This is a genomic window from Actinopolymorpha sp. B11F2 (genome assembly GCF_040195635.1).
Taxonomy (GTDB): domain Bacteria; phylum Actinomycetota; class Actinomycetes; order Propionibacteriales; family Actinopolymorphaceae; genus Thermasporomyces.
The window spans coordinates 1-57,330 of sequence record NZ_JBEFTX010000010.1 but is presented as its reverse complement, the minus strand read 5'-3'; the positions used below and the strand labels follow the sequence as shown (position 1 = coordinate 57,330).

Sequence of the window (57,330 nt, the reverse complement as noted above, 5' to 3'; positions counted from 1 at the left end):
CAAGCTCGACGACGTGCTCGGGGCCGGGCTCGACGGCCTTCAGCGCGCCCACGACGCCGGCGTGCGGATCGCGTCCGGCTCGGATCTGCTGGGGCCGCTCGCGGTGCACAAGACGCGGGAGTTGGCGATCAAGGCCAAGGTGCTCGGTGCTGCGGAGACGTTGGTGGCGACCACACGGACCAACGCCGAGCTGCTGGGCATCTCCGCCGAGGTGGGCACCATCGAGCCGGGCAAGCGGGCTGATCTCCTCGTCGTCGACGGTGACCCGCTCGCCGACATCACCGTCCTGCAGGATCTCGACAAGCTGTCGGCCATCGTCAAGGCCGGTGTGTTCCACAAACGCGCGCTCAGACGCAGTTGACGGGTTGAGGATCACGCGGCGCGCGGGACCGCCGGGTCGATGAGATTTCCCAACTGGGGCAGGGCTCCCACCATCCGGCAGTAGTAACAGCGCCGGGTCCACGGCAGGAGTGGGCGGGAGTCGACGTCGCCCACCACGCAGGTAACGTTGTCGCGTCCGCCGGCCTCGAGTGCGGACCGGATGAGACCTTGCACCGCGCCCGTGCGCGGTGTTCTCGTGAGACAGGAGCCGATGTCGTTGTCGGAAACGAGATCGGTGAGCCCGTCACTGCACAGCAGGACGCGATCGCCCGCCTGGAGGTCGAGAAGGGCGAGATCCGGCTCGTGCTCGTCCGTGGCGCTGACGGATCGTGTGATGACCGACTGGAAGGGGTGGTCGCGTACCTGCTCCGGCGTGATCCTTCCTTCGTCGACGAGGAACTGCACGAAGGTGTGATCGGTGGTGAGCTGGCTGAGCTGCCCGCGACGCAGGAGGGACGCCCGGGAGTTTCCGATGTGGGCCAGGCCGAACCGTTCGCCATCGGTGAGGATTGCGGTGAGGGTGGTCGCCATGCCGGCACGTTCCGGATCTGTCGCCACCCCCTCGCGCAGCTGCCAGAACGCGTACTGGACCGACTCGCGCAGCACAGCGAGCAGGTCCGACGGCGCCGCCCGCAGCGATCCTCTCGGCGTCAGGGAGATCGCACTCATCACGAACGCCACGCTCGCCGACGCCACCTCACCCGCGGGGGCACCGCCCACGCCGTCGGCGACGAGGAGCAGGTGCGGTCCGGCGAACCCCGAGTCCTCGTTGATGTCACGAACATGGCCGACGTGACTCTCGGCGGCGTACGTGAAACGCATCTCGCGACCTCCCGGTGCTGTCGTCTCAGCATCGTGCCACGGGCCACCGTGGAGGTGGAAGCGTCCGCACGCGTCGCGGGCGGCGCGTCAGCCAGCCGCCTCCGTCCGGCCGATCACCTGGATGAGCATCGTCCGCGGTGTGGGCAGGGCGTTCGGTGCGGGTGCGTGGAGCAGCAGGGAATTCATGAGGTACGCCTCCCCGGGCTCCCTGATCAGTTCGACGACCCGGAGTGGGACGCCGTCGACGACCGCGCCTTCGTGGAGGAACCTGCGCCTCCGGTCGGCTTCGGCCTTCTTGTGCCACAACTCGTCGAGCCAAAGGATGGACGGCGCCGAGCGTGTCCTTCATGGTCCGCGAGTGGACCTTGCCTCCGCCCCGGTGGGCTGCGGTGTACTTCCGAACGAGATGGTGGGATCCCGCGAGGACCAACGTGCCGCCACCCTTCGGCTGACAGCAGTCCGTATGGGTCCGTATCGCGCGGCGGGCTCGTCTGCGGCGGCTAAGCACCGGGTGGGGGTTCGGGTCGGACGGTGTAGGTGTGGCCGAGGGGGCTTTGGGTGGTGAGGTGGCCTGGTCGGTTCTGGGTCCAGTACCAGCCGGCTTGGTGTTTCGCGCGGTGGTGGCGTCGGCAGAGTGGTGCGAGGTTGCAGGCGCAGGAGGGTCCGCTCAATCGGTGTTCGACCGTATGGTCCAGGTCGCACAGGGTGGCTGGTCTGGAACAGCCGGGTTGTGCGCAGGTGCGGTGCATCGCTTCGATGAACCGGCGTTGGGCAGCGGTGGGTTTGTAGCGGCGGCTGGAGGCTTGGTGGTAGACGACTTTGCCGTCGATGGTGACGGTGCGGCAGTATTCGAATCCGCCAGCTGCGGCGTTCTTGATGTCGTCGATCACCGCCGGGGTGATGGCGCCGAGGCCGGCGAGTTCGCCTGCGCGGGAGCCCAGCCGGAGCCAGGTTTCCAGCTCGGCAACGAGTTCGACCTTCGCGACCAGCCGCTCGTCACCTGTCTCGGCGCACGCGCCACCATCACCCGGAGCATCCCAGGCATCCACCTCATCGACACCCACGTCGCCGAACGCGCGGTCGGACGCGGGGTCGGCTGCGGGGTCGGGGTTGCCGGGCGCCGGGCCAGCGTTGGCAGACGCAGGATCACGGTCGGCGGGCGACCAACCAGCGTCGGCATTGTCCGTTGCCGGACCACGGTCGCCGGCAGACGCCGGACCAGGGGCGGCGGCTGACGCGGGTTCACGGTTCGCCGGTGCCGGGTCGGGGTTGGTGGTGGGTCCTCGGCCGCGGAGCAGGTCGAGGAACACGTCCGCCTCGATCTGCGCCAACGTCCTGACGTCTCCGGCTCGTTTGATCCGTCTGGCGTGGGTCTTGATGAACACCCTCGCCGCCGCGGTCCCCGCCAACGGCAGATCCTGACCCGTGATACTGCCGGTGCCGTCGGGGTTCGCGCCGAACCCGACCCGTCTGCCCTGCTGCGCTTCCCTACGACGTTCTTCAGCACCCTCGGGATCGAGCTCGAGTACCTTCCGACGCAACCTGCGCACCAACTGCGCCTGTGTCAAGCCGATCCCGGACGCCGCGTCGGCGGCGAGGATGAACTCTTCCGCCTGTCGCGCCAGCTCAGGAGTCAGACAACACGTCTCCTCGACGATGGTCCGCGCCTTCCCCAGATTGACCGTGCCCGCGGCAAGTGCGGCGCGAGTGGCGGGCAGCCGCTCAGTGAGTTCGTACGCGAACGACAACTCCCGATCAGCAGACCCGGGCGACAGACACAGCGCCGCACCCACCTCAGCGGCCGCGAACTCACCAAACGACTTCCACAACTCAGGTGACGAATCCGGCTCGCACGCCGGCGACCGCGCCACATACGCCATCGCCTCATACAGCTGCGCGTTCGACCACGACACCTGCCGCTCCCAGGCGGCCATCACCACGACACGGACATGACCATTCACCGAAGCCATGTCAACCCGCGCCAACGCGGCGGCAAGCTCAGGGCCCGGCGCAGCCGACGCCAGCACCGAGAAGTTCACACCCCCGTGGTCGAACATACCAGCGATTCTACCCAATAGTGCCGGCAAGATCAATGGGGAAACCCTTGCCGGCAAGGAGTCTCGGCGCCGCGTCGGCTCACGCCTCGTGGCAATCGACGACTCTGGCGCACGGATCTTCCTTCTGTCGAAAGAAACCACGTGCGCCGAATTGGATCTGTCCGGCACGTGGCAGCCGGTGGAGGATGTGACCGATCCCTTCGTACTCAGGAGACTCGGACGAGACCTGTCACCACCGGTGGTGATGTCGGGCAATCGGTGTGGCGCAAGGCCTCACGTACGCACGGATTCCGGTCGGCCAGCCCAGCTGCCGCGGACATGGCGAAGGTGCTGTCGCATCAAGAACCCCACCGCTTCGGCGTCTCCCGCCTCGAGCAGGTCCAGCAACTTCAGATGCTCCTCCGCGGACGCCAAAAGCCGTTCCGCCTTCAGCTGGGTCAGGCCGTAGAGCCGGGACCGCTTCCGCAGGTCGCTGACGGTTTCGACGAGGCGGGTGTTGTCGGCAAGGGCGAGCAGGTCGAGATGGAATCTCCGGTCCGCCTCGACATAGCCGATCACATCGCCCTCGCGAGCGGCGTCGACGATCTGCTGGGCGAGCGGCCGAAGGCGTACGAACGCCTCGGAGTCCACGTGCGGCACAAGTTTCACCACGGTCGGGACCTCGATCAGCTCGCGCAGCTCGGTGATCTCGTCCAGGTCGGCGTCGGAGAGTACGGTGACGCGGAAGCCCTTGTTGCGAACGACTTCCACGAGACCTTCCTTGGCGAGGTCAAGCATGGCTTCGCGGACGGGGGTGGCGGAGACGTCGAATCGCGCCGCGAGCGCCGGTGCCGAATAGACCGTGCCAGGACGCATCTGACCGGCGACGAGTGCGGCCCGCAACGCATTCGCCACCTCCTCCCGCAGCGACCGGTAGCCTCGCAGGGGCGGAAGGTCGAGCCCGTCGGCATCCGCCGACTTCACCACAGCGGTCACCTCGGGCTCCACTCTGCTCACGCCTGGGCTCGCCCCGCTCACAGGAGGAAGCCTTGTGGGAAGGGGTCTTCGGGGTCGAGGAAGTACTGCGCGGTCCCGGTGAGCCAGGCCCGTCCGCTCACCGTCGGGACGACGGCCGGACGCCCTCCGACCGTCGTCTCGCCGATCAGCCGCCCGACGAAACTCGTTCCGATGAACGACTCGTTGACGAAGTCCTGGTCCACGCCCAGAGCACCGCGGGCATGCAGCTGGGCCATCCGCGCGGACGTGCCGGTACCGCAGGGCGAACGGTCGAACCATCCAGGGTGGATCGCCATCGCATGCCGGGAGTGCTTTGCATCGGATCCGGGCGCGGTGAAATAGACATGGTGGCAGCCATGGATTCCCGGATCCTCCACATGTCGCGGCGGTGCGGTGTCGTTGATGGCCGCCATGATCGCGAGACCGGTGTCAAGGATCGCTTGCTTCTCCGTGCGGTCGAACGGCAGGCCGACGGACTCGATCGGCACGATGGCATAGAAGTTCCCGCCGTACGCGAGGTCGTAACCGACGTCACCGACGCCCCGCACGGCCACCGTCTGGTCGAGGGCGTGGACGTATGCCGGAACATTCTGCAGCGTCACCCGTCGCGCCACCCCGTCGGAAACCTCGACGTCGGCGACGACGAGTCCGGCGGGGGTGTCAAGGCGCACCTGCGTCACGGGTTCGGTCACGGTGACCATGCCGGTCTCGACCAACACCGTGGCGACGCCCATCGTCCCGTGCCCGCACATGGGAAGGCAGCCGGAGACCTCGATGAACAGAACGCCGTAGTCGGCGTCCGGCCTCGTCGGCGGTTGCAGGATCGCACCGCTCATGGCGCTGTGGCCGCGCGGTTCGTACATCAGGAGGGTACGCAGATGGTCGAGATGAGCAACGAAGTGCTGCCGGCGTTCGGCCATCGTCGTGCCCGGAATCACGCCGATGCCGCCGGTGATGACGCGGGTGGGCATGCCCTCGGTGTGGGAATCGACGGCGTGGAAGACGTTTCGCGTCCTCATCGCGCCGGCACTTCCGCGGCGGCGCTGGTATGGAGAGCGGCGAGCACGGTCTCGGTTGCCTTGCGTACGGCCGCGTCCTGCTCCGGCGACAAAGGCAACCGGGGCGGGCGGCAGGGTCCGCCGTGACGTCCGGCGATGTCCATCGACAACTTGATCGCCTGCACGAACTGGGTCTTGGAGTCCCAACGCAGCAAGGGATGCAGCAGCCGGTAGAGCGGAAGCGCGGAGGCGAGGTCGCCGGCGACAGCCGCGTCATAGAGCCGTACGCACACCTCGGGCAACGCGTTCGGATAACCCGCCACCCACCCGACCGCACCGGCGACTCCCAGCTCCAGTGCCACGTCGTCCGCACCGATGAGGACGTCGAGGTCGGGTGCCAGCTCGCGGATCTGGTAGATCCGCCGGACGTCGCCGCTGAACTCCTTCACCGCCGCGATCAACCCCTCCCCGTGTAGCCGCGCGAGCAGTTCCGGAGTGAGGTCGACGCGGGTGTCGTGGGGATTGTTGTACGCGACGATCGGCAGGCCCGCCTTCGCGACCTCGGCGTAGTGCGCGAGGACGATGCGGTCGTCGGCGCGGTAGGCGTTCGGGGGGAGGAGCAGCACGGCCTCCGCGCCGGCCTCGGCCGCGTCCTCGGCCCAGTGGCGAGCGGTGAGGGCGCTGTAGGCCGAGACGCCGGGCACGACGGAACCATGGTCGGGAACGGCGGCAAGGGCGGTACGCAGGACGCGGGAGCGCTCGTCATCGGTCAATGACTGGTACTCGCCGAGCGAGCCGTTGGGCATCACGCCGGCGCAGCCGTGGTCGACGAGCCACCGCACATGATCGGCGAACCTGTCATGGTCGACCGTGAGGTCGTCGTGGTACGGCAGTGCGGTCGCGACCATCACACCGTGCCAGGGCTTGCGGGTCGTCGTCATCATCGTTCTCCTTCTCCGCTACGTCTGCTCGGGCTCGAGGTCGGGGGCGGGGGCGGGTCAGCGTCGGGGTCGGAGACGTCAAGGTCGGCGAGGACGCCGAGCGGGACGGGGTGCGCGAAGGGGCGGCGTGCCAGAGCGATCGTGTCCTCGACCGCCACCGGCCGGCTCGTCAGCGCGGCCGTCAACTCCACGGTGGCGGCGGTGCAGATCCGGCCCTGGCACCAGCCCATGCCGGTACGGGTGAGGAGCTTCACCGACCGCGGATCCGTCGCGCCGAGGTCGCGGACGGCCCGGCGGACCGTACCGGCGGAGACCTCCTCGCAGCGGCAGACCAGCGTGTCGTCGGGGAGTCCGGCAGTCCAGCCGTCCGGTGGCGCATGCACCTGGTGGAGGACGCCGGCGAACGCCCGCAGTCGGGCCCTGCGAGTCCGAAGCCGCCGCACCTGGCGCTCGTCGACCGCGATCCGGTGCGCGGCGGCGACGGCCAGGCCGGCCAGCTCGCCCTCGACCTGTGCCAGCGCGGCTCCGCCGATGCCGGTCGTCTCCCCGGCGGAGTAGGCGCCCTCGACCGTGGTCCGTTGGTCGAGGTCCACCGCCACGACAGGTGACCCTCCTCCGTGGTCGGCGGACAGCTCGCAGCCAAGCTCGACGAGCAGGTCGACGTGCGGGGTGAACCCGAACCCGACCGCCAGAGCGTCGCAGGGGACCGCCGACTCCGTGCCGCGGATCGGCCGGCGCTGCGCGTCGAGCCGAGCGACGGTGACACCGGTGAGGGAGGCGTCGCCGTTCGCCGAGACGATCGCGTGGCCGGTGCGGTAGGGCACCCGGTGCCGGGCGAGTCTCGCGGCGTACGACGCGGCTTCCGCGAGCCGCGCCGGGTGCCTCGCGACCGCGCGCACATGCTCGAGATAGCCGCGCGCCCGGCTTGCTTCGTACACCCCGACGACCCGCGCACCACTCTCCGCGAGCCCGGCCGCGACGGGCAGCAGGAACGGACCGCTCCCGGCGACGACCACCCGTTGCCCGACGAGGACGCCGCTGCCCTTCAGGAGCGCCTGCGCCCCACCCGCTGCCACGACGCCGGGCAGATCCCAACCAGGGAACGGAAGTTGCCGGTCGTACGCACCCGTCGCCACGACGAGCGTGTCGGCCTCCGCCCGCCACGGCCGTGGTTCACCGTCGCCGGACTCGTCGAGGGCGTGAACGGTGAACCGGCGGCCCGCGCGTTCGACCGTCCAGACCTGGTGTCGTGGTCGGTAGGTGAGCCGGCCGGCGGCGACCTGTCCGGCGAGAGTGGAGCGGAGCGCGCGGAAGCCGGGACCGTAGGCGTCGGCGGCCGCGTCGTCGCGGTGCCGGAAGAACTGCCCACCCGGCCGTCCGCCCGCATCCAGCAGGACAACCCGGAGGCCGTGCCTCGTCATGGTCGTCGCCGAGGTGAGCCCGGCCGGACCCGCACCGACGACCGCGACGTCGTACGCCTCCTCAGTCATCTGGCTCCGACCCGGTGCTCACCACGTCGCCAGGCCGTGCTTCGGCCACGCAGGCGCGCACCGACCGGCGGCCGTTGACGGTCACGAGACAGTCGAAGCAGACGCCGATGCCGCAGAACAACCCACGCTGCTTGCCGGTTCTCGTCGTCCGCCAGGATCGGATCCCGGCGGCGAGCAGGGCGCCCGCGACGGACTGCCCCGGACGTACAGCGACCCGCCGCCCGTCGACGACGATCTCGGCCGGCTCTCGGCTCATGCCGGCACCGCCGTCGAGTCGAACCGCTCCGGTCGGAAGGGCCGCACATCCAGACCTGGGTCCTGGCCGGTGAGAAGCGCGGCAACGACGGACCCCGTGACCGGTGCGAGGCCGACGCCCGCACCCTCGTGCCCGCACGCGTGGAACAGCCCGGGCGCGCGAGGGTCGTGGCCGATCACCGGCAGGTGGTCTGGCGCGTACGGACGGAATCCACGGTACGCACGGATCGCGGACACCCCGGCCAGGAACGGGAACAACCGCACCGCCTGGGCCGCGAGCCGGTGCAGGACGCGCAGCGACAGGGTGCGGTCGAAGCCCACCCGCTCGCGGCTCGCGCCGATGAGGATCGTGCCCGAGGCCGTGCCCTCGACGACGGCCGACGTCTCGAGGTCGGGGGAGCTGCTCGCGACGTTCGCGACGTACTCCGCGCTGTAGACCTTGTGCCGCACCATCGGCGGCAGTGGCTCGGTGACGAGGATGAACCCACGCCGGGGCAGGATCGGCACCTCGACACCCGCCAGCACGGCGACCTCGCCGCCCCAGGTGCCGGCGGCATTGACGACGGCTCCGGCGGCCAGGGTGCCGCCGGTCGTGACGACTCCGGTCACCCGCCCGTGCCGGTCCCGCTCCAGGGCGGTGACCCGGGTGTGCGGGTGGACCGTGGCGCCGTGCGCCCGGGCCGCGCGCAGCAGCGCCGCCGCCGCGAGCATCGGCTGGACCTGCGCGTCCTGCGGGTAGTGGATGCCGCCGGGCAGGCCTGGCGCGAGCCGAGGTTCGAGGTCGGCGAGTTCGGCGTCGCGCACAGGTTCGGCGGTGATGCCGGCGGCGCGCTGGCTGGCCGCGAACGCCTCCAGCCCGGCGTGGGCCTCGGCGGACTCCGCGACGACGACGCCGCCCTTGCGTTCGTACTCGAACCCGGTGTCGCACCCGAGGTCGCCGTCCAGCTCGCGCCACAACGCGAGCGAACGCAGGGCCAGCGCGAGCTCCGGACCGGGTTCCTTGTCCGAGACGAGCAGGTTGCCTTCACCGGCGCCCGTCGTACCACCCGCGATCCCGGCGGCGTCGACCACCGCGACGGCGAGCCCTGCCCGCGCGGAGTAGTAGGCACAGGCCGCACCGACCACGCCGGCCCCGACGACGACCACGTCGACGGGCGTACGCGGGAACCCGGGAGGCACGGCAGTACTATGTCACATACCGTGCGATCTCCTGCCGAGCCGACTGCTGCCTACGCCCGCACGGCCGCCGCCAGCGCCGGGATCAGGCTCTCCTCCTCGTAGCGGAAGTGTTCCTCCAGGTTCACGGCGAGCTGCTCGAGCTCGGCCCGCATGGTGACGGCGTCCGCCGCGCCCGGAGTGGAACCAAGCCGTGCCACCAGCTCCCGCAGCCGCGTCAGGGTCTGCCCCACCACCCGATGCTCCCGGCGCAGCCGGTCGACCAGGGGCGCGACGCCGGGCACCTCCGTCTCGAAGGCGGTGAACCCGCCGTCCTCGCGGAGGTGGTGCATGTGGAGGGCGGCACAGAAGCTCAGGCAGTGCTCCAGCAGCACGCCGTCCAGGCTGTGCCCGTCGTGCGCCCCGTCGGCCGGAGCCTGGCGGCCGGCCACCAGGTCGTCCGCTCGGGAGCGGAGGTCGTCGAGTGCACGTCGTAGCTCCTGGTGGACCTGGGTCAGCTGCGCGCCGATCGCCGTCACGCGGTCCGCGCCGCCGGTCAGGTCCACCGGGCGGAGGGCGACGACGGGGATCCTGCGCGACGTCATCGCCTGGTACTCGGCGTACGCGGGGACCCGTTGTGCCTGCAGCGCGTAGAGCCGGTCGCGTTCCTCGCCGTGGAGCGGCTCCGCCAGGACCAGGTGGGTGCGCACCTCGCCCTGCTCGCCGATCTCGACGACGACATTCGGGTCGGCGAGCAGGTTGTGGTACCAGTCGGGGTTCCTCGGCCCGCCCGCGTTGGAGGCGAAGATCACGAGCCGGTCGCCGTCGCGGGCATAGGTGGCCGGCGTGGTGTGTGGCCTGCCCGTCCGCGCACCCCCCGTCGTGAGCAGGAGGAGTGAGGTGCCTTCGAAGCGGCCGCCCACTACTCCTCCTCGGGAGCGGAACTCGTCGATCACCTGCTGCTGGAGGGAGTCGTGCGCTGGAGGTCGGTCGTCGGGCACTGGGATACTCCTCGTCAGGATTGCTGTCGACACAGAGTCAATTGGCTTTGATAGCAAAACTACTCTTAGACCGAAGGTAAATGGAGGCTGGTGGGGTGTCAACCCGGAAACGGAGAGTCGCTGCCGACCCAGGGCTGGGTGTCGACGACGCTGTCCGCGCGCTGATCCTGCTCCTGCCGCGGATCGTCGGGCGCGCGAAGCGCGCTCGGATCCCCGACGAGCTGCGGGGGTTCTCCCTGGCGCCACGCCATCTGTCGTTGTTGTCCTACCTGCTCTTCGACGGGCCCATGACCGTCAACGACCTCGCCACCAGGCTGGAGGTCGCGCCGGCGACGGTGAGCCTCATGGTCGGTGAGCTGAGCCGCCAGGGGATCCTCGAACGGCACGAGGACGACGACGACCGGCGGCGCCGGATCGTGAGCATCGCCGACGCGCACCGACCGGCGATCGACGGCTGGCTCGCCCGTGGCGCCACCGCCTGGCGAAACGCCCTCGAGCCACTCAGCCCCGCCGAGCGCCGGCTGTTCGTCCACACGCTGCGGGCGTACGAAGAGGGCATCGCCGACGGCCAGGAAGGCCCCGGTGATCCGCTCTGAGCGAATCCACTAGGCAGGCTGCCGTCCACCAGGATTGGCTGGACGCCATGCAGATCCTGATCCTCGGCGGCACCGCATGGCTCGGCCGGCAAGTCGCGCGACAGGCACTCGACCAGGGACACTCCGTGACGTGTCTGGCGCGCGGCACGAGCGGTGAGGTTGCCGCGGGCGCGGACCTGGTCGCCGCCGACCGGCGGCATCCAGGGGCCTACGACGCCGTGGCCGGCCGAGACTGGGACGCCGTGGTCGAGGTGTCGTGGCAGCCGGGCATGGTACGAAGCGCGCTGGCGGCACTCGCGGACCGGGCGCGGCACTGGACCTACGTCTCGTCGGGCAACGTCTACGGCTCCCACGCGACGCGCGGCGCCGACGAGAGCGAGGAGACTCTCGCCCCGACCGACCGGGACGAGGTCGACCGCGCGCTCTACGGCGAGGCGAAGGCGGCCTGCGAGCAGGCGTCGGCCAACGCCCTCGACGACCGGCTGCTGATCGCCCGAGCCGGACTGATCGGCGGACCGGGAGACCACACCGACCGCTCCGGCTACTGGGTGGCGCGGAGCGCACGCGATCCCCACACCCCGCTGCTGGTGCCCGCCACGCCGGACGCGCCGACGCAGGTGGTCGACATTCGGGACCTGGTCGACTGGCTGCTGGGTGCTGCGTCCGCCGGGACCGCCGGGGTCTTCAACGCGGTCGGACCGACAGTGACGTTCGACGAATGGATCGAGCTGTGCCGCGCGGTCGGCGGGCACACCGGCAAGGTCGTTCCTGCCGAGCCGGCGTGGCTCGCCGAGCACGGCGTGCAGGAGTGGAGTGGGTCGGTGTCGCTGCCGATGTGGATCCGGGAGCCGGGCTGGGAGGGATTCGCGGCTCGCGACGGGTCCGCGGCGGTGGCGGCCGGCCTGCGGCATCGCCCCCGCGCGGAACTCCTCACCGACCTGCTCGCCTGGGAGCGTACGCAGGGCCTGGACCGTACCCGCTCCGCCGGCCTGGCCCCGGACCGCGAGCGCGAGCTGCTCGACCTCCTCGCCAGCTACGGACGCTGAACGTCGACGCGCGCGAAGGCGGCTTCGACCCGCGCCCGGTCATCGGCGGCGTAGTCGCGGGAGAAGTGCGGGATCTCGAGCATGTACCTGCACCGTTCTCGCGGGATGACGCGGAGGAACTCGCCCATGTCCGCCTCCATCTGGTCGAGCATCGGCCCACCCCCCACCCCCAGGAGGTCGATCAACTTGAGGTGACCGTCGGCGGCCCGCATCACGTGGTCGCCGATGTCGATGCCCATCCAGAACCGCACGTTCTCCTGGCAGTGCTTGTTCAGCTCCTCCGTGGCCGCGCGGGCGGCCCGCAGATCAGGGTCCGGGTCGGCGTCGCTCTTCCAGCGCGCGAGGAACGCGGCCTCCTCATCCGCGCTGACCTGGGTGAGGAACTCGAGGATCGCGAGGTGGCCGCCGCCTTCGAGCTCGGAGACGAGATCGATCCGGGGAAAGTACGGATTTCCCTCCATCCGGCGGCAGAGCTCGACGAACCAGGCGTACGACGGTTCGAACGCACTGACCCGTGCCGCCAGCCCGCCACCGGGCGAACGGAACGCGAGCGCCCAGTCGCCCTCTCCACACAGCGTCCAGCCGTGCGCCTCCAGCCGTACGCGAGAGTCGCGATGGTTCAGGTCCGCCCAACGCACGCCGGCGAACACGGCCATGTCCGGGTCGGTCACATCCGCAGGCTAGATCGCCGGCGCCAGGACGCGCGACGCGTTTTCGACCCGGTCTCCTGACACAGGACGGTGCTCGGGATTCATGGCCCCCCGGGTGTGAGCTCCTGGAGCTTCGTCTTCGCTCCCTGCACGATCAGGTGCCAGGCCGCCGGGTCGCCCTTCAACACCGACTGGGTGGTCGCCTTGATCTGGTCCCAGGTCGCGTGCGGCGGGATGGGCGGCACCTCGGGATCACAGTGGACGTCCAGGAGGGCGGGCCGGTCCGCCCGCAGGCAGCGTTCCCATGCCGCGCCGAGGTCGTCCGGTGAGTCGACGGTCACCGCCTCCAGTCCGAAGCCGCGGGCGATGTCGGCGTAGGAGATGTCGGGAATCGTCTGCGACTCCTCGAACTTCGGCGCGCCGCCCATGGCCCGCAGCTCCCAGGTGACCTGGTTGAGGTCGTTGTTGTGCAAGACGCAGATGACACAGCGCGGGTCGGCCCAGAGTTCGTAGTACTTCGCCAGGGTGATCAGCTCGGCGAGGCCGTTCATCTGCATCGCGCCGTCACCGACCAGGGCGACGACCGGCCGGTCGGGGCAGGCGAACTTCGCTCCGATCGCGTACGGCACACCGGGCCCCATCGAGGCCAGCGTGCCGGACAGGGACCCGCGCATCCGGCCACGCATCTTCAGGTCGCGGGCGTACCAGTTGGCGGCCGACCCGGAGTCGGCGGTGACGATCGCGTTGTCGGGGATCCGCTGCGACAGCTCCCAGACGATCCGCATCGGGTTCACCGGGCGCGCGTCGAGCATGGCCTGCTTCTCGACGGTTTCCCACCAGGAGGTCACGTTGCGCTCGACCGCTTCCCGCCAGGACCGGTCGGTCTTGCGTTCCAGTCGGGGGATCAGCGCGGCGAGCGCGGCATGGGCGTCGCCGACCAGGTTGACCTCGGTCGGATACCGCATCCCGATCAGGCTGGGGTCGAGGTCGACCTGGACCGCACGTGCGGTGTCGAACTCCGGCAGGAACTGTGAGTACGGGAAGCTGGAGCCGACGATCAGCAGCGTGTCGCAGTCGCGCATGAGTTCGTAGCTCGGCCGGGTGCCGAGCAGGCCGATGGCTCCCGTCACGTACGGCAGGTCGTCAGGCAGGACGTCCTTGCCCAGAAGGGCTTTCGCGACTCCCGCGCCGGTGATGTCGGCGACCCGCATGACCTCCTCGACGGCGCCACGGGCGCCCTGGCCGATCAGCATGGCGACCTTCGAACCCGCGTTGAGGACCTCCGCGGCGCGGGCGACCTCGCGGTCCGGTGGCGTCACCAGCGAGTCGACCGGCCCAGGTGGACTCGACGGCACGTGCTTGAACGCGTGCTGGGGCGCGGAGTACTCCTCCTCCTGCAGGTCGTTCGGGATGATCAGCGCGGTCGGTGCCCTTCGGGCCTGGGCAGTCCGGATCGCGCGGTCGAGCGCGTTGGGCAACTGCTCGGCGACGTTGACCTCGACCAGGTAGTCACTGGCGACGTCCTTGAACAACGCCTGCAGGTCGACCTCCTGCTGGTAGCTTCCGCCCATCGCACTGCGCGCGGTCTGCCCGACGATGGCGACGACCGGCACATGGTCGAGCTTGGCGTCGTAGAGACCGTTGAGCAGGTGGATCGCTCCCGGCCCACTGGTCGCCATGCAGACACCGACCCTGCCGGAGAACTTCGCGTAGCCGACTGCCTGGAAAGCTGACATCTCCTCGTGGCGGGACTGGATGAAGCGTGGCTGGTTGTCCGCCTCACCGAACGCTGCGACCAGGCCGTTGATACCGTCGCCCGGGTAGGCGAACACGTGCTCGACACCCCAGTCGCGGAGCCGTCCGAGGACGAAGTCGCCGACTGTCTCGGCCACGGTTCCTCCCTTTTCGTTCCGACGCCTGCAACCGCAGGGTTACCCGCGCACGGCGGTCCGACACCTGCACTGGTCCGGCGGTCGGCGTCCACGCGCCGCCCGTCACCTGGTCGAGACCAACTCCTTCGCGCGGGACACCGCGTGGCTCGTCACCTGCTCGAGGGTGCCGGCGCCGTAGGCGGTCTGCCACACCTGGTAGATGTCGTGGTCGTACGCATCCAGCGGCGGCAGGTAACCGAGGCTGTGGCCGTTGGTGAGGTTGAGGACGAAGACCGCCGCCTCGGGCACCTGCTCCCGCAACGTGCGCTGGAAGACGGAGTACGCCTCGCCCGGCTGCGCGACCATCACGACGTCGCCGAGCCGCCACGTCCAGACCGGCTGGATGGTCGTCGTACCGGTGGGGAGGTTGTCCCGCTGGTCCATCGCCCGGCGGATGCGTTCGGTCCGGGCGTGGGCGTCGATGCCGGCCCACCGGCGTTCGAGTTCTTCGAACGTGGGAAGGGGTTTGACGGGGACCGACAGCTCGGTCCGGTCGGCGACGACGCCCGTCGGCCAGGTGGCTGCGCGCGGCCGCCAGACGGCGAGCGGCGCGCCGGACTCGACGATCCGCTCCAGCGCCAGCCCGTGGGCGGGAGGGGGCATCGTCTGCAACGCGCCGAGGGCGGCGTGGCCGAGCGCGAACCCGTGCCGGTCCGCCACGCTCGTGTCGCCGGTGTACTGCTCGCGAGGGGCGAGGTCACCGGACGCACCCTGCAGGAAGACGCACGGCGCTCCGGCCGTACCGTCCTCGACGATCGCGCGCAGCCCGCCCACATAGTCGGCGGAGACCAGGGTGTTCTCCCACGCGAGGGTCGTGGGATGGCAGGCGTAGTTGACGATCGTGGCCAGCACCCGGCCGTCGTCGGCCGCCGCGATCCGGGCGACCATGAGGGTGTCGTCGGCCCTCGCCCGCGGGTTGAACCCGACGACGTACCGATCGCCGGCGGGAAGGTCGCGGATGGCGGCGACGCTGCTGCGTCCGGTCGCTACCGTCATGCTGGCGGGAACACAGGTGGCGAGCGCTTCGCCGGTCGCCGCCACCGCGGCATCGCGGAGCGTGGCCAGATAGGCGGGTACGCCGGCACCGCCTGGCTGGTCCACCTCGGACGCGTGAATCGCCGGACTGGCGTGGGTGTGGACCAGGTGCAGCATCACCCTGGTGGCGTCCAGCGCATGGGCTTGCAGGACCGCGCCGCGGACGTACCACTCGTCCTCGGCGCGCCGCCACACCGACAGGTCGGCCGTGATCAGCACGACCGGCTCGGCGTCGGGGCCGGCCCGCAGGGCGACGGCGGTCAAGGTGAGCGGGCGGTGCGCGCCGGTGGAGACGTCGGTCAGTGCGGCGCCCCAGTTCTTCGCCCTGATGCCGGTGGGCGGAGTGATGTCGCGCCGGCCGACGCCGACCTCTCCCTGCCAGCCGGGTGGTGCCCACGTGTCGTCGCCCATCGGTGCTCCTGCTCCCACCTGTCGGTCACTTCGCGCGTTCGGATCGGTCTCCAGGCGTACGTCCCCGCCTCGGGAAGCTGCTGGCCTCCTCGGAAGGGCTCCAGCGTCACGTCGTGGAACCGATGCCGCCCATGGTGCTGGCGGACGCACTCACGGCCGGTCGGTTGGTGAGGGCCTTAGTCAACGCCTGCCGGGTGGCGTCGATCAGCTGGTCCACGTGGCTTTCGGTGTGGGCGTACGACAGGTGGTTGCGTTTGAGGTTCAACGGGAGTTCGAAGATGAGATGGTCGCGCAGGTGGTTCCGGTAACCGATGAACAGCTCGGTGTCGTTGGCAAGGAGATCGCGGTAGGTCCGGGGTGGCGTGTCCATGAAGTAGGTGAGGAAGACCGAGCCGTAACCGGTGACCACTGCGGGTATGTCGAGATCGGCGCAGACCTCGCGGAGCCCCGCGCGCACCTTGTCGCCGAGGGCGTGGACGTGGGCGAGGACCGGCTCGTCCTGCAGCTTCGCGATCGTCGCCGTCGCCGCCGCGACCATCGCCGGATGTCCGTTGTACGTACCAGCCGCGAAGACCGGCGCACCAGGACGTGAGCTGAGCTGGTCCATGAGGTCGGCGCGCCCGCCGAGCGCGGCCACGGGAAGGCCGTTGGCCATGGACTTGCCCAACGTGGTGAGGTCGGGCGTGACTCCGGAGATCGCCTGGTAGCCGCCGAGGTCGTGCCGGAAGCCGGTGATGACCTCGTCGAAGACGAGCACGGCACCGTGCCGGCTGGTCAGGTCGCGGCAGGCCCGCAGGAACGCCTGGTCCGGCAGGAGTGCACCGACATTGTGCGGGATCGGTTCGAGGATCACTGCCGCGATGTCCGGGCCGAGCGCGTCGAACAGCGTGGTCAGCCCGTCGACATCGTTGAACTCAGCTACCAGCGTGGCCTCGATCACCTCGGGCAGGATGCCGGCGGAGATCGGGTCCTTGTGGCCCACGGCATCGGCGCTCGAGATGACGTTGAGGCTGACCGCGTCGTGCCAACCGTGGTAGCAGCCCTGGAACTTCACGACGTAACGGCGTCCGGTCACCGCTCGCGCGAGTCGCAGGGCGTGGAAGGTCGCCTCGCTGCCGGTCGACGTGAGGAGCAGCTTCTCCACCGAGGGAACGAGACCGGCCACCGTCTCGGCCAGCTCGACCTCCTGGGCCGTGACGCCGACGCCGCACAGGTCGAGGCGCCCAAGAGCGGAGGTGACCGCGGCGTTGACGTCCGGATCATTGTGGCCGAGCAGCGGCGGGCCGAAGGCCGCGTGGTAGTCGACGAAGGTACGCCCGGTCGTGTCGGTGAACGTCGCGCCCGACGTGGAGGCGACCACGAGGTTCTCGAGGCCGGGCACGCACCGCTGGCCGCTGTTGACGCCGCCCGGGATCACGGCACGCGCGCGGTCGGCGACCCGTGAGGACTGACGGTCGGGCTCCGCGGTCCCGGCCATCCGGGCCACCTCCTGCGTTCGGGCTGCGCTCGCTGCTCCGCGCATCTGCGTTCGGTAGAACAGAACGGCGTTCGGAAAACAGGCTATGCTCGTTCCGGACGGCCCGTCAATGGCTCCGGCGGACCCGTATCGTCGTACGGAATCACTCAGGAGTCGTCGTACGGAATCACCTGTCGTACGCAATCACTCAGGGAAGAGGGGCGCCGAGGTGGCACGAGCGCAGCCCCAGCGCGCCGACGGTGACCGCTACACGGTGCGCAGCGTCGTGCGCGCGATCGGTGTCCTCGAGGTCCTCGCCGAGCACGGCACCAGCGACGGGATGAGCGTCACCGAGATCGCGCAGGCGTGCGGACTGTCGAAGAGCATCGTCTTCTCAGTCCTCCATACTCTCCGCTCCCACGGCCTCGTGGCCGACCATGGCGAAGGTCAGAGCCGGCGTTACCGCCTCGGCATGGGCCTGTCCCGGCTCGGCGAACGCGCCCGCGAGCAACTGTCGCTCATCGACCTTGCCCGGCCGGTCCTGCGGGAGCTCACGCAGACCGTGGGGTTGTCCGCCCGGCTCGCCGTGCTCCAGAACGACTCCGCCGTCTCCGTCGACCGCGTCGTCGTACCCGCCCACGTGCACATCGATCTCCGCATGGGAGCACGGGAGATGATGCACTGCACCGGGATCGGCAAGGCGATGCTGGCGTACCTCCCCGACGCCGAGGTCGAACGCATCGTCGCGGCGGGCGGACTGCCCCCGCGTACTCCCCACACTCTCACCGACCGCGAGGCGCTGCTGGCGCAGCTGAAGGAGATCCGCCGACTCGGGTACGCCGTCGATGACGAGGAGGACGCCGAAGGCATCTTCTGTGTGGGCAGCGGCGTCCGTGATGATTCGGGCGCATGCGTGGCGGGGATCAGCGTGACCGGAATGAAGGCGGGTTTCACCGCCGTACGCATGCGCGAGGTGGGTCAGGCGACCCGCGCGGCCGCCGACCGCGTTTCCGCCCAACTCGGCTACAGCGGGCAGGTGTCGTGAAGCCGGCCACGTAGTCGCCCAGAACGGAGACCGTGGCGGCGGGTGGGCCGCTCGGAACTGCTCAGCTCCACCGGAGTTGGGCGTTTCATTCGGTCCAGAACTGGCGCACCTCGATCATGGAGGTCCGGGCTGCGGGGTGCTTGGCGGCGACCTCGATCGCCTCGTCCAGGTTGGCGCATTCGATGACGTCGAAGCCGGCCATCCATTCCTTGGTCTCGGCGTACGGCCCGTCGGTGGTCAGCACGGCACCGTCCCGCACGCGTACGGTCGTGGCCTCGGCAGGCGGCCGGACCCGGCTGCCGAACAGCCGGACTCCCCGGCCGTCCATCTCCTCGACCCAGGGGCCAGCGCCGACGTCGACCGACTGGCCGTCCCGGACCTGGACGTCGGGAGCGTTCTCGGCCAGCTCCGCCGGGTCGGTTTCGCTGCAGATCAACAGCAGGTACTTCATCGTTCCTCCTCTTCCTCCGCCGCGACCCGGCCGCAGCGCGTCCGCCGCGACCCGGCCGCAGCGCGTCCGCCGCGACCCGGCCGCAGCGCGTCCGCCGCGACCCGGCCGCAGCGCGTCCGCCGCGACCCGGCCGCAGCGCGTCCGCCGCGACCCGGCCGCGGTCAAGCAGAGCAGCACCGCCCGGTCACGAAAACGTGGGGTCGGCCTTACGCGCGTTCTCGGCGCGACCCGCCGGCTCCTCCCAGTCCTCCTGGCGGCCGAGCGCGGTCAGGTCGAGCAGTGCGTAGCTGTCGTTGGCCACCTCGGTGCCACGCGCATAGGTGGAGTACGTGTGGAAGATGGCGTCGCCATCCCGCAGGAAGCAGCTGAAGCCGGGCATCTCGGTCGAACGTTCCGCGGCCCAGTCCGGGTCGATCGCCACGAGTTCGGCCTGGCTCCGGTAGTTGTACTCGATCGGCGTCACCGCCGCGTCGAGAGTGACGTGGAAGTCGTAGTTGAAGTCGCTTCCGTACGACGAATACCACGGGAAGGTCCACCCGCGCTCCGCCCGGAACGCCGCGATCTTCCCATAGGGAGCACGGGAAACCCGCACGTACGCGGTGTCACGTGTCTTCAGGTGGGCGAGCAGGCCGTCGGTGGACTCGTCCATGGTCGCTGTGCAGCCGGGGCAGGCCTTCTCCCACGACGGGTCGAACATCGCGTGGTAGATGATGAGCTGCCTGTTGTCCTCGAACAGATCCGGCAGGCTGGCCTTGCCGGTCTCCCCCTCGAAGACGTACTCCTTGTCGATTCGCACCATCGGCAGCCGCCGTCGGTCGGCGTTCAGCGCATCGCGTTCGCGGGTCGACTGCTTCTCCCGCACCAGCAGGTCCCTGCGTGCGGCCAGCCACTCCTCGCGGGACACAACCTCGGGAAGACTCATCTCCCACCTCCGGGTGATCGATCGTTCAGGGCCGGTCCGGCCTCGTCAGGACCATGACGAACGGCCCGGACCACAATCGACAGGCCTCGCCGAGAAATTTCCCGCCGACGGGTCCTTTCCGGTTGGTGCGTTGTCCGTTCTGGCGCGGACCTTCTTGAGGAAGACCGCCGCGCCGGAGGCCAGGGCGCCGATGGTCGCGATACACAGTGGGCACACGAGAATCACCGGCCCTCGGTGGTGCCGGTCGGTGGGCCGTCCAGCGTGTCGACCTTCGGCTGGCTTTGTGCGTCCGTCATGTGGTCTCCTCGTTCCAGGCAGCTAAGGCGCCGCACGTGAGTGGTGACTGTTCGAGCCGGCCGAACTCATCGCTGGCGGGCAGGGAAACTGGGAAGGTGATCGGCGATGAGCGGCGGTGAGGAGCGCGACGGGGTTTCGCTGACCAACCTCGACCAGCCGTTGCTCGCTGGCGACAACGCGACGAAGCGGGACCTGGTGGACTATCTGGACACCATCGGCGACCGCCTCGTCCGGGTGCTGACCGACCGGCCGCTGTCCGTGGTGCGCGTCCTGCGTGGCCAGGCGCCGTTCATGCAGAAGAACGTCCCGAAGTACACGCCGTCGTGGGTACGCACGGTCAAGTTGTGGGCGGAATCGTCCCAACGCGAGGTGGCGTACGCACTGTGCAACGACCGGCGCACGCTGCTGTGGTTCGCCAACCAGCGGGCGGTCGAATACCACCCGACCCTGGTCCTTGCCGAAGGGCTGCACCACCCGACCCATCTCGTCCTCGACCTCGACCCGCCGGACGGTGACGCGTTCGCACAGGTCGTCGGCGCGGCGCGCCTGGTCCGCCAAGCGCTGGCCGACCTCGACCTGGTGGGCGCGGTGAAGACCAGCGGGGCGAAGGGGCTGCACGTCTTCGTACCGCTGGACGAGCAGGTGAGCACCGAGGAGGCGGCCGCTGCCACGCGGGCCATCGCGGCCCGGGCCGAACGACTCGACCCGGCACTCGCCACGACGGCGTTCATCCGGGAGGACCGTGGCGGCAAGGTGTTCCTCGACTCGACCCGGGCCGGTGGGGCCACGGTGGTGGCGGCGTACAGTCCGCGCCTGCGGCCGGGCGTCCCGGTCTCGTTCCCGGTGGGTTGGGACGACCTCGACCGGATCACGCCGGGCGACTTCACCCTGCGTACGGCCCCGCGGTTGCTCGGCGACGACGACCCGTGGGCCGCCCACATGCCCGAGCCACAGCGCCTGAGCGCCGAACTGGTCGAGGAGGGCCGCGCGATCCCGGTCGCCCGCGTCCAGGCGATGCATGAGGGCAAGCGCCGGGCCCGCGCCCGCCGCGAGGGCCGGTAGCGCGCGGCCGGCGTTTGGCGTCAACCGTACGTGGGGCGCTGCGGCCAGCCGGGTGGGGAGTCCTCCCAGTCCTCCTGCCGGCCGTACGGGGTCAGGTCGAGGACGCTGTGGGCGAACAGGAGCCGGTCAACACCGCGGGAGGTGGTGTTGTAGGTCCGGTAGATGTCCTCGCCGTCGCGGAGGAAAACACTGAGCATGAAGCCGCCACCGACGCCGCAGTCGTCCGCGAACGCGGTGCCGTGTGACGACACGAACGGCACCGTCCAGCCCATCCGTTCCTTGTACGCCTCGATCTGGGCGAGCGGCATGTTCGACACGGTGGCCCACGCGACTCCGCGCTCGGCCAGCCCGACCAGGCCGGCCGCAGGAACGTTGTTCGTGAACCATGTGCAGCCTGGGCAGTAACGGTCCGGCCCGTTGTCCATGAACTGGTAGACGACCAGTTGCCCCCTGCCTTCGAACAGGTCGAGCAAGGACCTGGTGCCGTCGGGTGTGTCGAACGCGTACCCGTTGGTGAACTTGACCATCGGCAGGCGGCGGCGCTGTGCGGCGAGCCTGTCCTGAGCGCGGGTGGCTTCCTTCTCGCCCCGGAGGAGCTCGTCGCGGGCCAGCTGCCACTCCCTGGGCGAGACGATCTTCGGTTTCTGCACGGTGAGTCCTCCCTGAGTTCGACGTGTCATGGACAGGACGGAGCCGGGCGAGCATTCTCGACACGGATGGGCTCTCGGATTTTTCCCTGATGGCCGCGTTCGAGGGCGTCAGAACGGCGGCGGGCTCGTCATGTCGGGCTGTCTCCTTCCGCCTCACACCTGCGCGTGAACCGTCTACCATCTGTCACACAACTGTTATGCAGCCCGACGCAGCGTGAAGGCTTTCCAATGCACGGAAAGGCGGGCCATCCACTCCCATGGAGGGACCGATGAAGCCAATGAAGTGGTGTTTGACAACCTGCCCCTGCTCGTTGCGACGTCGCAAGCCGTAGTCGTCGGCACGATCGAGTCGGCGACGAAGGGACACACCATCGGCGATCCGGAGGAAGGCTTGTTCGTTCGCGACGTCACAGTTCGCGTAGACGCGCAGCTAGTTGGAAAATCGGTGGGCTCGTCGATCATCGTGGATCAGGTCGGCTACGACGGTGACGAGTCGCTCGAAATCAACGAGCTTCCGTGGCTCTTTCCCGGGGACCGGGCCGTGTTCTTCCTCGTCGACACCGACAGCGTGCCCGAGGGCCACTGGACGTTCACCGCCCTGAGCGGCCAACTTCAGATTCTCGACGGAAAGGTGGCGACCAACGGCGAGGATCCCGCGATCCACCGTCTCGGTGGCAGGCCGTGGCCAGAGGTGCGAGACGAGATCACTGCGGCGGCCGAGCTCGTACGGACACAAGGGATCGAGCCACTGCCTGGAGCGCCGTCGTGAACGAGCGTCGAAGAGGTCGAAGTTTCTGGAAGCAAAGCATCATTGCGACCGCGTCCGGTCTCGCGGTTCTCTTCCTGTTCGGTGAAAGCGGCTTACGGGCAAGGCCGCATCGCCGTGGTCACCCGAGAACGAACGACTCACCGGCTCATCACCACCAGCGAATTGACGCGCCAGTGTTCAGCTGGCACACCGGACAGCTCCAGATCCACCTCACGTCCAGACGACCCACCGTCCAGCGTGAAACCCACCCACGCGAACTCACCCACACCCAGCGCGGGGCTCTCACCCACCAGCACGCCCCCGGATCGGACGTACGTCGGCGGCGACGGCTGTGTTCCGTCACCCACGAGCAGGAAGGCGTCGCACTCGCCCGCTGGTACGGAAATCCGGAGCACCCGTGGGTTGACGTCGTTGACGAAGTCACGCCGGAGTGGATCGAGCACCGCACGGTCCCGCGACTGCGGCGCCGCGCCGACCCAGCCGTAACCCACAGCACCATCCCACTCGTTCTCAGGTGAGAGCCGTCGATAGCCCGCCAGCAGAGGCGCCGACGCGGGTCCCGCGTCGAGGGCGAGGAGAGCAGCGTCCCCAGGCGGAACCGCGAGTACGTCGACAAGCCGATCGTCCCCGACCGGTTCGCCATCGGCCGTCACCCCGACCCGCAGGGTCGCGAACATCGGCGTCCCCGCAGCGACGACGGTCACCTCGAGGGAGCTGCCAGCGCCCGCCGGAACGGTGGCCACCGCATCCTGTGCCGACCAGCCCGCGGGGACTTCCACGCGGGCGGCGAACGCAATGTCGGCGTCGGTCAGATTCACCACATCCACCGTCACCGCGGAGTCCTGCCCGCCGAACATCGGCGAGGTGGCCTCCACTGCCCCCACGCCGGCGCGCGGAGGCGAAGCAGCCGGATCACGCACGACGAGCGCATTGAGATGCCAGTGCTGGTCAGGAGCGCCGGACAACTCCAGGTCGACCTCCCGCCCGTCCGCTCCTCCGTCCAGGCTGAAACGCAGCCAGACGTAGGAGTTGTTCTCCAGGAACACGCTCTCGGCCATGAGCTCGCCGTCGGCCCGAACGAACGTGGGCCAGGAGCCGGCACCCGCATCGCCGACGAGGACGTAGGCATCGAAAACGCCTGCTGGTAAGGCGATACGCAGCGTCCGAGCGGTCGTGTCGTTGACGAAGTCCCGCCGCAGCGTGTCAGGTCCGCCGCGGTCCCGCGACTGGGGTGCCGCCCCCACCCAGCCGTACCCGACCGCCGCGTCCCATCCGGAGGAAGGCGACAGCCGCCGATAGCCGGGAAGGAGCGGGCTGGAGACGGATCCCGCGTCGAGGGCGAGTACGCAGTGCGGCCCGGCGGGAGCGGTGATCACCGGCGTCGACGGCCCGAGAACCGGAAGGCCGCCCGCCTCGACAGCTGCCTGCACCATGCCGATCTCGGGCGCGATCGGCGGCGTGATTGGAACCGCGAGGACGCCGAACTCACGCGACGCCAGCGCGGCGGTGTCGGTGCCGCTGCTCCACCCGGGCGCCGCCGCGACACCCACCGTCACCTCGCGCTGCTTCGGCGAGGCGTTGCCGACCCGGAGCTTCAGGACGTTCGGCCAGCCGCCGAGCAGCACCGCCGTCTCGGCGGGCCGCACCTGCACCCATTCCCGTTTCTCGTCGAGGACCTTGCCCTGTTCGAAGTAGAGTCCGACGACCGCGTCCCGCCACAGGACGGCCTGCTCGACCTGGCCGTCGAACCGCTCGAGCGTCTCCGCATACCGCCGGGCATCGACCCGGCTCCCCACAGCCTTCCACAGCTGGCGCATGCGCCTCGCCTGGTCCAGTCCGTCGAAGTGGCTGTCGTAGATGTGCTGGATGACGGTCTTGCCGGAGTGCAGGCGATGGCCGTACGGCACGTGATGCATGAACAGCAGCAGCTCGTCGGGACACGTGGCCAGCGACTCGTACATCCGTGCCACCGGCGGATGGTAGAGGCCGGTGTAGCCGATGCCGGTGGCCACCGTACGGTCGAACCCGGTTCCCTCGGCATCGGCCTGGTGCCACGGGACGTTGCCCCACGGGTCGGGAGTGAAGTGGTCGCCGCCGATCAGGAAGCCGACACCCAACGGCGAGGTGTACGCCTCGTAGATCTCCCATGACCGCAGCAACATCTGGGTGAGGACCTGAACGAGGTCGCGATCCGGGCCGAAGGTCATGCGTACCCACTCGTCGGCGATCTCGGCAGGCGCGAGTCCGGGATTCCACGCGAGGCGGCCGAACCCGTGCGTGTTGGCCGCGGCGAGGTGGTGGCCGGTCCAGTTGGTGTCGGAGCCGACGTTCATCACGCCCGCGACACCGCTGTGTGCATAGCCGTACGCCGACCCGTCGATGATGTCCGCGACAAGCGGACCGGCGCCGGTCGCGTGGGTGTCGAAGTCGTAGACCTCCTTCCACATCGGCACCAGGTAACACAGATGGGTGGACTGACCGGTGTACTCCTGGGTGATCTGCAACTCGAGCATCGAGTTCGTGCGCGGCAGCGCGCCGAACAACGGATGCACCGGCTCGCGGACCTGGAAGTCGATCGGCCCGTTCTTGATCTGCAGAACGACGTTCTCGGCGAACTCTCCATCGAGCGGTGTGAACGTCTCGTACGACTTGTGCGCCCACGTCTGCGGGTTGAAGTCGTGGACGAACGCCCGCCACATGACGATTCCGCCGTACGACCGCACCGCCTCGGCCAGCAGGTTGGCGCCGTCGGCGTGCGTACGTCCGTAGGTGAGCGGGCCGGGTTGTCCCTCGGAGTCGGCCTTGACGAGGAAGCCGCCCAGATCGGGGATCAGGTCGTAGACCTCGCGGGCCTTGTCCCGCCACCATGCCTGCACGTCCGCGTCGAACGGGTCCGCCGTCGAAAGCCCGCCCAGCACGATCGGGCTGGCGAAGTTCGCCGAGAGGTAGAGGGTCACGCCCCACGCCCGCAGCACCGCCGTCAGGGCGGTCAGCTTCTCCAGCATCTCGGTGGAGAGAAACTCCGGGTTGGCGTTGACGTTGTTGACCACCGTGCCGTTCATGCCGACCGACGCGAGCGCGCGGGCGTAGTCGACGTAGTGCGGGAGGACGGTCGGCAGCTCGTCCCAGTGGAAGATCGACGGTCCGGCGTATCCGCGTTCGACGCTGCGGTCGAGGTTGTCCCAGTGGTTGGCCAGGCGGAGTTGGTTGACCGGCCGCTCGCCGATGTCGAGGGCGTCGATGCGCTGGTGGGTCTGCAGCAGGCGGAGCAGGTGGAACGCGCCGTAGAGCACGCCACGGTCGCCGTTGCTCGCCACGAGGATCGCGTCGAGTCCGTTCACCTGTCGTCGTCGGAGTACGTAGCCTTCCGGACCCAACCGGGCCAGCTCAGCGGCGTCGACGTGGTGCGCGACGAGAGCGGAGGACTCCGGCGTACCCACGATCACCGCGCCGTCGCGAACGGGTTCGTCCTCTTCCCGCACCTCCCGCCCGGTCAAGCCCGACACACCGCGCCGCAGTTCGTCAACCGCAGAACGCAGAACGGCCCCACCACCGGCACTGACGACGTGCGTCAGCGTTCGCCGGTACGCATTCAGCAGCGTGGAAGAACTGACCAGCCGATAGCGCAGCCACAGCTCGTGGCCGTCCTCTTCGCCGGTCGCGAGGGCGGCGAACGCCTGGGTCGGGTCCGCCAGCAGGCCCGCGCCCACCAACGCTGCACTGCCGGCCAGCATGCTGCGGCGCGTGAACTCGGGACCCATGTGACGCCCTCCGGCTCGACGCTGCGGGTTCTCCCACGACTGAGAAATCGGTTTCTGAGGCTAGGAAGACCCCGCGCCGACGTCAAGGCGCCTCAACGTATGTGGCCGTCATGGCCAACGGGTGGCGTAGTTGTGGGTGGCGCGTCGGGGTTCGTACGCGGCGCGCGGCAGGTCGTCGACCACCCGGGTCGACCACCACAGCAGCCGCTCGGTGAGGTCGGCGCGGACGTCGCGAACGACCGGATCGGCCCACCGGTTGTGCAGTTCGGCCGGGTCCTCGGCCAGGTCGTACAGCTCCCCACGGCCCGTCACGTCGTAGAGCAGCTTCCAACGCCCCTGCCGCAGCATCCGGGTCGTGCCGCTCTGCGTGACGCTGTTGAGCTCGTCGTACCTCGTTCCCTCGTACGCGAAATGCAACGGTGGCCGCGCGTCCGCGTCGTACGGCAGGCCACCGAATCCGCGTTCGGCATAGACGCTCGCGAACTCCTCGGCCGGATAGTCGCCACCGGTCAGCATCGGCCACAGGCTCCGCCCCTGTACGCCGAACGGGATGTCCCGCCCGACCGCCTCGCACAGCGTGGGAAAAAGGTCGGCGAGGGATACATGATCGGTCGCGTTGTCGCGCGCGACGATGCCCGGACCGGCCACGACGAACGGTATCCGCATCAGCACGTCCGGCATGCCGGCGCCCTTGCGCTGCAGGCCGTAGTCACCCACGTAGTCGCCGTGGTCGGCGACGAACACGACCAGGGTGTTGTGGGCTAGCCCTTCGTTGTCCAGGAAGTCCACCAGGCGGCGGATCTGGTCGTCGATGAGCCGCAACATGCCGCAGTAGGTCGCGCGATAACGGCGCCAGAGCCGGTCGTAGCCGGGCCGCTTCTCCTCCAGGAGCTCCCGCAGCCAGCGGTACGTACCGCCCTTCGCCTCGGCCGCCTCGGGGCCGCACGCACGATCCGGCACGTCGGCCTCGTCGAACAGCGAGAAGTACGGTTCGGGCGCCTGGTAGGGGTTGTGGGGTTCGGGAAACGACACCCAACTGAAGAACGGACGATCCGGGTCGCGCTTCTTCAGGCCCGCGATGGCATCGGAGACGATGCGGTACGGATACTGGCACTCGAGCGGAAACGGCGTGGGTTCCAGGCTCGGCCCGTGGTCGATCGACCGCAGCCATGCCGAGAAGTCCCGCTGTGCGTCGGTCTCGTCCGGCCCACGTTCGTGCCAGTACGGGCCCGCGAAGGAGTCGAAGTCCTCCTTCGCGCGGTACATATGCGTCTTGCCGGCGAAGTGCAGCGAGTAGCCCGCATCGTCCAGCACGTCGAGCAGATCGGCCCCACGGACGACCTCGCGCGCCGCGGAGTTCTGGCGTACCCGATGGGCGGACGGAAAGCGCCCGGTGAGCAGGCTGGTCCGCGCCGGTACGCACGCCGGAGCGGTGGTGTAGGCGTTGCGGAGGCGTGTGCCGGAGGTGGCGAGCGCATCGAGGAAGGGCATGGTGTCGAGAGCGAAACCCGCACCTCGCGTGAAGTCTGCGCGGTGCTGGTCGGTCATCACCAGCAGGATGTTCGGCGTTGCGGCCGCCGTCATGTGCGACTCCTCGTCGTCCGACCGCTCGTCATCGGACGTCTCGATCTCGGGCGTCTCGGTCTCGGGCCTCCCGGTTTCGGGCGTCTCGATCTCCGGACCCTCACCAGTACGCCTCGCGCGGCTGGCTTCGATCCTCGGTCGCCACGAGCACGTCGAGCAACTTCTCCTGCAGGGCGAGGCGTACGGGCGCGTGTTCCGGGTCGTCCCACAGGTTGGTGAGCTCGTGCGGATCGGCGACGAGATCGTAGAGTTCACCCGTGCGGGCACGGGCGGTGGCCGGCTCGCCATGGTGGACGACGAGCTTCCAACGGTCGTGCCGCAGCATCGTCGTGTGGACGGCCGGATCGTACGGATGGCCGCTGTCGCGGTACTCACTCAGCGCCCAGTCGCGTTGCCACGCGTCCTTGTCGCCGCGCGCCAGATCCAGCAGGCTCGCGCCCTGCCCTCGTGGAAGGGGCGGGAGTCCGGCCGCGTCGAGCACCGTCGCGCCGAGGTCGATCCACTGCACCAGCTCGCTGCGACGTACGCCTGCTGGAAGCACGCCGGTCCAGCGCATCAGCAGCGGGACCCGGACCGCACAGTCGTACATCATCGGCCCTTTGAGCATCAGCTGGTGGTCGCCGAGCATCTCGCCGTGGTCGCTCGTGAAGATGACGAGCGTGTTCTCGGCGAGGCCCTCTTCGTCAAGCGTGGCGAGGATCCGGCCCACCTCGGCGTCGACGAGGCTCACCATCGCGTAGTAGGCGGCCTTGGTCTCCTGGAGTTCGGCCTCGGTGTACTCGACGTAACCCTTCGCGTGTCCCCCGTAGGACTTTTCCGACGCCTCGGTGAAGATCGGCGGCTTGCCGGCGAGTTCGTCGGGTGCGGTGACCGGACGCGACAACGCCTGCGGGTCGTAGCGGTCGGCGTACTCCTTGGGCGCGCCGAAGCCGTGGTGCGGATCGAAGAAGTTCGCGACGAAGCAGAACGGCCTGTCCCGCAGGCGATCGGAGCGCAGGACGGAGATCGTCTCGTCGCCGATCCAGTGACTGTAGTGTGCCTCGGTGGGCATCGTGTCGAACGTGACCGGCGACCCGGGATCGACGGCCGCGTCATACAGATCGGGACGGAACGCCCGCAGCCAGCGGTGGTAGGCGTTCTCCGACGAACCAGGGTAAGGATCGTGCGCCCAGCGGAAGACCCGGAAGCCGTCGTCCCGCCTCGGCTCCGTCCGCCCGCCCGCACACGCCGCGAGGTGGAACTTCCCGACGAGCCCGCAGTCGTAGCCGGCGTCGGCGAGGTCCTTGGTGAACATCCGTTCGTGCTCCGGGGGCGCCACACCGTTGGCCCACAGGCCGTGCGCGTGCACATAGCGTCCCGTCATCAGGCTGGCGCGCGACGGCCCGCACACCGGGTTCTGCACGTAACAGTTCTCGAACAGCACTCCGTCCGCGGCCAGCCGGTCGAGGTTCGGCGTGTCGATCTGGTCGTTCCCGTACGCCCGGAGCGCGTCGAAGCGTTGCTGGTCGGTGCACAGGAGAAGGATGTTCGGTGGCTGCGGCGTCATAGCGCCCTCACTGCTCGACGAAGTAGTAGGTCTGCGGATTCTCCGGCATCAGGTTGGCGTGCAGCCAGCCGGTGACCGCCACCTTCGCGGTGTTTCGCAGGTCGTTCGCGACGATGCCGTACTCACGTTTCCGCAGCGCGATCCCCATGCAGTAGAACTGCTCGACGGCGATGTCCATGATCTGCCGCATCAGGTCATGCTGACGCTGCTGGTCGCCGGTGCTCAGCATCTCCCGGTACATCGCGATCTGCCGCCTGGTCTCGGGAGGCGGCTCCTCCGCGCGCTTGTCGTCGGGGTCGAAGTACCAGTAGTACCACGACATCGCGTAGCGGGTGTTGAAGTTGTACGGCATGTAGTAGAAGGGATCCATCGTGGCGCCAAGGCCGCCGCCGCCGATCCAGACACAGGCGTCATGGGCGTTGGCTTCCATGCGTTCGAAGAAGAGGGACTGGTCCTCGCTCTTGACTCTCATGTCGATGCCGACCTTGCGCCAGTGCGCGCGCACGAGTTCCAGGGCGTCGATCAGGTCGGGGAAGCTGGTCGTGACCTCGACCTGGAAGAAGAGCTTCTCGCCGTCCGGGCGGAGCCGGATGCCGCCCGCGTCCTTGTCGGGCAGTACCTTGTCGAGGAAGTCGTTCGCGACATCGAGGTCGTACTCGGTGTACTGCTTGGCGAGTTTCTCGTTGTAGTACGGCGACTCCGGTCGCGGCGCCGCCTGCCACGGCTCACCCTGGCGCTGGAACACCGCGTTGATGATCTCCTGGCGGTTGATCGCGTGCGAGAGACCGATCCGGAAGTCCCTGTTGGCGAAGATCTCCCGCAACGCCGGATCCTTGTGGGTGAGGTTCACCATGAGGATCATCTGGTTCATCTGTTGCGGAATCGTCTCGAAGAAGTCGTAGCCCGCCTTCTCCCGGCTGCGGGCGAACACCGGCTTGTTGCGGATCTGGTTGATGCCGACGTCGACGAGGTGGAAGTCACCGTTGGTCGCCTTGAGGACGGCGGTCTCCGGGTCCTGCACGAGGTCGAACGCCACACTGTCGAGATAGGGCAGTTGGCTTCCGTCCTGGTCGACCTTCCAGTAGTACGGATTCCGCTCCGCGACCGGACGCCCGGAGTCGCTGATCGCGGAGGTGAGCCGCCAGGCGTCGATGACAGGCCGCTCGGGATTCTCCGCCCGGTTGGCCTTGGACAGGAAGAGGTCGATCCAGGTGTCGCTGTCGGATCCCTTCACCACGTCGTCGATGTCAGCCACGTGGTCGGGGTGGAACTGCTTCATGTAGTGGGCCGGGAAGTCGGTGATGACCGTCCCACGCTGGGTCGCGAGGTTGACCATGAACAGCCCGTTGGGCTGGGGAAAGCGGAACACCACGGTGTGGTCGTCGACCTTCTCGACGGTGAACGGTTCGCCGTCGATGACCAACCAGTCGATCGGGATGGGCGTCAGTTCGCGGTTCGACGCGACTGCTTCGTACCAGAAGAGGATGTCGTCGGCGCCGAACGGCCTGCCGTCGGACCATCGCATACCCCTGCGGAGCGTGAAGGTGTACTCCGCGCCGTCGGCGCTGGCCTCGACCTTCTCCGCCACGTTGGGGATCACCTGGTCCGCGGTGAGGTCGGTGTCGACGCCGGGCTTCCAGCGCACGAGGTTCTCGTAGCCGAGCGTCGTGTTGACATCGACGGTCTCAGCCAGGCCGAGCAGGTTGAGCTGTCCGCCGTACCTGCCCGTCTCCTCGAGCGGTGTGATGACCATCGGGGTGGCTGGCAGGCGCTCCTTGACCGCGGGAAGGCTGCCCTGCTTGACCTGCGCGGCGAGCTCAGGTGCTTCCTTGCCCTTGCCCTGGGCGGTGCCCCGGGGCGACCTGCCGCCCGGATCGGTGCTCAACAGGTCGCACCCGGGCAACGAAGACGCCGCCAGACCCATCCCGGCGGTTGCCAGGAGACGTCGCCTGGTTACCCCCGGGCGGTGACCGGGCCGGACATCTGCTGGATTCGTCATGGCGACCTCCTCGATGTCGCCCAGTTTTACACCGGTGTAAACACCGGTGTAAAGACGTCGTCTGCCAAGATTGGACACGACCGGCCGTTGGACGTGGACCCGACAGGTGGACGGAACGGAGAGGCGGTGGGACGGATGGACGTGAACCGGGCGGCGGGCAGGCCTCGGCTCGCCGACGTCGCCGCGCGAGCCGGGGTGTCGAAGAAGACGGTCTCCAACGTCATCAACGAGTTCCCGTTCGTGGCCGATCACACCAGGTCGCGGGTCCTCGAGGCGATCAGTGAGCTCGGTTACCGTCCCAACCTGTCCGCCCGCAACCTCGCCCAGGGCCGGACAGGCATCATCGCGCTGGTGATCTCGCAGCTCGACATGCCGTACTTCAGCGAGCTCGCCCGGCACGTCGTCGACGTGGCACAGGGCCGGTCGTGGGTGGTGCTGATCGAGCAGACCATGAACGACCGGACCTACGAGCAGCGGATCCTCGACGGCGATCTGTCCCGGCGGATCGACGGCCTGCTGTTCAGCCCGAGCCGGACGAGTGCGGCGGCCCTCCACCGGCGTACGGACGCCACACCGATGGTGCTGCTCGGCGAGGTGATCTACGACGGGATGTTCGACCATGTGTCGATCGACAACGTGGCGGCGGCGCGGGAGGCGACCGCGCACCTGCTGAGCCTCGGCCGGCGGCGCGTCGCCGCGATCGGTGCGAAGGGCAGCAGGGCACGCGGCGCATCCCGGCAGCGACTGGAGGGTTACCAGCAGGTGTTGAGCGAAGCGGGTCTGCCGGTCGAGCCGGAGCTGATCCGCCAGACGCCCCGCTATGTCGGTGAGGCCGGCGCGGCCGCGATGGAGGAGCTCCTCGACCTCGCACGGCCGCCGGACGCCGTCTTCTGCTTCACCGACCTGCTGGCGTTGGGCGCCCTGCGGGCGATCCACCGGCGGGGGCTCCGCGTGCCCGACGACATCGCGATCGTGGGACACGACGACATTCCGTACGGACGGATCTCCACCCCCTCGCTGACCACGATCTCGCCGGACAAGCGCGCCATCGCGGAGATCGCCGTCGATCTGCTGGAACAGCGGGTGAGCAACCGCACGCCGCCGCCACCTCGCGAGGTCCACGTGGAGTTCGCACTGAAGGTACGGGAGAGCACGGCCGGCCCTGCTGGTTGAGGGTGACCGCCGCGACGCATCAGGTGAGGAGCTCCTCGAGGGCGTCGGCCAACGTGTGGACGCCGGCGAGGCAGTCGGCCGGGTCGGCGTACTCCGTGGGAGAGTGCGACACACCGGTCGGATTGCGGACGAAGAGCATCGCGGCGGGAACGCCCGCTGTGGCGAGGATGCCGGCGTCGTGGCCGGCCTGGGTCGGCAGCATGGGCAGGTCGCCGAGCCGTCGGACGAGCCGCGCACGCAGTCTCTCGTCGAAGGCCACAGCCGGCGTGACGGACTCGGCAACCACGTCGAGCGCGGTGCCGTCCCGCGCTGCCCGGTCGTGAGCCTGTCGCGTGATGTCGTCGACGAGTGACTGGAGAGTGGTCTCGTCGGCGGCGCGGGCGTCGAGCCAGGCGGTGACTGTCCCGGCGATGGCGTTGACGCCGTTCGGCGCGACCTCGACCCTGCCGAAGGTCGCCCTCGCGCCGGAACCTTCACCGGTCCCGGTTTCCGCGAGCCGGGCGCGCTTGTTGGCGGCGAGGGCGGTCATGGCGTAGGCCAGCATCGGGTCGCGCCGGTCCGCCATCCGGGTCGTACCAGCGTGGTTGGCCTCGCCGGTGAAGGTGAACCGCCACCGACCGTGTGGCCAGATCCCGGTGGCGATGCCGACTGGGGCGTCGACGTCGGCCAGGGCGCGACCCTGTTCGATGTGCAGCTCGACGAACGCCACCGGATCGCACAGCAGGTCGAGTGACGGTCCGAACCGGGGTTCGAGGCCCATGGCCGCGACCGCCTCGGGGAGCTGGGTGCCGTCGGCGTCGCGCAGCAGGTTCGCCTGGTCGGCGGTGAGTGCTCCGGTCATGAGCCGGGAACCCAGGCAGGACAGGCCGAAACGCGCACCCTCCTCCTCGATGAAGACGGCGATGCCGAGCGGTCGCGAAGGACGGACACCGCGCTCGCACAGCACATCCACCGCGGCGAACGCGGAGACCACACCGAGGGGTCCGTCGTACGCACCGCCATCGGGTACGGAGTCGAGGTGGCTGCCGGTGATCACGCCGCCTTCCAGCCGCAGCGGTCCTGGGCGCCACCAGGCGACGGCGTTGCCGTTGCCGTCGGCCTCGAGTGTCAAGCCACGCCTGCCGGCCTCGTCGGTGAACCAGGACTCGCAGGCGCGGAGGGCGGGAGTCCAGGCGTACCGGCGATATCCGCCCGTGCGGGGGTCGCGACCGAGCGCGGCCAGGTCTTTCCACATCGCCTCGAACGACGTCGACCTCACAGCGCGTCATCCTCGGTCCGCCCGTGGTCGCGGGTCGGGATCGGCAGTCCTCGCGCGTCGGCGACCCGTTCTGCTTCGGGGTATCCGGCGTCGACGTGGCGGAGCACCCCGGTCGCCGGATCGTTGGTGAGGACCCGCTCGATCTTCTTTCCCGCGAGCGCGGTTCCGTCGGCGACGCACACCTGGCCGGCGTGGATCGACCGCCCGATGCCGACCCCGCCGCCGTGGTGGATCGACACCCAGGACGCACCGGACGCGACGTTCGTCATCGCGTTGAGCAGCGGCCAGTCCGCGATCGCGTCGGAGCCGTCGAGCATGCCTTCAGTTTCGCGGTACGGCGAGGCGACGGAACCGCAGTCCAGGTGGTCGCGGCCGATGACGATCGGCGCCTTGAGCTCGCCCGAGGCCACCATCTCGTTGAACCGCACGCCCGCCTGGTCGCGCTGGCCGTACCCCAGCCAGCAGATCCGCGCCGGCAGGCCCTGGAACTTCACTCGTAGCCGCGCGTGTGTCAGCCAGCGGTCCAGTGCGGCGTCGTGCGGGAACATCTCGAGCACCGCGGCGTCGGTCCTGGCGATGTCGGCCGGGTCGCCGGAGAGCGCCACCCAGCGGAACGGACCCTTGCCCTCGCAGAAGAGCGGCCGGATGTAGGCAGGAACGAAGCCCGGGAACTCGAACGCCCGCGTACTCCCGCCCTTGCGGGCTTCGTCCCGGATCGAGTTGCCGTACTCGAACACCTCCGCGCCCCCGTCGAGGAAGCCGACCATCGCATCGACATGGCGGGCCATGGATTCGCGGGCGCGCTCGACCAGGCCGGCGGGATCCTTCTGGCGTACGTCTGCCCAGTCCTCGAAGGCGACACCCAGCGGGAGGTACGCCAGCGGGTCATGCGCGGATGTCTGGTCGGTCACGACGTCGACCGGCGCACCCATCTCGAGCATCGCCGGCACCAGCTCGGCGGCGTTGCCGAGGACTCCGATCGAGAGCGGCTTGCGGATCCGGGTCGCCTCCTCGGCCAGCTGCAGCGCATGGTCGAGCGAGTCGGCCTGGACGTCAAGGTAGCGGTGGTCCAGGCGGCGCTGGATCCGGGACGGGTCGCACTCGACGCAGATGACGGCTCCGCCGTTCAAGGTGACGGCAAGCGGCTGCGCTCCGCCCATGCCGCCAAGCCCGGCGGTGAGGGTCAGCGTGCCTGCGAGGGGCCCGGCCAGCGCGTCGACGCCGTGTCCGACCCCCTTCTCGGCCAGCCTGGCACCCACCGCCGAGAACGTTTCGTACGTGCCCTGCAGGATGCCCTGGGTGCCGATGTAGATCCACGAACCTGCGGTCATCTGGCCGTACATCGTGAGGCCCGCGGCCTCCAGCCGGCGAAACTCCTCCCAGTTCGCCCAGTCGGGCACCAGGTTCGAGTTCGCGAGCAGGACCCGCGGGGCCCATTCGTGCGTACGGAGGATGCCGACCGGCTTGCCCGACTGCACCAGCAGGGTCTCGTCGTCGGTGAGCCACTCCAGGGCGCGGACCATGGCGTCGAAGCTGGCCCAGTCGCGGGCCGCCTTGCCGGTGCCGCCGTAGACGACCAGGTCGTCGGGATGCTCGGCGACCTCGGGGTCGAGGTTGTTCTGCAGCATCCGCAGGGCGGCTTCCTGCGGCCAGCCGCGGGCGTGCAGGGTCGTGCCGCGTGGCGCGGTCACCGTCCTCGGCACGCTCGTCGACGTCTCGTGCATGCGTCCCACCTCCACCGTGTCCTGCCGTCCCCGGTTGACCCGCTCGCGCCCGCTGGCCCACGGCTGTCGCTCGGGTCTACCGACTCGGTTGTCTTGCACATTGGGTCTACCCGCTCACGGGGTCGGACACCTTTGGGCCGAGCTCTGTTTTGGCGCAGGGGCGCCCTCATCCACGCGGGGTGACCGAGTCCGCGGCGGCGAGAACGGCTCCGGAACGGACGAAATCCACCGCGACCTCGATCTCGACCGACAGCTGGCGGTCAGGACCGGGGCCGGGCACCCGCTCGCGCAGTGCTCGGCGTACGGTGTCGGTCGCGGCAGCGGGGCGCAGTGGCGCCCGGAGGTCGAGTCCACGGGCCGCGGTGAGCAACTCGATCGCCACCACCCGGGTCAACCCGTCGAGCGCCCGCCGCAGCTTCCGTGCCGCCGACCAGCCCATCGACACGTGGTCCTCCTGCATCGCCGAGCTCGGGATCGAGTCGACGCTCGCCGGTACCGCCAACCGCTTCAGCTCGCTCACGATCCCCGCCGCCGAGTACTGCGCCAGCATGTGCCCCGAGTCGACCCCCGGATCGTCCGCGAGGAACGCCGGCAGCCCATGGTTGCGGGCGACGTCGAGGAACCGGTCGGTCCGTCGTTCGGACATGCTCGCCACGTCGGCCACCGCGATGGCGAGGAAGTCGAGGACGTACGCAAGCGGCGCGCCATGGAAGTTGCCGTTGGACTGCACCCGCCCGCCTCGACCATCCCCGTCGGTCACGACGACGGGGTTGTCGATGGCCGCGGCGAGTTCGTAGCCCGCCACGGTCCGGGCGTGAGCGAGCGTGTCGCGGGCAGCGCCGTTGACCTGGGGCGCGCAGCGCAGCGAGTACGCGTCCTGTACCCGGGTGTCGGCGGGTCCGGCATGGCTCGCGACGATCGCCGACCCGGCGAGGAGGGCCCGCATGTGGCGCGCGGCCGCCGCCTGGCCGGGGTGCGGACGGAGTTCCTGCAGGTCGGCGGCGAGCACCCGGTCGGTCCCGAGAAGCGCCTCCACACTCATGGCCGCCGCGACGTCGACGCTTGCGAGGAGCCGCTCCAGGTCGTGGCAGGCCAGCAGCAGCATGCCGAGCATGCCGTCGGTGCCGTTGATGAGGGCGAGACCCTCCTTCTCCGCCAGGACGACCGGCTCGATGCCGGCAGCGGCGAGTGCCTCGGCGGCCGGTTGCTGGGTACCGTCGTTCGTCCGCACGTCTCCCTCGCCGGTCAGCGCGAGCGCGACGTGGGCGAGCGGGGCGAGGTCGCCGGAGCACCCGAGGCTGCCGTACTCCGGGACTACCGGCGTGATCCCCGCGTTCAGCACAGCCGCCAGGGTGCGGGCGGTCGCCGGGCGGACGCCGGTGTGGCCCGTGGCCAGCGTCCGCAGGCGGAGCAGCATCATCGCCCGCACGACCTCGCGTTCGACCCCGGCGCCGGTGCCCGCCGCGTGCGAACGGATCAGGCTGCGCTGCAGGTGGGCCCGCCGGTCAGGCGGGATGTGGCGGGTCGCGAGCGCGCCGAAACCCGTCGAGATGCCGTACGCAGGGCGGTCGGAGGTGGCCAGGTCGTCGACCACGGCCCGCCCGGCCGCGATCGCCGTCCACGCCTCGCGGGTCAGCTCCACGCGGGCGTCGGAACGGGCGACCGCCACCACCTCGGCCTCGGTGAGCGGTGATGGGCTGACGGGAACGACGGTCACCGGGGCGGCGGTCATGGTGCTCAGTATTCCCGTCGTCGCGGACCTGTCGCGTCGCACTCGCTCGTTAATCTGGCTCGTATGGTGTCCGAGCCGGCGGCGACGTCGACCCTGCTGGACGGGATCGGGCTGCTCGTCACCATGGATCCGGCCATGGGCGACGGGACGGCACTCGGTGCGCTGCCCGATGCGGCGCTCGTCATGGCAGGTGGGCGGGTGGTCTGGGTCGGCCCATCGGCCTCCGCGCCGGTGAGCGACGTACGGATCGACCTCGACGGCCGGTGCGTCATTCCCGGCTTCGTGGACAGCCACGCCCACCTGATGTTCGCCGGCGACCGGGTGGGGGAGTTCGCGGCGCGGATGGCCGGTCGCCCTTATACGGCAGGCGGAATCCAGTCGACGGTCGCGGCGACGCGAGCCGCGAGCGACGATGACCTTGCCAGCAACGCGTCCCGGTTGATCATGGAGATGCGTACGCAGGGCACGACGACGGTCGAGGTGAAGTCCGGCTACGGGCTGACCGTCGAGGACGAGGCCCGTGCCCTGCGGTTGGCGCGCCGCTTGACGGTGGAGACGACGTTCCTGGGCGCGCATGTGGTGCCGCCGGAGTACGCCGGCCGGCCGGATGCGTACGTCGATCTCGTCACCGGCGCCATGCTCGACGCGTGCGCGCCACACGCCCGGTGGATCGACGTGTTCTGCGAGCGAGGCGCATTCGATGTCGACCAGGCCCGCGAGGTTCTGCGGGCGGGCATGGCGCGCGGTCTGATGCCGAGGCTGCACGCCAACCAGTTGGGTCCCGGCGGCGGAGTCGCGTTGGGCTGCGAGGTCGGTGCCGCCTCGGTCGACCACTGCACCCACCTGTCCGACGCGGACGTCGCGGCTCTCGCCGACTCGGGCACCGTGGCGACTCTCCTTCCAGGCGTGGAGTTCTCCACCCGTACGCCGTATCCGGACGCGCGCCGACTCCTCGACGCGGGTGTGGTCCTCGCCCTGGCGACCGACTGCAACCCGGGGTCGTCGTACACCTCGAGCATGGCGTTCTGTCTCGCCCTCGCCGTACGCGAGATGCGGATGACCCCGGCCGAGGCGGTGTGGGCGGCGACCGCGGGTGGTGCGAGGGCGTTGCGGCGTACGGATGTCGGTGGGCTCACGCCCGGCCGGCCGGCGGATCTGGTGGTGCTCGAGGCGCCGACCTACGACTACCTCGCCTACCGTCCAGGCGTCCCACTGGTGTCGTCGGTGTGGGTGACAGGTGAGCGGGTGGCGCCACCCAGGTGAGCCGGCCACTGTCCCACCGTCCGGGCCGGCGGGCGACGATATGTCCACAAAGTGCGTGCCGTGAGTCACCATGTGGATGTGCTGAAGATCCACTTCACGACTGCCGACGTCGCTCGCACCCGGGTCGCGTCAGCGCCGGATCCCCTGTGGGAACTGGTCCTCAGCCTGCACGTGCTGCAGAGTCGCAGATCCCCGGCTCGGCACCAGAAGTGGCGGGCCCAGGTCGCCCGGCAGGTGGGGGAGCGCGGGATCGCCGCAGAGGTGAGAAGGTTGCTGTTCCCGCTCGCCCCTGTGGCGACGTACTTCCCGGACTTTCTCACCCCCGGCGAGGCCGCGGAAGGTGTGGACGCCGGAATCGATGCGGTGGTGAGTACGCCGTCAGCCACGATGGCGGAGCAGTTCGCCATCATGGCGTCCCGGACCGCCGTGCCTGGCTGGGCGAAGAAGCTCGCTGCCGGAGACCGCGCCATGCGCCACTCGCTGGGGCGTGCACTGCGGTCGTACTACGACGTCGCGCTCGCGCCGTCGATGGAACCGCTCTCGGTCTGCATCGACGCCGACCGTGCGGTGCGCACGCAGAGCCTGGTCGACGGCGGCGTCAACGGGTTGCTGGCCAGCCTCTGGCCCCTTGCTCGCTGGCAGGAACCCACGCTTCTGGCGGCCTATCCCCGCGAGCTCACCGTACGGCTCGACGGCCGCGGCCTGGTCCTGATCCCGTCGTACTTCTGCGACCGCTTCCCGGTTGCGCTGGTCGACTCGGACATGCAGCCGGTCCTCGTCTACCCAGCCGCGGCGTACGGGACGGCCATGGCGCCCGCGGTCGTGCCCACGCAGGCCGGGGCACCCACTCGGCCGGCGGGGTGGAGCGAAGAGGCACTGGAGAACCTGCTCGGCGCGACCCGCGCGGCGGTGCTGCTCGCCATCGGGGACGGACGCCCGACGAGGCGCCTTGCCTCGCACGTGGGCGTGTCACCGGCAACGATCAGCCACCACACTGCCGTACTCCGCGAAGCCGGCCTCATCGCCAGCCGCCGGGTCGTCAACACCGTCGTTCACACCCTCACCCCGTTGGGCGCACACCTGCTCGGACGTCGCGGTCCCTGAGAGCCCTGACTTCAGGGCCGTCCTCGCCACGGGCGCCGGGATGGCCATTTCGACCGTGGTCGAAATGGCTTGAACTGCCTCACCCACCTGTCGAGCATTGCTGCCTGTCACGGGTGATCCGGCCCCGGCAGCCGACGCCGGGGGTTCCCACGGGGGTGAAGTGCGTGTCCAGTCCGACGCCTGGTGCCAGCCGCGTGCCGAAGGTCAGGTCAACTGGCGTGCCGTCGGCCGAGGGCTGCCTTGGTTTGGTCGTGTTCGTCGCGCTGGCCGCGGCCGCCTTCTACTGGTTCGAGATCCGCGACCCGTGGGCCGACCAGGGAGTGGCAGTGTCGAAACCCGCCACCGGTACGGCGGAACCGTCTCCGGCTGTTCCGGAGCCCGAGAACGGCGGCATGGCCGAGATTGCGTACGACCTGCAGCGGAAGGTGATCGAGGGAGCCGGCGTCACCCGGCAGACAAGCGTCGAGTGCGAGCTCACCGAGGTACCGGACAGCGCACAGGACTTTGGCTGCACCGTCACCTATGACGGGATCGACGTTCCGTACACGGTCTCCATCACCGACGTCACCACGGGCCTCGGCATGACAGTTTTCCAGTGGGACGCGAAGAGCGAGAAAGCGATCCTGACCCGGGAGGGGGCATTCGCCGGTTTCTGGCGCGACGTGAGTCCGACCGGCGCCACCGACCTGCGCTGCGACGACGGCATCCCGGAGAAGAAGCTTGTGCCGATGGGACGTACCGGCTTCTACTGCTACTCGACGACGGACCGGGGGGACCACCACCGGGTGGAAGTGGCGCAGGGCGAGCACGGACTCGTCTTCGAGTACGCCGACGACTGAGGAGATGAGCGCACGCTCAGGTCATTCCGGGTAGGTCGGGAGGTCGCGGACACGGCGCAACGGCGAAGCGGTGACGAACGCCGCCACCGCGACAAGTGCGACCATGACCACCCACAAGCCGTGTCGTACGCCGAGCCAGCCGCCGAGGGCACCGCCAGCAAGACCGCCGAGCACGTGACCCGCGTTCTGGAGCACACGTGCGACCGATGCCACCCGGCCGAGGAGGTCGCTGGGAGTGATGGTCAACAGGAAGCTGAAAGCGATGATGTTGGTAGCGGCGATTCCGGCCGCGAGGACACCGGCGCCAACGACGTAGCTCGCGAGGCCGAGCCCGGGTCGGGTCAGCGGGATGAGCAGACCGAACGGAAACGTGATCCCGATCGCCAACCAGACCGCGCGCCCGGTGCCGAGGAGCGTGGAGAGGCGGGGAGTGAGCAGGGCGCCGATGAACCCCCCGACTCCGCTTACCGCCAGCAAGGTACCGATGGAGATCGGCGACAACCCGACGGAACGAACGAGAAAGACCACCAGCAGGGCCTGCTGGGCCGTGACCACCACCGCAGCGAGTGTGAAGAACACCACGAAGACGCCGGCGATCGGACGTGCCACGAGGAATCGGAATCCTTGACCAAGCTGGGCGAGCGCTGGGCGGTCCGGTGGGAGGGGTTCGGGCTCAGTGGCCCGGATCCGGGCGAGCCCGAGCGCGGAAAGGACGAAGCTGGCGGCATCGGCGATGAGCGCCAACGGCGCGGTCATCGCCTGGACGAGGAGGCCGCCCAGCCCAGGACCGCCGATACCGACAACGGTGCGCGTCGCCTCGAGCGTGCTGTTGCCTTCTACCAGTCGGTCGCGGCCGATCAGAGCCGGAAGGTAGGCGGCCCAGCCCAGTCCGAACAGCATCGACAGCGCACCGGTCGTCGCCGCGACGGCATACAACAACCACAACTGGAGCAGCCCAGCCCACGCGGCCAGCGGTACCAGCGACACGAGGAGCGCCTGTCCCAGATCGGCGGCCACCATCGTCGGTCGCCGGCGCACACGGTCAACCCACACGCCTGCCGGTAGGCAGAGGAGAAGTTGCGGCAGCCAGGTCATCGCTGCCAACACCCCGACCTCGAACGGCGAGGCGGCCAGGGTGTCGATCGCGACCAGTGGGAGCGCCACTCTTGTCACAGCCGTGCCGGTCAGGCTCACGGCATCGGCGCACCAGGCGAGCCGAAAGTCATGGTGGCGAAGAAGGGAACCGTGACGTCGGCCCTCGCCCTGTGACATGGAGGCAAGGGTTGACGACCGGCGGACACACTGTCCACCAGATCCGCTGACAGCAGAGGACCGCTGGGCGTAAAGGCGGTTATCCGTCGAAGGCAGCGGACTAGGCGCGGAGGGCCGCCTCCAGGCGTGGGAGGGAGATGTCGTAGCGGTAGGACACGTCCATGTGGCCGTCGTCGAAGTACTCCACGTCGGCCGGGATTCCCAGCTCGGCAAGCTTTCCCGCCATTACCCGCGTACCGATCTGGAAGTTCAGCTCGTTCCACAACCCGACGTGGAGGTAGAGGTGGCGAAGCCCGCGCCACGCCCGCTGGTACTCGGGCCGGTCGATGAGCCGGACCGGATCCCACGCCAGCCAGCGCTCCCAGACGTCCTGGCGGAGCGCACCGGTCTCCAGGTCGATCGGCAGGTCGAAACCACGGTGGGCTTCGGGGTTCGGCGCGAAGGCCGCGCCATAGCAGAGCATGCCGAGTACGGAGAAGAACGGATCATGTGTCTTCGGTTTGATCTCCGGAATCTTCTCGATGTAGCGGTCGAGGCCGCCGAAACGTTGCAGGTTCGCGTGCAGCTTGGCGAGATCGGGGAGATAGCCGAACTCGAAGTAGATGTCGCCGCTCGGGATCGCCCGGGAGATTCGAGGCGAGCACGCGGCTGTCAAGGACGGGTTGCTCCACCCGACCGGCGAGGGACATCAGCTGGCCTCCGGTGCATTGTCGGCGCGGACCCTGACGGCGCGGCGCAGATCGTCGAGCCGGTCACCGAGGAATCGCCGCAGCGTGGGCGTGAGGTCGTCACGGGCCAGGCACTCCTCGGCGAGGCGTACGGTCGCAGGCGTCGCGGCGTGGGCCGGAAACAGCGTGTGGCCGAGCGCGGCGGCCACCGCCTGGCCGAGGCGCCCGGCTTTTGGGACCTCGGCGAAGTACCGCTCGACAAAGGCCGCCGTCCACGACGGCTGACTCGGTTGCCAGAAGCCGGACGCCGTGGCGTCGAGGAGCTGCTTGGACAGCTCGCCGTCGGCGAACAGCTGCCGCCACGCGCGCTCCTTCGCCGCACCGTCCGGAAGGGCCGCGCGGCAGGTGGTCGCCCGCTGCTGGCCGACACCGCTGGGATCTCGTTCCAGCTCCGCCGCGATCTCGGGCTCACCGGCCGCACCGGCGATGCAGAGCTGCCGCAGCAGCAGCCAGCGCAGTTCGGGATCCAGGGCGGGACCACCGGGGATCCGTTCGTTCGCGAGCCAGCCTTGGAGCTCGTCCAGACCGCCGCCGGTCTCCTCCGACTCGATGAGCCCGCGGAGGGCGGCCAGTCCTACGCCGGTGTCGTACTCGTCGTTCCCTGTCGTACGCCGGAGAGTCGTACGCCGGAGAGTCGTACGCCGGCGAGTCGTACGCGGGGGAGTCGTACGCGGGGGAGCCGTACGCCGGAGAATGGCGCGGCAGGCGCCGGTCAACGTGCCAAGCGCGGCGGCGCGGCCGTCCGGTGCCAGGTAACGGTCAGCGACCTCGTGCCTGGCGAAGGCCAGCACGGCCTCGACGATGGCGACGACGGGCTCGGCGGGGAGGTGGGCTTCGACGAGGTTGATGTACTCGGCGGGCGGGAGTTCCGCGTCGCGCACCATGTCACGGGCGATGGACCACAGCAGGGCCCGGGTCAGCGCATCGTCGACGGTGGACAGCGCTTCCGTGACCGTCGCCCAGGATCGAAGATCCAGGCGTACCTTCGTGTAGCTGCGATCGCCGTCGTTGAGGACCAGCAGGTCGGGACGCCGCGCACCCACGAGCGGCGCGAGGGCGGACCGGAGCGCATCCTCCCCACGCTGCTCCGGCACCGGGTCGGCGGCAAGGTCCGCCTCGAACTGTTCGCGCCGCACCAGCTGGCGCACACCGGCGTGGTCCTTCCTCAGGTCGTACGCACCGACCACGATCCGGTGCGGGCGTAAGCCCTCCTTGCCGCCACCACTTCCGGTGTGCATGAGGTCGGCGGAGGTCACCGCGCCGTTCCGGTCGGTCAGCTCCGTGCGGATCGTGTCGACGCCGCTCGTCCGCAACCACCGCTCGGTCCACCCGTGCACGTCACGCCCACTGGACCGGGCGAGCGCGTCAACCAGGTCGGCGAGCCCGGCGTTGCCGAAGCGGTGACGTGCGAAGTGTGCGTTGACACCCGCCAGGAAGGCCTCCTCCCCGACCCACGCGACCAGCTGCCGCAAGGCTGAGGCGCCCTTGGCGTAGGAGATGCCGTCGAAGTTCACCAGTGCGTCTGCCACGTTGTCGATGCGCTGTGCCGCGACGGGATGGGTGGAGGCACGCTGGTCGGCGTCGGATCCCCAGGGCTTGCGGGAAACGGCGAAACTGGTCCAGGCATGGGGCATGAGACCGGTGTCGGTGACCACCTGGTAGCCCATGTACTCGGCAAACGACTCGTTGAGCCACAGGTCGTCCCACCACCGCATCGTGACCAGGTTGCCGAACCACATGTGCGCCAACTCGTGCGCGATCACGATGGCGCGGGTCTGGCGTTCGGTGTCGGTGACAGCCCCGCGGAACACGTGGTTCTCGCTGAACGTCACACACGCAGGGTTCTCGACGGCACCCCAGTTGAGCTCGGGCACGAACGCCTGGTCGTACTTGCCGAAGGCGTACCGCTCTGCGAACGTTTCGTGGTACCGGTCGAAGCTGCGCCTCGTGATGTCGAAGATCTCCTCCGAATCCGCTGTGAGAGAAGGTGCGAGCGACTTCCGGCAGTGCAGGCCGAGCGGGATACCGTCGTGTTCCGTACGCACCGAATGCAGCGCACCGCCGACCACGACGGCCAGATAGGTGCTGATCGGCGGGGTCGTCGCGAAACTCCAACGCCCGTTGGCGCTGGACTCAGCCACGCCGTTGCTCAGCACGGTCCAGTGCGTTGGTGCGGTGACGGCGATGTCGAAGGGCGCCTTGAGGTCGGGCTGGTCGAAGCAACCGAAGACCCCCGGCGCCTCGTCGGGTGCGCACTGCGTGTAGACGTAGACCTCGCCGTCGGCGGGATCGGTGAAGCGGTGCATGCCTTCGCCGGTGCGGGTGTAGCGCATGTCCGCCTCGACGCGAAGCTCGTTGTTGGCCGCGAGGTCGGTGAGGGGCAGCCTGCCGTCGCGCAGCGAGCCGGGATCCAGGTCGCGACCGTTGAGTACCGCCTTGTGCAACGTGACCGGCCGGAGTTCTGCGAAGGTCGCGGCACCAGGTTCGGTGCACCCGAACCGGATCACCGTCGAGGAGCCGAACACCTCCTCGCCACGGGTGAAGTCGAGATCGACGGAGTACGCATGCACGTTCACGAGCCGGGCACGCCGCTGGGCCTCGGCGAGGGTCAACGACGTGGGCATGGTCGCCATCGTGTCAAACCCTTCCAACGTACGCGGCGAAGGGCAGGCTGCCGCAGAGAAGAGGTGAGCCGTCAGCCGCCGAGACCACATCGGCCCGGCGAGGGCCCGCTCCGGGTAGTCATGCGGTGACCACCAGTCGATGTGGAAGTTTCCGCATCTGGCCGTCTCGCTTACGTGGTTCGGCTTTTTCAGTGATCACCGTTACCATCCCTTGACCGTCAGGTTGGTGAACAGAGCGGAAGCCGAGGCAACCTCATGACGTCGCCGCAGTTACGGGGCGAGCTCAGGGCGCGACTTGCGCGCCATCCACGGCTGTACAACACGGCCAAGCGGGCCCGCAGGTTGGTCCGAGCGTCGTCCCGGTGGAGGCGGCAGTCACCCAAGCCGGTCGCAAAGGCGTCGACGAAGAGCAGGCTCGTTCCCTCGCCGGTGTTCGTGATCTCGTCGGTCCGGTCCGGCTCGACGCTGCTGCGGGTGATCCTCAACACCCACCCGGACATCTGCGCCCCGCACGAACTCCACCTTCGCTGTCTGCGGGTGGAGTTCGAGAAGCGCTACGCCGAGATCGCGTTCAAGGAACTCGGCATCGACAAGGACGAGCTGGAGCACCTGCTCTGGGATCGCGTCCTGCACCACGAGCTGTCCCGCAGCGGCAAGCGGATCTTCGTGGACAAGACTCCCGGCAACGCCAACGTGTACGAACGGTTGGCCGCCTGCTGGCCGAACGCCCGTTTCATCTTCCTGCTACGCCATCCGGCCTCGATCGTCGCGTCACTGATGGAGACCAGGCCAGACCGCGAGCTGGAGCCGACGATCAACGAGGCGCTGACCTACCTCAAGGGCGTGGAGGCCGCGAAGCAGGCCCTACCCGGGCTCGTCGTCCGGTACGAGGACCTGACCGACGACCCCGCGCGCGTGACGAAGGAGATCTGCCACTTCCTGGGTATCCGATGGGATCCCCGCATGCTGGACTACGGCCAGAGCAAGCATGGCAAGTTCCGGCCGTTCATCGGCGACTGGAGCAGCAAGATTCGCAGCGGCCGGATCCAGGAAGGGCGTCCGCTCCCCGACCCCGCAGAAGTTCCTGAAGAAGTCAGACCGTACGCCCGCTCGTGGGGCTACCTGACCTGACGCGGAGGGCTGTCCTGCCGTGACAGTGGGACCTAGCTACCGTCACGGTGGGTTCTATCTGCCGTGACGGCAGGGATTACCCCAACCGGCGCTTGACTCGGCGCAGGCCGGTCTTGGCTTGGCGCAGTGGGGCGGTCAGGCGCCACGACCGGCTCCGCTGCATCTTGCGCAGGGCATCCCTGAGCTGGATGACCTCGTCGGCGCGCGTTGCGGACTCCGGGTCCGGGCGTGAGTCCTGTCCCGCCTTCCCTCGTGCCGAAGGCTTCTTCTGCGAGAAGACAGAGATCCACCGGTTCGGTTTCGGCGAAGGAATGAGTTCGTGCTTGCCGAAGATGGCCAGGGTGTCGAGCAGGTACCTCTCGAGACTGGCCGGGTTGAAGACGAAGGTCTGGTCCTGCTTCACGGTGCTCACGCCGATCAGCGGAAGCTCCTCCGGGAGGTCACCCTCGTGGTCGAACGTCGACCTGAACCTGCGGTCGTTGATGCCCGGATATTCCAGCACCAGGTGGGACGACGCGAGGTCGGCCACGCGCTGGACGAACGCGAACGGATCCGGTTGGTGGTGAATGACGTTGAGGGCAAGGACGACGTGGAAGGAGTTCGGTGGCTCGGAAAGGCCGTCCAGGGTGACGTTGCGCAGGTCGATCTTGCTGTCCAGTGCCTTCGCGATCGCCTTCGCCTGCTCGAACCTGCGCCCCCACGGCTCGATCGCCGTGACCTTCGCCCCCATCCGGTGGGCGCTCAACGCGGCGGCACCCTCGGCGCATCCGATGTCCAGCACGCGCTTGCCGTCCACCGGCATCCGCAGTGCCCGCGCCATGGTTGCCGAGCGTGCCGACCTGGCGGAGCCTTCGCGGTAGTCAGCCTGGTAGGAGCTTTCGCTCACCTCGAGGACGGGCTCGGGATGCCCGCGCCTGCACATCTCCTCCGCGTCATCGAGAGCCAGCCGGGGAAAGTCCCAGCGTGACAACTCCCGGAAGTCCTCATGCAGGTCACCGTTGGAGCACAGGTAGCGGCAGGGTTTGCCCAAGCGGTCCAGGTCGAGGGCGAGGTGCTCGAAGACCTGCGCCAGATGGCGCGACATGAGTACGCCGCCCCAGAACTCCTGGTTGAACTGCCGGTGCGCGTGCTGTTCGTGGCTGGGCTCGATGTTCGTCCGCCCCGCGCCGCGCTTCACCAGCACCGACAGCGGGGCGCCCACGACGATGATCTCGTCCGCGGCGTCGAGGAACTCGGGCAGCAGCGGACTCACACTTGTCCCGATCGCCTTCGGTGCCTTACGCCGGTAGCCCCGAAGGAGGTTGTAGTGCACGACGTCATCGACACCGGTCGGTATTGCGGACTGGTCGCCGATCTCGAAGGCGAAGTGGACCTTGCCGGGATCACTTCCCGGGAAGAACTCGCTCCAGCGATCGATGAGCGTGGACTTTCCTGCACATGTGGGACCCACCAGCAGACGCATGGCCGGACACGATACAGCACGGTTCCGGCACGTCACAGGGTCTCCATGAACCGGTCAGATTGGCGTTACCCTGCGGCCAAACAGCTGCGGTATGCCCGTGTTGGTCCGGGTTGGCGAGGCCCTTCGAACCGGTGTCGGAACAACCCCGCCGTGGGGTGGGTCCGGCAGCGTGGGCCGTGGCATGGCGGGTCTGCGGCGACAGCGTTTGTGGACGGGCTCAGCGGGCAGGGGCGCTCGTACCCGCATAAGGAGGTCGCCTGTGCAGTACTGCCCGACTCCGGCTGAGATCCGCCGGCTCCGACCACCGCGAGGGTGGACATGATTGAGGTCAACCGGACAGTGTCGTTGTCGCCGGAACGGGTGTTCGCGGTGCTGGCGGACGGTTGGTCGTACGCAAGTTGGGTGGTGGGTGCGTCCCACATCCGGAAGGTGGACCCGGACTGGCCGGCCGTCGGCAGCCAGATCCACCACAACGTCGGACCGTGGCCTCTGGTGATCCAGGACGCGACCGAGGTCCTCGCCATGGAGGTCAACTCCCTGCTCGAGGTGCATGCCCGGATCTGGCCAGTCGGTGCAGCGCGGGTCCGCGTGCGTCTCGATCCGCGAAACAGCGGAGGCTGCGAGATCACGATGGGTGAGGAGATCGCGGAGGGGCCGTTCAGGTCGCTCCCGAAGGCCGCCCAGGCCACGTTGTTCCGGCCCCGGAACAACGAGAGCCTGAACCGGCTCGTCGACCTCGCCGAAGGGCGCGGCCCGCACGCTTCCCGTCCGTCGTAGGTCCCGTCCGGTCGCCTGCCGTACGTACGTCAGTTGTAGATGAGGCGATGACCGGCGCGGATCGTCGCCGCGTACACACCACCGGCGATACCGGACCGGACCAGCGCGGCGCGGGCGGCGTTCGCGCCTGCCGCGCCATGGACGGCTCCGCCCGGGTGCGCGGACGCGCTCGCGAGGTAGAGCCGGTCGATCGGTGTGTCGGTCCGGGCGAGACCCGGCACGGGCCTGAACACCAGCTGCTGGTGCAGCGCCGACGTCCCCGCGTTGATCGCGCCGCCGACGAGGCTCGGGTTGTGCGCCACGAGCTGCTCCGGCCCGGCGAGGTACCGCTCGAGGATCCGCCCGGAGAAGCCGGGCGCGTGCCGGTCGATGACCCCTTCGATGCGTTCGGCGAACTGGACCAGCCGGCCCGCGTCCCACCGCCCGCCACGAGGGACATGGGTGTACGCCCACACCGCCTCGGTTCCGGCTGGCGATCGGGTCGGGTCTGCGGTGGTCATCTGCCCGAGCAGGATGAACGGCTGCTCGGGTATCCGCCGGCGGGACAGGTCCGAACCGAAACCGACGAGGCCCTCCAGGTCGGCTCCGAGGTGCACTGTCCCGGCGCCCGCCGCCGCGCGGGCCGTCCACGGGATCGGACCGGAGAGTGCCCAGTCGATCTTGATCGTGGCGTAGTCCCACTCGAACCGGTCCAGGTCGTCGACCAGCCGGGCGGGCAGGTGGCCGGCACCCACGAGGGAGCGGTAGAGCGTCGGTGCGGGTACGTCGGCGAGCACCGCCCGCCGGGCCCGGACCAGCCCGCCCCCGGCGTCACGGACCCCGAGCGCCCGGCCACCAGCGACGAGCACGTCGTGGACGGCCCGGCCGCGATCCACCCGGCCGCCCCGTTCGGTGAACCGGCGGACGAGTGCCTCGGTGATCCGGCTGGCGCCGCCCTCGGGAACCGGAAACCCGACGTCCTGCCCGAGCATCGCCAGCAACCAGCCGAACACCGCACTGCCGGCGTGGTCGGGTCCGAGGTCGGTGTGGAGCGCGCACCCGGCCATCAACAGCTGTGCGCCTTCGCCCTCGAAGCACTCCTGCACGTGCCGCCGCGCCGGCATGATGCCGAGCCGGGCCAGCCGCAGGGCATCGGCGGCGCCGAGCGTACGCAGCAGCCGGGCGGCCGGGCGTACCGGCGGGAAGGGTCGCAACAGCGACTGCACCAGGTCGTCGCGGATCCGCATCCAGCGGGCGAACTCCCGCTCCCAGGCGGCGCCGTCCGTGGCCGCGAACTCCGCGACGGACGCGGCCGTGGCGGCGACGTCCCGCGACATCACCGCGCAGCGACCGTCGGGCAGGATGTGGGCGAGGACGGCCGGAGCGTGCCGCCAGGTCAGGCCGTACTTCCCCAGCTCCAGCGACGTGATGTGCGGCGACGCCACGCTCAGCGGATAGAACGCGCTGCACACGTCGTTGACGAACCCGGGCGCGGTGAGCTCGGCGCTACGGACGCCCCCGCCGGCTTCGTCGGTCGCCTCCAGCACGACGACCTCCCAGCCGGCATCGGCCAGCACGTTGGCGGCGACGAGCCCGTTCGGGCCGGCGCCGACCACCACCGCGTCGACGACTTCGACAGGCATCAGGGTGCCCTTTCCGACATGGGGACCGACCAATCCGTACGCCGTCACTGCTGCCCCCGCTGGACGGGCGGAAACGGTTAGCCGGCAACGCTCGACGTGCGTAACGATCCGTTGTGTCGGGCAAGTGTTCAGCCATGAAGGCACTGACCTGGCACGGCAGGCGCGATGTCCGCGTCGACGAGGTTCCCGATCCCGCGATCCAGGAACCGAACGACGCGATCATCCGCATCACCTCGAGCGGGATCTGCGGGTCCGATCTGCACCTCTACGAGGTGATGGGACCGTTTCTGAGTGTGGGCGACGTCCTCGGCCACGAGCCGATGGGCGTTGTCATGGAAGTCGGCGCCGGCGTGGAGAACATCGCGCCCGGGGACCGGGTGGTGGTGCCGTTCCAGATCTCCTGCGGTGCCTGCTTCATGTGCCGGCGGGGGCTCTTCACGCAGTGCGAGACCACGCAGGTCCGCGAGCAGGGCATGGGGGCCGCGCTGTTCGGATACACGAAGCTCTACGGCCAGGTTCCCGGTGCGCAGGCGGAGTTCCTGCGGGTGCCGCAGGCACAGTTCGGCCCGATCAAGGTGCCGGAGGGGCCGCCCGACGACCGGTTCGTCTATCTGTCGGACGTCCTTCCCACGGCATGGCAGGCGGTCGAGTACGCCGGTGTCCCGGACGGTGGCAGCATCACCGTCCTCGGACTCGGACCGATCGGCGACATGGCCAGCCGGGTCGCCCTCCACCGCGGGTATCGCGTGATCGGTGTCGACCTCGTACCCGAACGGCTCGCACGGGTACGCGGGCGTGGCGCCGAGGTGCTGGATCTGCGCGAGCACACCCGCGACCTGCCTGACGTGATCCGGGACATGACCGAAGGACGCGGTACCGATGCCGTGATCGACGCGGTCGGCATGGAGGCGCACGGGACACCGGCGGCGAAGGTGGCCCACCATCTCGTCGGCCTGCTCCCGGACGCGGTGGCGGAGAAGGTGATGGCGAAGGCCGGGGTCGACCGGCTGCATGCGTTCTACCTGGCGATCGATATCGTCCGGCGCGGCGGCACCATCTCCGTCAGCGGGGTCTACGGCGGGATGGCCGACCCGCTGCCGATGCTGACTCTCTTCGACAAGCAGATCCAGCTTCGGATGGGGCAGGCGAATGTCCGGCGATGGGTCGACGACATCCTTCCGCTCCTGACCGACGAGGACCCGCTCGGCGTGGACGAGTTCGCCACCCATCACGTACCGCTTTCCGAGGCCCCGGGTGCGTACGAGATGTTCCAGAAGAAGAACGGAACCGTGAAGGTCCTGATCCGTCCCTGACCGCACGTGCCACCGTCCGCATCGTGGCAGCGGTCCGGTCGGATCAGATGCGTGGCGGGTTACGTTCCTTTGATGATGCAGTCGTACGGGCGTTCGCCACGCTGGGTGCAGCCGGCAGCCGCGACCTTCCATCCGGAAGGAAATTCGGCGAGGAAGATCGTGTCTCCCTGCGCTCCGGGCTTGCCCCCGGACGCGGCGAGTTCCACGACTGCCTGGTCGCCGTAGACGTCCACGCGGCGGACCACCCCTCGTCCATCGGGAATCTCCTCCGCGACCACAGCGCGCACGCACGCCTCGTGGGCCAGCTGCTCCAGCTCCCGGCGGGTTTCCGGCGCCACCACAGCGCAGGCGGCGGCCCCGTCATGGCGGGCGAGGGCGAGTCGGAACTCCCGCGTGGCGGCGATGGCGGCGTCCTCCCGACCGTGCACCGCGCCGCACCCGACCGCCCCCACGAGCAGCACCGCGACCACCAGCAGTGCCTTGGCCAGACGCAGCACCGGGGTCAGGGCACGGGACAGTCGACGCCGGCTCATCCGGTACGTCCGGTAGCGGTGTCGTGTGGCGCGCCGACCGGCTTGGATTCAGGCGATCCGCGTTGGCGCAGGTAGACCGACAACACCGCCATCGAGACCAGCGCGAGCATCTCGGACTGCCAGTTCTGAAGGGTGCGGTTCCAGAAGTCTGCGGAGACGATGTATTCCAGCCACGTCAGCGGTAGTTGGAGTTGCCCGATCTGCGTCTGGTTGTAGGCGACCCGACCGGCGACGGACTGGGCGAACCAGGACATGAGAAAGATCGTTCCCATGACGAGGGCGAGCGAATGGGAGTACACCTTCAGCCGGATTCCACCAGCTCGTGCCCAGGCCGGGGATTTCTCGTCGGCGTGGGGACCGACCAGCTGCACCTCGTCGGATTCCCAGCCGGTCTTGTCCGCGGGCTTGGATTCCGGCGATCCGCGCTGGATCAGCCAGACGGTGCCGAAGACGTAGAGGAAGAACTGGAGATACTCCGACTGCCAGTTCTCCATCACGTCCACACCGAAATCCGAGGACATAACGAAGTGAACGAACGACACCTGCGCAAACCCCTCGGCAACCTGCCGTTCGTTGAAAGCGGCGAGCCCGACGAGTGCCTGCGCGGTCAACGTGGCGAGGAAGGCCAGCCCGAAGGCCAGGGTCAACGAGTTGTTGCGCAGGAACGAACGCACCTTCGTCCTCATCGTTCTAGCGGTGGAGGATCGCGATCGCGATGAAGTAGGCCAGGCCGGCGGCGATAAGGGTCAGGCAGCCGGCGAAGGTTGTCCGCATCCGGTGGCGCCCCCCTGTCGATCGTTGCGGTTGGCACGTAGCTCATTACTTGCCCGGCGATCGCCGCATCGACACCTTCCACGTGATCATCACCTCTCGAGCGCGGCGCCCAGCGGCCGCGCGCCTCCGCTGCTCGGTGGTCAGTCGCGCCGGCTCATCGCCGCGGCGATCACCAGGTCGACGCCGGCATCCGCGCACCATTGCCGCAGGTGCCGGTCGTCGGTGTCGGTGACGAGGGTGTCGATCCGGTCGAGGTCGCAGACCTTCCGGAAATCGTGGGCGCCGACCTTCTGCTGGTCCATCGCGACCACGACCTTGCGCGCCCGGTCCATGGCGGCGTTCTTCAGCTGCGCGTCGGCGACGTCGGCCACGGTGAAGCCGGAGGTCGACAGTCCGGTGACACCGAGAAAGGCGGTGTTGACGGTGAACTGCTGGATGGACTCGAGCGCCAGCGGACCGACAAAGCATCCGCCCAACGTGCGGAACTGCCCACCGACGACGGTGTGTCGCACGGTGGGTACGTCGGCCAGCACCTGTGCGACACCGAGCGCGTTGGTGAGGACGTTGACGTGGGACGGATGTCCGCCGGCACGGGAGGGATGACCACTGGCGACGGCCAGCCGGAGTTCTTCGGCAAGGGCGAGGATCGTGCTGCCACTGTCGAGAAACACTGCGTCACCGTCGTCGATCATGGTCAGGCAGGCGCGCGCGATCGCCTGTTTGGCGGCGACGTTTCGCTCGACCCGGGTGGCCAGAGCAGGTTCGTACGCCGGTCGCAGGGCGAGTGCGCCGCCATGCGTACGCCGAAGCAGACCCTGCCGGTCGAGGTCGGTGATGTCCTTGCGTACGGTCGGTTCGGCCACCGCGAGCAGGTCGGCAAGCTCGGCCACGCGCACCCGACCGCGCGCGTCGAGAATCTCCAGGATCCGTGCCCTGCGTTCCTCGGTAAAGGCTCGTCCCTCGTGCTTCGCCGCCGTCACGGGACCCTCCGCGAATGCCGGTGCAGGCGGTCGAGGAGGAACCCTCGGACGCGCGGCACGTCGTCCTCGGTGGCGTCCTGGATGATCAGCGGGACGACTCGAGGGAGCGCGGCGTGCAGGCTGAGAACCAGGTCGTAGTCGAGCAGCCCGCTGCCGGCGGCCGCGTGACCCGAGGCGGGCAGCACATCCTTCGCGTGCAGACACCCGACCGATGAGCCGAGGAGGTCGAACGCCTCCGAGAGAATCCGATCCTGCCCGGCCGCGGTCACGGGAGTGAGCAGGTTGGCGGGGTCGAGGACGATGCTGATCAGGTCGGCGTCCGGACCCAACTCGTCGAGCAGCCGGCGCGCGTGGACGGCATCGCTGATGACGTTGCCGGGTTCGGGTTCGATGCCGAGCCGCACACCCGCCGCCGCCGCGGCCGCCAGCAACCTGTCGAGGGTGGCGCGGAGGTCATACCAGGCCGACTCGTCGTCGTTGCCGGGATGCCGCCGCCAGATGTCGTCGGGGTCGCGAGTGCCGGAGCACAACGTCACCACGTCGGCGCCGAGCTGACCCGCGTGCCGGATGAACGCGTCGGCCTCGGCCGTCTCGCGACTGCGGCGATCTCTGTCGGGATGCACGCAGTTGTAGGTCGCGGAGACGCCCAAGATGCGCACCTGTCGTCGCGCGAAACTCGCCCGGATCCCCCCGTAGTCGATCCGTTCGACATCGTGTGTCGCGGGGATGGTCGCCAGCCCGAACGCGTTGAGGTTGAGCTGGACGAGCCCGAACCCCGCGTCGGCGACCGCGTGGGCGACCGCGTCGGCGCTCGACCGGCGGAACGTCCGCGCGAAGATGCCGACTTCGGTTTCCACCGGTGGACCGGGAGCGGCGTTGACGGGTGCCCGCTTCGGCGTCCCACTCACGGCTCGACCTCCTTGCCGTCGGCAGCCGCGCTGGTCGCCACTGCCTCGATCAGCCGGAGCGCCGCCGCGCCGTCGACTCCCGACGGGTCGGTCGGGGCGTCCGTCACGATCGCACGGGCGAACGCCTCGACCTGCCGCTGGTACGGGTCACTTGCACCGAACTCCGGTGTGCGTGTCTCGCGCGTACGGTCCAGATGGACGCGGACGCGGCTGGCGTGGCGGAAGAACGGGAAGTCCGAACGGATGCTCAGGTGGCCGTGTTCGCCGTAGATCTCGATGCCCTCGGCGTACTCCCCGCGGACGTCGGCGGAGATCTCGAACGTGACGAGGCCTCCGCCTGCGAGCCGGGACGTCCCATGCCAGCTGTAGTCGCGGCCATGGTGGGCCACCTGGGCACGAACGTTCGTGAGCTCGCCCACGAGGAGCCGGAGCGTGTCGAAGACGTGCGCGCCATGGGTGAGCAGCAGGTAGCGGTCCCGGTCCGCCTTGAAGCCGGCCTCCCGGGCGCGGACGTCCTCGTCGACCACCAGCGCCGGGAACAACGCCGCTTCGGTAGGCCGGCGGAGGGTTGCGGGAATGCGGTACCAGCTGGTGGCGGTGAGGATGGTGCCGAGCTCGGCCATCGCGGCTTTGGCGTACGCCATGCCGGGATCGTGCCGTCGCATGGAGCCGACCTGGAGCTTGCGGCCCGCGGACTCGGCGCGGGCCTGCAACTCGGCAGCGTGGGTTGCGGTGTCGGCGGCGGGTTTCTCGACGAGGACGTGCCTGCCCGCCTCCAGCGCCTGGACGCCCAGCGGAAGATGCAGTCGGTCGGGTGCGGCGATGAGGACCGCGTCGAGCCGATGCCCCAGCAGTTCGCCGGTGTCGGTGCAGCCGGTCACGCCGTAGCGGGCGGCGACGCCGTGGGCGAGCGTCTCGCTCGGGTCGCTGACCGCGACCAGCTGCACTCCGTCGGCCTTGGCGACCGCGGGGAGGTGGGCGACCTGGGCGATCCTCCCGCACCCGATGACGCCCAGTCGGACGCTGTCGATCTTCATGTAGATTCGTTTTCGCTCGTTTGGACTCGTAAACCGAGTCTAAACGAACCCACCCTGTGGCGAACCGGAGGGATCACCCATGCGGGCGTACGTCTCACTGTGGTCAGCGGACCTGCTCGCCCTCGGCGATGCGGTCGAGGCGCTGGCCGACGTCGTGGACGGCTTCCACATCGACGTCTTCGACGGGCACCGCACGCGCGAGTTGCTCTTCGGGCCCGATCTCGTCGCCGCCCTCCGCCGGCGTACCACCGCGCTGCTCGACGTCCACCTGATGGTGACCGACCCCGCGTACTGGGCGGACCGGTTCGCCGACGCCGGAGCAGACATGATCACCGTGCACATGGGTCCTGGGATCGACATCGACGCGACACTCGAACGGATCCGGGACCTCGGGTGCCAGCCCTCCCTCGGCCTGGAGACCCACCAGGGGATCGGCCAGGCGGTCGCCCACTTCCCGGCCGTCTCCCGGGTCCTCGTGCTCGGGACCGCGATCGGCGTCAGGGGCGTCGGACTCGATCCGGCGACCGCCGGCCGGGTCGCCTCGCTCGCCGAGGCGCGCGGGAGCACGGGTGACCGGCCGCTCCTCGTCGTGGACGGCGGCATCCGTCGTCATACGGTGCCGGCCCTCGCCGCGGCAGGCACCGACGGCGTCGTGCCCGGGTCACTCGTCTTCGATGCCCAGGACCCCCGTAAGGCCGTGGCCGAGATCAAGGCGCTGACGTAGCGCTCTCGCCGTCGAGCTACGTCGCGAACCGATTTGCTCGACTGCTTACGAAGCTTCGTTTGGTCCTACGGTTTGGATCGCGTGTCACTCTGTTGTGCTCGCCCAGGCATCCGCCGCGAGACGTGCTGATGGTCGAGGCTTTCGATGGGACGGCCGCTGCCCGTGCTGATGCACCGGTCTCCGGGCTTGGCGTGACACCGTGGGCAGGGTCTCAGCAGAACTCGTGGGAGAGTCGTCAAGTCTGACTGCGTATAGCCACGGTCCTTGAGGACGCTGCTATCCCACACCCAGGCCACGAGTCCTGACTTGAGGTTTGGTGATTCGCGACTCATCGTCCTACCACCACTGTCCAGATGACACCGAGCATTGCGAAGATGATGAATTCTGCGGTCTTTTACACTGCCTTCACTGCCCTCATGTCCGTTGGATCGCTCGTCCATTACGGCGCATCTCCTCAGTTGCTTGGTTGACTTGACCTGCCTGCCACTTATCCGGATCATTCACAGTCGTACGGCGGCGCAAAGGCGGGCGGATAACCCACCAGGAACGCCGTGTCTCTCGGCGCATGACCGCCGCCGCAAGCACGGTCGGCCTATCCTGGGACGCAGATGTGCCGTAACGACTGATGGCTACCATCACACTCAGGATTCGCGGAGCAGGTGCTGACGAAAGACGGAAATAATGCGGATCCCCCGGACGCCATTGAGGTGTCGCGGGCGCTGGGTACTGAGCTGCGCCGGCTTCGTCAGGCCGGACTGGCCGACCTCACCCTGCGGCCGCACCGCTACCCCGAACTGAACGCGACGTTCGGGACCGGGCGCGTCAGTCCCATGGACTCAGTGACGCTGCTCGCCCACAATCGGCGAGCGTCCGATGGCGTACTCGCTGCACTCCCGACACCGGCGATGCGGGTCGCCGCTAGTGCTGCGTCAAGCAACGTTGGGTAGGTAATCGGGGCGGCGGATCTTGGAGTCGATCGCGAATCGTCGTTTCGGTCGTGCTCGCTTGTTGTGCCAGCGGAGGTACCCGGCGATTGCGGCTTGTT

49 protein-coding genes (1 of these 49 only partly in view) are annotated in these 57,330 nt (G+C 69.2%); 14 read left to right on the top strand and 35 right to left on the bottom strand.

Annotation, left to right across the window (positions count from 1 at the left end; all coding sequences use genetic code 11):
* Positions 1-361, top strand: the final stretch of a protein-coding gene (locus ABN034_RS18860) for a metal-dependent hydrolase family protein (RefSeq protein ID WP_349692294.1). 902 nt of this gene lie to the left of the window's left edge; 361 of the gene's 1,263 nt are visible here — the last part of the coding sequence; its start codon lies off the left edge, out of view; its stop codon occupies positions 359-361.
* A gap of 11 nt (positions 362-372) precedes the next feature.
* Here ABN034_RS18860 and ABN034_RS18855 read toward each other — a convergent pair whose 3' ends face one another.
* From ABN034_RS18855 to ABN034_RS18810, 10 genes are all read right to left on the bottom strand, one after another.
* The gene (locus ABN034_RS18855) at positions 373-1,203 is read right to left on the bottom strand and encodes a PP2C family protein-serine/threonine phosphatase (RefSeq protein WP_349692293.1); all 831 of its coding nucleotides are present in this window, start codon (positions 1,201-1,203) and stop codon (positions 373-375) included.
* An 87-nt stretch (positions 1,204-1,290) separates the two neighbouring features.
* A complete protein-coding gene (locus tag ABN034_RS18850) occupies positions 1,291-1,509 on the bottom strand; it encodes a hypothetical protein (protein WP_349692292.1) in 219 nt (72 codons plus the stop codon).
* A gap of 194 nt (positions 1,510-1,703) precedes the next feature.
* A complete protein-coding gene (locus ABN034_RS18845) occupies positions 1,704-3,260 on the bottom strand; it encodes an HNH endonuclease signature motif containing protein (RefSeq protein WP_349692291.1) in 1,557 nt (518 codons plus the stop codon).
* A gap of 273 nt (positions 3,261-3,533) precedes the next feature.
* A complete protein-coding gene (locus ABN034_RS18840; protein WP_349692290.1) occupies positions 3,534-4,235 on the bottom strand; it encodes a GntR family transcriptional regulator in 702 nt (233 codons plus the stop codon).
* A gap of 38 nt (positions 4,236-4,273) precedes the next feature.
* A complete protein-coding gene (locus tag ABN034_RS18835) occupies positions 4,274-5,275 on the bottom strand; it encodes a proline racemase family protein (protein WP_349692289.1) in 1,002 nt (333 codons plus the stop codon).
* On the bottom strand, positions 5,272-6,198 hold the full coding sequence (locus ABN034_RS18830) for a dihydrodipicolinate synthase family protein (RefSeq protein WP_349692288.1): 927 nt from the start codon (positions 6,196-6,198) through the stop codon (positions 5,272-5,274). The genes ABN034_RS18835 and ABN034_RS18830 overlap by 4 nt, the downstream gene beginning before the upstream one ends.
* Complete coding sequence (locus ABN034_RS18825) at positions 6,195-7,685, bottom strand: FAD-dependent oxidoreductase (protein ID WP_349692287.1); 1,491 nt, start codon at positions 7,683-7,685, stop codon at positions 6,195-6,197. The genes ABN034_RS18830 and ABN034_RS18825 overlap by 4 nt, the downstream gene beginning before the upstream one ends.
* On the bottom strand, positions 7,678-7,941 hold the full coding sequence (locus tag ABN034_RS18820; RefSeq protein ID WP_349692286.1) for a (2Fe-2S)-binding protein: 264 nt from the start codon (positions 7,939-7,941) through the stop codon (positions 7,678-7,680). The genes ABN034_RS18825 and ABN034_RS18820 overlap by 8 nt, the downstream gene beginning before the upstream one ends.
* Complete coding sequence (locus ABN034_RS18815) at positions 7,938-9,119, bottom strand: NAD(P)/FAD-dependent oxidoreductase (protein WP_349692285.1); 1,182 nt, start codon at positions 9,117-9,119, stop codon at positions 7,938-7,940. Before ABN034_RS18815 ends, ABN034_RS18820 begins: the two co-directional genes overlap by 4 nt.
* Positions 9,120-9,169: 50 nt before the next feature.
* Positions 9,170-10,096 (bottom strand): nitroreductase/quinone reductase family protein, encoded by a 927-nt coding sequence (locus tag ABN034_RS18810; RefSeq protein WP_349692284.1) that lies wholly within the window; start codon positions 10,094-10,096, stop codon positions 9,170-9,172.
* A 95-nt stretch (positions 10,097-10,191) separates the two neighbouring features.
* On the opposite strand from ABN034_RS18810, the gene ABN034_RS18805 reads away from it, so the two are divergent.
* Both ABN034_RS18805 and ABN034_RS18800 read left to right on the top strand, forming a co-directional pair.
* Complete coding sequence (locus tag ABN034_RS18805) at positions 10,192-10,692, top strand: MarR family winged helix-turn-helix transcriptional regulator (RefSeq protein ID WP_349692283.1); 501 nt, start codon at positions 10,192-10,194, stop codon at positions 10,690-10,692.
* 47 nt (positions 10,693-10,739) lie between these two features.
* Positions 10,740-11,738, top strand: a complete 999-nt coding sequence (locus ABN034_RS18800; protein ID WP_349692282.1) for an NAD-dependent epimerase/dehydratase family protein — start codon at positions 10,740-10,742, stop codon at positions 11,736-11,738.
* Here the strand turns inward: ABN034_RS18800 and ABN034_RS18795 are convergent.
* The 4 genes from ABN034_RS18795 to ABN034_RS18780 form a co-directional block, all read right to left on the bottom strand.
* Complete coding sequence (locus ABN034_RS18795) at positions 11,726-12,409, bottom strand: hypothetical protein (protein ID WP_349692281.1); 684 nt, start codon at positions 12,407-12,409, stop codon at positions 11,726-11,728. The genes ABN034_RS18800 and ABN034_RS18795 overlap by 13 nt on opposite strands.
* An 80-nt stretch (positions 12,410-12,489) precedes the next feature.
* On the bottom strand, positions 12,490-14,280 hold the full coding sequence (locus ABN034_RS18790; RefSeq protein WP_349692280.1) for a thiamine pyrophosphate-requiring protein: 1,791 nt from the start codon (positions 14,278-14,280) through the stop codon (positions 12,490-12,492).
* Between the two features lie 102 nt (positions 14,281-14,382).
* Entirely contained in the window at positions 14,383-15,765 is a 1,383-nt protein-coding gene (locus tag ABN034_RS18785) for a hypothetical protein (protein ID WP_349692279.1), read from the bottom strand.
* Between the two features lie 106 nt (positions 15,766-15,871).
* On the bottom strand, positions 15,872-17,242 hold the full coding sequence (locus tag ABN034_RS18780; protein WP_349692278.1) for an aspartate aminotransferase family protein: 1,371 nt from the start codon (positions 17,240-17,242) through the stop codon (positions 15,872-15,874).
* 208 nt (positions 17,243-17,450) lie between these two features.
* Between ABN034_RS18780 and ABN034_RS18775 the strand changes: the two genes are divergently transcribed.
* A complete protein-coding gene (locus ABN034_RS18775) occupies positions 17,451-18,266 on the top strand; it encodes an IclR family transcriptional regulator (protein WP_349692277.1) in 816 nt (271 codons plus the stop codon).
* Positions 18,267-18,351: 85 nt separating this feature from the next.
* Here the strand turns inward: ABN034_RS18775 and ABN034_RS18770 are convergent, their stop codons facing one another.
* Positions 18,352-18,717: a YciI family protein gene (locus ABN034_RS18770; RefSeq protein ID WP_349692276.1), complete on the bottom strand. Its 366-nt coding sequence runs from the start codon at positions 18,715-18,717 to the stop codon at positions 18,352-18,354.
* A 184-nt stretch (positions 18,718-18,901) separates the two neighbouring features.
* Positions 18,902-19,639, bottom strand: coding sequence for a DUF899 domain-containing protein (locus ABN034_RS18765; RefSeq protein WP_349692275.1), 738 nt, complete (start codon positions 19,637-19,639; stop codon positions 18,902-18,904).
* A 402-nt stretch (positions 19,640-20,041) separates the two neighbouring features.
* Between ABN034_RS18765 and ligD the strand changes: the two genes are divergently transcribed.
* Positions 20,042-20,998 carry a non-homologous end-joining DNA ligase gene (ligD, locus tag ABN034_RS18760; RefSeq protein WP_349692274.1) on the top strand — a complete coding sequence of 319 codons (957 nt, stop codon included), beginning with the start codon at positions 20,042-20,044 and terminating at the stop codon, positions 20,996-20,998.
* A gap of 20 nt (positions 20,999-21,018) precedes the next feature.
* Here ligD and ABN034_RS18755 read toward each other — a convergent pair whose 3' ends face one another.
* Positions 21,019-21,648, bottom strand: a complete 630-nt coding sequence (locus ABN034_RS18755) for a DUF899 domain-containing protein (RefSeq protein WP_349692273.1) — start codon at positions 21,646-21,648, stop codon at positions 21,019-21,021.
* 283 nt (positions 21,649-21,931) lie between these two features.
* Between ABN034_RS18755 and ABN034_RS18750 the strand changes: the two genes are divergently transcribed.
* Positions 21,932-22,417 carry a hypothetical protein gene (locus tag ABN034_RS18750; protein ID WP_349692272.1) on the top strand — a complete coding sequence of 162 codons (486 nt, stop codon included), beginning with the start codon at positions 21,932-21,934 and terminating at the stop codon, positions 22,415-22,417.
* A gap of 137 nt (positions 22,418-22,554) precedes the next feature.
* On the opposite strand, the gene ABN034_RS18745 is transcribed toward ABN034_RS18750, so the two are convergent.
* The 4 genes from ABN034_RS18745 to ABN034_RS18730 form a co-directional block, all read right to left on the bottom strand.
* A complete protein-coding gene (locus ABN034_RS18745; protein WP_349692271.1) occupies positions 22,555-26,178 on the bottom strand; it encodes an alpha-glucuronidase family glycosyl hydrolase in 3,624 nt (1,207 codons plus the stop codon).
* A 108-nt stretch (positions 26,179-26,286) separates the two neighbouring features.
* Positions 26,287-27,762, bottom strand: a complete 1,476-nt coding sequence (locus ABN034_RS18740; protein WP_349692270.1) for a sulfatase-like hydrolase/transferase — start codon at positions 27,760-27,762, stop codon at positions 26,287-26,289.
* Positions 27,763-27,862: 100 nt separating this feature from the next.
* On the bottom strand, positions 27,863-29,308 hold the full coding sequence (locus ABN034_RS18735; RefSeq protein WP_349692269.1) for a sulfatase-like hydrolase/transferase: 1,446 nt from the start codon (positions 29,306-29,308) through the stop codon (positions 27,863-27,865).
* Between the two features lie 7 nt (positions 29,309-29,315).
* A complete protein-coding gene (locus ABN034_RS18730) occupies positions 29,316-31,193 on the bottom strand; it encodes an ABC transporter substrate-binding protein (protein ID WP_349692268.1) in 1,878 nt (625 codons plus the stop codon).
* A 249-nt stretch (positions 31,194-31,442) separates the two neighbouring features.
* Here ABN034_RS18730 and ABN034_RS18725 point away from each other — a divergent pair, with 249 nt between their 5' ends.
* On the top strand, positions 31,443-32,480 hold the full coding sequence (locus ABN034_RS18725) for a LacI family DNA-binding transcriptional regulator (RefSeq protein ID WP_349692267.1): 1,038 nt from the start codon (positions 31,443-31,445) through the stop codon (positions 32,478-32,480).
* Between the two features lie 19 nt (positions 32,481-32,499).
* On the opposite strand, the gene ABN034_RS18720 is transcribed toward ABN034_RS18725, so the two are convergent.
* The 3 genes from ABN034_RS18720 to hutH all read right to left on the bottom strand — a co-directional run bounded on the left by ABN034_RS18720 (position 32,500) and on the right by hutH (position 37,194).
* On the bottom strand, positions 32,500-33,738 hold the full coding sequence (locus ABN034_RS18720; RefSeq protein ID WP_349692266.1) for an allantoate amidohydrolase: 1,239 nt from the start codon (positions 33,736-33,738) through the stop codon (positions 32,500-32,502).
* Positions 33,735-35,462 (bottom strand): urocanate hydratase, encoded by a 1,728-nt coding sequence (gene hutU, locus ABN034_RS18715; protein ID WP_349692265.1) that lies wholly within the window; start codon positions 35,460-35,462, stop codon positions 33,735-33,737. The genes ABN034_RS18720 and hutU overlap by 4 nt, the downstream gene beginning before the upstream one ends.
* Before the next feature lie 166 nt (positions 35,463-35,628).
* Positions 35,629-37,194, bottom strand: a complete 1,566-nt coding sequence (gene hutH, locus ABN034_RS18710) for a histidine ammonia-lyase (protein ID WP_349692264.1) — start codon at positions 37,192-37,194, stop codon at positions 35,629-35,631.
* 63 nt (positions 37,195-37,257) lie between these two features.
* Between hutH and hutI the strand changes: the two genes are divergently transcribed.
* The 3 genes from hutI to ABN034_RS18695 all read left to right on the top strand — a co-directional run bounded on the left by hutI (position 37,258) and on the right by ABN034_RS18695 (position 40,400).
* Positions 37,258-38,457: an imidazolonepropionase gene (gene hutI, locus ABN034_RS18705; RefSeq protein WP_349692263.1), complete on the top strand. Its 1,200-nt coding sequence runs from the start codon at positions 37,258-37,260 to the stop codon at positions 38,455-38,457.
* 60 nt (positions 38,458-38,517) lie between these two features.
* The gene (locus ABN034_RS18700; RefSeq protein WP_349692262.1) at positions 38,518-39,561 is read left to right on the top strand and encodes an ArsR/SmtB family transcription factor; all 1,044 of its coding nucleotides are present in this window, start codon (positions 38,518-38,520) and stop codon (positions 39,559-39,561) included.
* 164 nt (positions 39,562-39,725) lie between these two features.
* The gene (locus tag ABN034_RS18695) at positions 39,726-40,400 is read left to right on the top strand and encodes a hypothetical protein (protein WP_349692261.1); all 675 of its coding nucleotides are present in this window, start codon (positions 39,726-39,728) and stop codon (positions 40,398-40,400) included.
* A gap of 21 nt (positions 40,401-40,421) precedes the next feature.
* On the opposite strand, the gene ABN034_RS18690 is transcribed toward ABN034_RS18695, so the two are convergent.
* The 3 genes from ABN034_RS18690 to pepN all read right to left on the bottom strand — a co-directional run bounded on the left by ABN034_RS18690 (position 40,422) and on the right by pepN (position 45,024).
* On the bottom strand, positions 40,422-41,672 hold the full coding sequence (locus tag ABN034_RS18690) for an MFS transporter (protein WP_349692260.1): 1,251 nt from the start codon (positions 41,670-41,672) through the stop codon (positions 40,422-40,424).
* Between the two features lie 100 nt (positions 41,673-41,772).
* Positions 41,773-42,327, bottom strand: a complete 555-nt coding sequence (locus ABN034_RS18685; RefSeq protein ID WP_349692259.1) for an alpha/beta hydrolase — start codon at positions 42,325-42,327, stop codon at positions 41,773-41,775.
* A 33-nt stretch (positions 42,328-42,360) separates the two neighbouring features.
* Positions 42,361-45,024: an aminopeptidase N gene (pepN, locus tag ABN034_RS18680; RefSeq protein ID WP_349692258.1), complete on the bottom strand. Its 2,664-nt coding sequence runs from the start codon at positions 45,022-45,024 to the stop codon at positions 42,361-42,363.
* Between the two features lie 255 nt (positions 45,025-45,279).
* Between pepN and ABN034_RS18675 the strand changes: the two genes are divergently transcribed.
* Positions 45,280-46,155, top strand: coding sequence for a sulfotransferase family protein (locus ABN034_RS18675; RefSeq protein WP_349692257.1), 876 nt, complete (start codon positions 45,280-45,282; stop codon positions 46,153-46,155).
* A gap of 76 nt (positions 46,156-46,231) precedes the next feature.
* On the opposite strand, the gene ABN034_RS18670 is transcribed toward ABN034_RS18675, so the two are convergent.
* Positions 46,232-47,617, bottom strand: coding sequence for a class I SAM-dependent methyltransferase (locus tag ABN034_RS18670; protein WP_349692256.1), 1,386 nt, complete (start codon positions 47,615-47,617; stop codon positions 46,232-46,234).
* A gap of 318 nt (positions 47,618-47,935) precedes the next feature.
* On the opposite strand from ABN034_RS18670, the gene ABN034_RS18665 reads away from it, so the two are divergent.
* Positions 47,936-48,394 (top strand): SRPBCC family protein, encoded by a 459-nt coding sequence (locus ABN034_RS18665; protein WP_349692255.1) that lies wholly within the window; start codon positions 47,936-47,938, stop codon positions 48,392-48,394.
* Positions 48,395-48,423: 29 nt separating this feature from the next.
* Here the strand turns inward: ABN034_RS18665 and ABN034_RS18660 are convergent, their stop codons facing one another.
* Positions 48,424-50,016, bottom strand: coding sequence for a phytoene desaturase family protein (locus ABN034_RS18660; RefSeq protein WP_349692254.1), 1,593 nt, complete (start codon positions 50,014-50,016; stop codon positions 48,424-48,426).
* 134 nt (positions 50,017-50,150) lie between these two features.
* Between ABN034_RS18660 and ABN034_RS18655 the strand changes: the two genes are divergently transcribed.
* On the top strand, positions 50,151-51,329 hold the full coding sequence (locus ABN034_RS18655; RefSeq protein WP_349692253.1) for an alcohol dehydrogenase catalytic domain-containing protein: 1,179 nt from the start codon (positions 50,151-50,153) through the stop codon (positions 51,327-51,329).
* 59 nt (positions 51,330-51,388) lie between these two features.
* Here ABN034_RS18655 and ABN034_RS18650 read toward each other — a convergent pair whose 3' ends face one another.
* The 5 genes from ABN034_RS18650 to ABN034_RS18630 form a co-directional block, all read right to left on the bottom strand.
* Positions 51,389-51,862: a hypothetical protein gene (locus ABN034_RS18650; protein ID WP_349692252.1), complete on the bottom strand. Its 474-nt coding sequence runs from the start codon at positions 51,860-51,862 to the stop codon at positions 51,389-51,391.
* Positions 51,859-52,548, bottom strand: coding sequence for a DUF6766 family protein (locus tag ABN034_RS18645; protein ID WP_349692251.1), 690 nt, complete (start codon positions 52,546-52,548; stop codon positions 51,859-51,861). The genes ABN034_RS18650 and ABN034_RS18645 overlap by 4 nt, the downstream gene beginning before the upstream one ends.
* 228 nt (positions 52,549-52,776) lie before the next feature.
* Positions 52,777-53,616, bottom strand: a complete 840-nt coding sequence (locus tag ABN034_RS18640) for a DeoR/GlpR family DNA-binding transcription regulator (RefSeq protein WP_349692250.1) — start codon at positions 53,614-53,616, stop codon at positions 52,777-52,779.
* Complete coding sequence (locus tag ABN034_RS18635) at positions 53,613-54,524, bottom strand: sugar phosphate isomerase/epimerase family protein (RefSeq protein ID WP_349692249.1); 912 nt, start codon at positions 54,522-54,524, stop codon at positions 53,613-53,615. The genes ABN034_RS18640 and ABN034_RS18635 overlap by 4 nt, the downstream gene beginning before the upstream one ends.
* A complete protein-coding gene (locus ABN034_RS18630; RefSeq protein WP_349692248.1) occupies positions 54,521-55,561 on the bottom strand; it encodes a Gfo/Idh/MocA family protein in 1,041 nt (346 codons plus the stop codon). The genes ABN034_RS18635 and ABN034_RS18630 overlap by 4 nt, the downstream gene beginning before the upstream one ends.
* Before the next feature lie 79 nt (positions 55,562-55,640).
* Here ABN034_RS18630 and ABN034_RS18625 point away from each other — a divergent pair, with 79 nt between their 5' ends.
* Positions 55,641-56,285 carry a ribulose-phosphate 3-epimerase gene (locus tag ABN034_RS18625; RefSeq protein ID WP_349692247.1) on the top strand — a complete coding sequence of 215 codons (645 nt, stop codon included), beginning with the start codon at positions 55,641-55,643 and terminating at the stop codon, positions 56,283-56,285.
* A 65-nt stretch (positions 56,286-56,350) separates the two neighbouring features.
* On the opposite strand, the gene ABN034_RS34465 is transcribed toward ABN034_RS18625, so the two are convergent.
* Positions 56,351-56,617, bottom strand: a complete 267-nt coding sequence (locus ABN034_RS34465; RefSeq protein ID WP_502879063.1) for a zinc finger domain-containing protein — start codon at positions 56,615-56,617, stop codon at positions 56,351-56,353.
* Between the last annotated feature and the right edge of the window lie 713 nt (positions 56,618-57,330).

What these genes read in the sequence shown, in the direction of transcription:
- ABN034_RS18725 (WP_349692267.1), top strand. Translation starts at nt 31,443, where the DNA reads ATGGACGTGAACCGGGCGGCGGGCAGGCCTCGGCTCGCCGACGTCGCC.
- ABN034_RS18765 (WP_349692275.1), bottom strand. Translation starts at nt 19,639, where the DNA reads ATGAGTCTTCCCGAGGTTGTGTCCCGCGAGGAGTGGCTGGCCGCACGC.
- ABN034_RS18735 (WP_349692269.1), bottom strand. Translation starts at nt 29,308, where the DNA reads ATGACGCCGCAGCCACCGAACATCCTTCTCCTGTGCACCGACCAGCAA.
- ABN034_RS18630 (WP_349692248.1), bottom strand. Translation starts at nt 55,561, where the DNA reads ATGAAGATCGACAGCGTCCGACTGGGCGTCATCGGGTGCGGGAGGATC.
- ligD (WP_349692274.1), top strand. Translation starts at nt 20,042, where the DNA reads ATGAGCGGCGGTGAGGAGCGCGACGGGGTTTCGCTGACCAACCTCGAC.
- ABN034_RS18780 (WP_349692278.1), bottom strand. Translation starts at nt 17,242, where the DNA reads ATGGCCGGGACCGCGGAGCCCGACCGTCAGTCCTCACGGGTCGCCGAC.
- ABN034_RS18675 (WP_349692257.1), top strand. Translation starts at nt 45,280, where the DNA reads ATGACGTCGCCGCAGTTACGGGGCGAGCTCAGGGCGCGACTTGCGCGC.
- ABN034_RS18745 (WP_349692271.1), bottom strand. Translation starts at nt 26,178, where the DNA reads ATGGGTCCCGAGTTCACGCGCCGCAGCATGCTGGCCGGCAGTGCAGCG.
- ABN034_RS18670 (WP_349692256.1), bottom strand. Translation starts at nt 47,617, where the DNA reads ATGCGTCTGCTGGTGGGTCCCACATGTGCAGGAAAGTCCACGCTCATC.
- ABN034_RS18770 (WP_349692276.1), bottom strand. Translation starts at nt 18,717, where the DNA reads ATGAAGTACCTGCTGTTGATCTGCAGCGAAACCGACCCGGCGGAGCTG.
- ABN034_RS18655 (WP_349692253.1), top strand. Translation starts at nt 50,151, where the DNA reads ATGAAGGCACTGACCTGGCACGGCAGGCGCGATGTCCGCGTCGACGAG.
- ABN034_RS18800 (WP_349692282.1), top strand. Translation starts at nt 10,740, where the DNA reads ATGCAGATCCTGATCCTCGGCGGCACCGCATGGCTCGGCCGGCAAGTC.
- ABN034_RS18855 (WP_349692293.1), bottom strand. Translation starts at nt 1,203, where the DNA reads ATGCGTTTCACGTACGCCGCCGAGAGTCACGTCGGCCATGTTCGTGAC.
- ABN034_RS18740 (WP_349692270.1), bottom strand. Translation starts at nt 27,762, where the DNA reads ATGACGGCGGCCGCAACGCCGAACATCCTGCTGGTGATGACCGACCAG.
- pepN (WP_349692258.1), bottom strand. Translation starts at nt 45,024, where the DNA reads ATGCCCACGTCGTTGACCCTCGCCGAGGCCCAGCGGCGTGCCCGGCTC.
- ABN034_RS18690 (WP_349692260.1), bottom strand. Translation starts at nt 41,672, where the DNA reads ATGTCACAGGGCGAGGGCCGACGTCACGGTTCCCTTCTTCGCCACCAT.
- ABN034_RS18650 (WP_349692252.1), bottom strand. Translation starts at nt 51,862, where the DNA reads ATGAGCCGGCGTCGACTGTCCCGTGCCCTGACCCCGGTGCTGCGTCTG.
- ABN034_RS18830 (WP_349692288.1), bottom strand. Translation starts at nt 6,198, where the DNA reads ATGATGACGACGACCCGCAAGCCCTGGCACGGTGTGATGGTCGCGACC.
- ABN034_RS18825 (WP_349692287.1), bottom strand. Translation starts at nt 7,685, where the DNA reads ATGACTGAGGAGGCGTACGACGTCGCGGTCGTCGGTGCGGGTCCGGCC.
- ABN034_RS18835 (WP_349692289.1), bottom strand. Translation starts at nt 5,275, where the DNA reads ATGAGGACGCGAAACGTCTTCCACGCCGTCGATTCCCACACCGAGGGC.
- ABN034_RS34465 (WP_502879063.1), bottom strand. Translation starts at nt 56,617, where the DNA reads ATGAGTCGCGAATCACCAAACCTCAAGTCAGGACTCGTGGCCTGGGTG.
- hutI (WP_349692263.1), top strand. Translation starts at nt 37,258, where the DNA reads ATGGTGTCCGAGCCGGCGGCGACGTCGACCCTGCTGGACGGGATCGGG.
- ABN034_RS18645 (WP_349692251.1), bottom strand. Translation starts at nt 52,548, where the DNA reads ATGAGGACGAAGGTGCGTTCGTTCCTGCGCAACAACTCGTTGACCCTG.
- ABN034_RS18625 (WP_349692247.1), top strand. Translation starts at nt 55,641, where the DNA reads ATGCGGGCGTACGTCTCACTGTGGTCAGCGGACCTGCTCGCCCTCGGC.
- ABN034_RS18665 (WP_349692255.1), top strand. Translation starts at nt 47,936, where the DNA reads ATGATTGAGGTCAACCGGACAGTGTCGTTGTCGCCGGAACGGGTGTTC.
- ABN034_RS18785 (WP_349692279.1), bottom strand. Translation starts at nt 15,765, where the DNA reads ATGGGCGACGACACGTGGGCACCACCCGGCTGGCAGGGAGAGGTCGGC.
- ABN034_RS18820 (WP_349692286.1), bottom strand. Translation starts at nt 7,941, where the DNA reads ATGAGCCGAGAGCCGGCCGAGATCGTCGTCGACGGGCGGCGGGTCGCT.
- ABN034_RS18660 (WP_349692254.1), bottom strand. Translation starts at nt 50,016, where the DNA reads ATGCCTGTCGAAGTCGTCGACGCGGTGGTGGTCGGCGCCGGCCCGAAC.
- hutH (WP_349692264.1), bottom strand. Translation starts at nt 37,194, where the DNA reads ATGACCGCCGCCCCGGTGACCGTCGTTCCCGTCAGCCCATCACCGCTC.
- ABN034_RS18845 (WP_349692291.1), bottom strand. Translation starts at nt 3,260, where the DNA reads ATGTTCGACCACGGGGGTGTGAACTTCTCGGTGCTGGCGTCGGCTGCG.
- hutU (WP_349692265.1), bottom strand. Translation starts at nt 35,462, where the DNA reads ATGCACGAGACGTCGACGAGCGTGCCGAGGACGGTGACCGCGCCACGC.